The following is a 57263-nucleotide window of genomic DNA, read 5'->3' on the forward strand; positions in this document are numbered from 1 at the left end:
ATGTACTTGTTGCCAGCCACGGTTCGTCCTTGGTTGCGTCCATCGGCAGCCCCCCGGAAGAGGGCTGCGCGACGTTAACCAAGGTGGTTGAGTGTGGCTGTAGGACGCGTCTGCGATGACGCTAGGATTTGTCGCTGTTTACCGGGAGACCAGTACGGTGCTTTTACGACTGGCCATTGCCGTCACCGCATAACCGATCAGCGCGGCGAGAATCGAACCGGTCAGGATCCCCATGCGGTCCATGCCGGCGAAATCACTCACGCCCGGTTCAAAGGCCAGCGAGCCGACAAACAGGCTCATGGTGAAGCCGATGCCGCAGAGAATCGCCACTCCGAGTATCTGGCCCCAGTTGGCGCCTTGGGGCAGGGCAGCGATACCGGTTTTCACCGCCAGCCAGGTCAGACCGAAGACTCCGACGGTCTTGCCCAGCAACAGGCCGGCGGCGATGCCCATGGGCACGTGGTGGGTGAAGCTTTCGACGGTGACGCCGCTCAGTGACAGGCCAGCGTTGGCGAAGGCGAACAGCGGCAGGATGCCGTAGGCCACCCACGGGTGCAGCGCGTGTTCCAAGGTGAGCAATGGCGAAGGCTCGGCATTTTTCGTGCGCAGCGGAATGCAGAAGGCCAGGGTCACACCGGCCAGCGTGGCGTGGACGCCGCTCTTGAGCACGCAGACCCAGAGAATCAGGCCGACGATCATGTAGGGCCCGAGCTTCACCACCCCCAGCCGGTTCATCCCGATCAGCGTCGCAATACAGGCCGCGGCCAGTGCCAGCGACAGGCTAGACAGTGCGCCGGAATAGAAGATTGCAATGATGATGATCGCGCCGAGGTCGTCGATGATTGCCAAGGTCATCAGGAACAGTTTCAGTGAAACCGGAACCTGCTTGCCCAGCAAAGCCAGCACGCCAAGGGCGAAGGCAATGTCGGTGGCTGTGGGGATTGCCCAGCCATTGAGGGCCGCCGGCGTGTCTTTATTGAGGAACCAGTAGATCAGCGCCGGCACCACCATGCCGCCAATCGCCGCTGCGCCGGGCAGGACGATTTGCGATGGCTTGGACAACTGGCCGTCGAGGACTTCGCGCTTCACCTCCAGGCCAATCAGCAGGAAGAACAGCGCCATCAGGCCGTCGTTGATCCACAGCAGCGCCGGCTTGGCGATTTTCAACGCGCCGATCTGGGCGACCACAGGGGTGTCCAGCAGGCCGGTGTAGAGCCACGACAGCGGCGAATTGTTGATGATTAGAGCCAGAACGGCAGCGGCGATCAGTAACAGACCGCTGGCAGCTTCCAACTGAAAGAAACGCGTGAAAGTGCTACGCAGAGGCAAGGTCGCTCTCCATCTGTGAATTCAAAAGGTGTTACACCCTAACAAGTACTGTTAGTTGTTAAAACAAAAGTTATATTCTTTTTTGTTATATACCGTTACAGACCTGCTTGCCGACATCGACCTGAGCCTAGCAGTTGCCGAGCGTATTGGATCTCAGCTGTATCTGTGCCGGATGCAGGATTTTTCCTAAGCTGATGATATGCGCCTTGCGAGAAGGCGACTCTTGCCCGATTCAACGAGAAAACCATCATGAGCGACAACCGACAGTGGTCCCGCGAAGCGATCCGGATCATCGAAGCCGATTTCCAGCGCAGCGCCGACACCCACTTGATCCCCTTGCCGCTGCCGGGTTTCCCGGGCATCGAATTGTACTTCAAGGATGAGTCCAGCCACCCCACTGGCAGTCTCAAGCACCGCTTGGCCCGTTCGCTGTTTCTGTATGCGTTGTGCAATGGCTGGCTCAAGCCCGGGGCGCCGGTGATCGAGGCGTCCAGCGGGTCGACGGCAATTTCAGAGGCGTACTTCGCGCGCATGCTGGGCCTGCCGTTCATTGCGGTAATGCCGGCGACCACATCCAAAGAGAAGATCGCGCAAATCGCTTTCTATGGTGGCCAAAGCCACCTGGTCGACGATCCGACCCAGATCTACGCCGAGTCCGAGCGCCTGGCCCGCGAACACGACGGCCACTTCATCGACCAGTTCACCTACGCCGAGCGCGCCACCGACTGGCGGGCGAACAACAACATTGCCGAGTCGATCTTCCATCAGCTGCGTTACGAGCAGCACCCCGAGCCGAGCTGGCTGATTTCCAGCCCCGGCACTGGCGGCACCACTGCGACCCTGGGCCGCTATGTGCGTTATCGCCAGCATTGCACCCGCGTGCTGTGTGCCGATGCCGAGCGTTCGGTGTTCTTCGACTACTACCAGAGCGGCGACGCCAGCCTGCGCCTGGACCACGGTTCGCGGATCGAAGGCATTGGCCGGCCGCGTGTGGAAGCCTCGTTTCTGCCCAAGGTGATCGATGCGATGGTCAAGGTGCCGGACGCCCTGTCACTGGCGGCCATGCATTACCTGGCGGCGCGTCTGGGACGGCACGTGGGCGGGTCGAGCGGGACCAACCTGATTGGCGCATTGATGGCCGCGCAGCACATGAAAGCGGCGGGGGAAACGGGGTCGATGGTGGCGATTCTGTGTGACAGCGGCGAGCGTTATGCCACGACTTACTACGATCCAGAGTGGCTCAAGGACCAGGGCTATGAGTTGAGTGGGTTGATGGCGGCAGTGGCGGCGACGGTGGAGCGGGGCGAGCCGTTGCCGGTCTCTGTACTGCGCGCCAATATCTGACACCACAGAAGACTCCTGTCGGAGCTGGCTTGCCAGCGAAGAGGGTGAGTCAGGTGACATTGATGTTGAATGTGATGGACTCTTCGCGGGCAAGCCCGCTCCCACAAAGTCTGTGTCGAGCAAAAATCTGCGGACACCTCGGTAACTGTGGGAGCTGGCTTACCAGCGAAGAGGGCGGCGCATGAGCCACCGCCTTCGCGGGCAAGCCCGCTCCTACAGGGGGATTGCGTAGGGTATCAGGCTTCCAGGCCGAGGATGTCGCGGGCCACGGCCTCGGCAATGCGAATCCCGTCGACACCCGCCGACAGAATTCCGCCCGCATATCCCGCGCCTTCACCGGCCGGGAACAAACCTTTCACGTTCAGGCTCTGCATCGACTCGTTGCGGGTAATGCGCAGCGGCGACGACGTACGGGTTTCGATACCGGTCAACACGGCGTCGTGCAGCGAGTAGCCACGAATCTGCTTCTCGAACGCCGGCAATGCCTCGCGAATCGCTTCGATGGCAAACGCCGGCAGGGCCAGGGCCAGATCACCCAAGGCAACGCCCGGCTTGTAGGACGGCTCAACACTGCCCAATTCGGTGGACGGCTTGCCCGCGATAAAATCGCCGACCAGTTGCGCCGGCGCTTCGTAGTTGCTGCCGCCCAGCACGAATGCGTGGGATTCCAGGCGCTCCTGCAACTCGATACCGGCCAGCGGGCCGCCCGGGTAATCGACTTCCGGGGTGATACCGACCACGATGCCCGAGTTGGCGTTGCGCTCGTTCCGCGAGTACTGGCTCATGCCATTGGTGACCACGCGGTTCGGCTCGGACGTTGCCGCCACCACCGTACCGCCCGGGCACATGCAGAAGCTGTAGACCGAGCGACCGTTCTTGGCGTGGTGCACCAGTTTGTAGTCGGCGGCGCCGAGTTTCGGGTGGCCGGCGTACTTGCCCAGGCGCGCGCGGTCGATCAGCGACTGCGGGTGCTCGATGCGGAAACCCACCGAGAACGGCTTGGCTTCCATGTACACACCACGGCCGTGCAGCATGCGGAACGTATCGCGGGCGCTGTGGCCGAGGGCCAGGATCACGTGTTTCGAATGAATCTGCTCGCCGCCGTTGAGTTCGACGCCGACCAGTTGGCCATCCTCGATCAGCACGTCGGTCACGCGCTGCTGGAACCGCACCTCGCCACCCAGGGCGCGAATCTGCTCACGCATGTTTTCCACCACGCCGGTCAGACGGAACGTACCGATGTGCGGTTTGCTGACGTAGAGGATTTCTTCCGGCGCGCCGGCCTTGACGAACTCGTGCAGGACCTTGCGACCGAGGAATTTCGGGTCCTTGATCTGGCTGTAGAGCTTGCCGTCGGAGAATGTCCCCGCGCCGCCTTCGCCGAATTGCACGTTGGATTCGGGGTTGAGCACGCTTTTACGCCACAGGCCCCAGGTGTCCTTGGTGCGCTGGCGCACTTCGGTGCCGCGTTCTAGGATGATCGGCTTGAAGCCCATTTGCGCCAGCAGCAATCCGGCGAAGATCCCGCACGGGCCAAAGCCGACGACAATCGGCCGCTCGCTCAGGTCAGTCGGTGCCTGGCCGACGGGTTTGTAGCTGACATCCGGCGCCACGTTGACGTTACGGTCATCGGCGAACGTGTGCAGCACCGCCGCCTCATCGCGAACTTCGAGGTCGATGGTGTAGATGAAGCACAGTTCGGAGGACTTTTTACGCGCGTCGTAGCTGCGCTTGAACAAGGTGAAACCGAGCAGGTCATCGCTGGCGAGCCCCAAGCGGTGCACGATGGCAGGGCGCAGGTCTTCTTCGGGATGGTCGATTGGCAGCTTGAGTTCGGTGATTCGTAACATGGCGGGATCCGGTTCGCGGGGCGCACAACTGCGCCAGGGCGTTTGAAGCCCGCGATTATAAGCCCCAATGGCCGGCTCCAGTGAGGCAAAAACCGCATCTCGTCGAATCAGTCGTCGCGTGATCCGCCGAAATAGCCGCAGCCGCGCTGGACCTTGCCGTCAATGCGCAGTTCGGCGCTCATGTGCTGGATGCTGCCGGTGCTGTTGTCGACGCAGCGTTGCGGCGCCACCCACAGTTCGATGTGCTGGTTATTGGCTTCGGTGCTGAGGTTAAAGCGGCCATCGCCCAGTTGCTCTTCGACGTAAGGCACGGCCAGGGGCGGCTGGCCGGCGCGGTCGATGACCATGCCTTTGCCGCTGACTTTCACGTTCCACTCCGGGGTGTGGCCGGCGGCGCGCAGGATCAACAGCTTGAAGTTCGGATCGTCACACGCTGTGCCTGAGCGCTCGACGCGGTACAGGGTTTCCAGGTCGAGTCGGCCCTCGCCACCGCTGCCGGGTACAACTCGCCCGCGCACGTCGGCAAACAGCTTGCCTTGTTTATCCGCAAGGTTGGCGGCCTGTTGCAGGACACTGGTACCGCCCGTGTCGTTGACCACATAGCGGTTGGGCTGATTGCACGGCTGGAACACCAGTTTGCCGTCCGCCGCGATCAACTGGCCTTGCATGCGGGTCTGGCCGACATGGGAAGCGTTCTGCCGCTCGCCATGGAACAACTGGCAAGCGGCAAACAACGGGAGCAGGGCAACGAGGACTAAGGAACGGGCAGCACGCATCTTGGGGTCTCCTGACAAGTGCCGTCACGTTACTCAGCCTGACCGTTCATCACAACCGGCGCTGCGAACTTTTGCGTATCAAATATGAAAGGTCTGACCGGTTTGCAGGCCTTCCACGCTCTTGGCGTAGGCCAACGCCACATCCGCCGCAGGAACGGGTTTGAAGCCACGGAAATAGGGCGCGTACTTGCCCATGGCTTCGACAAGCACATTAGGGCTGATCGAATTCACCCGCAGGCCGCGTGGCAGCTCGATGGCGGCGGCGCGGACAAAGCTGTCGATGGCACCGTTGACTAGCGCGGCGGAAGCGCCGCTGTAGATTGGGTCGTGGCTCAACACACCAGTGGTGAAGGTAAACGACGCGCCATCATTGGCGAACTCGCGGCCGATCAGCAGCAAGTTGACCTGGCCCATGAGCTTGTCTTTCAGACCCAGGGCGAAACTCTCTTCGCTCATCTCATTGAGCGGGGCGAAGGTCACATTGCCGGCCGCGCAAATCAGCGCATCAAACTTGCCGGTCTGTTCGAACAGTTTGCGAATCGAGGCGCTGTCGCTGATGTCGACCTGCAAGTCACCGCTGTTGCGACCGATGCGGATGATTTCGTGGCGCTGTGACAGTTCTTTATCCACTGCCGAACCGATGGTGCCGTTTGCGCCGATCAAAAGAATTTTCATGGGGCTGATCCTCTTGGTGGGTTGAGCGAGGTTTCAGTTTAGGGTGGTTTTTTACGGAGATAAGCGCACTAATAGGCAACCTTTGGTTTTCAAATGGAAACAATCCATGAGCGAGATGGATGACCTGGCGGCGTTCGCTGTATTGATCGAGGCCGGCAGTTTCACCCTGGCGGCGCAGCAGCTCGGTTGCAGCAAGGGCCAGCTGTCCAAGCGCATCAGCCAGTTGGAGGCGCAGTTTTGCGTGGTGCTGTTGCAGCGCACCACGCGGCGCCTGAGCCTGACGGCGGCGGGTGCAGCGTTGTTGCCCCAAGCCCAGGCGCTGGTGGTGCATGTCGAACGGGCGCGCCAGGCATTGGCGCGCTTGAAGGACGACATGGCCGGCCCGGTGCGAATGACGGTGCCGGTGTCGCTTGGGGAGACCTTCTTCGATGGCCTGTTGCTGGAGTTCTCGGCCAAATACCCCGAGGTGCAGATCGAACTGGAACTCAATAACAACTACCGCGAGTTGTCCCGAGACGGTTTCGATCTGGCGATTCGCTCCGACGTGGCGCTCGACCAGCGATTGGTAGCGCGACCGCTGTTGGCGTGGCAAGAACTGACCTGTGCCAGCCCGGCGTATCTGCAGCGCTACGGCGAACCGCATTCACCTCAGGAGCTGGCTGAACATCGCTGCCTGCTCAACAGCCATTACAGTGGGCGCGAAGAATGGCTGTATCACCAGCAGCACGAATTGTTGCGGGTGCGCGTCTCGGGGCCGTTCGCCAGCAATCACTACAATCTGTTGAAAAAAGCCGCACTGGTCGGCGCCGGTATTGCGCGCCTGCCATCCTACTGTTTGCCCGCCGAATTGGCTGATGGACGTTTGCGATGGCTCCTGCGCGATTATCAGACTCGCAGCATGCCGATGTACCTGGTGCACCCGTACCAGGGTGGCTTGCCCAAGCGCACGCAGGTGCTGGCGGATTATTTGATGGGATGGTTCAAGCGTAGTGGCGAGGTGTTGGATCGGCTTTAAACCCAACGCAACCTTGTAGGCGCTGGCTTGCCAGCGAAGACTTTTCATCAGGCGACATTGATGCTGAATGTGGTGGCCTCTTCGCTGGCAAGCCAGCGCCTACAACGGCCTTGGTGTTTCAGGGGGTATAAAAAACGGCCTGCAAAGGCCGTTTCTGTTGTTACCGCAAAGGCTTAACCACCAAGGTACGCTTCACGCACTTTCGGGTCGGTCAGCAGGGCTTCACCGGTGCCTTGCATCACTACCCGGCCGTTTTCCAGCACGTAGGCACGGTCAGCGATTTTCAGCGCCTGGTTGGCGTTCTGCTCCACCAGGAACACCGTCACACCGTCCTTGCGCAGCTGTTCGATGATGTCGAAGATCTGCTGGATGATGATCGGTGCCAGGCCCAGCGATGGCTCGTCGAGCAGCAACAGCTTGGGCTTGCTCATCAGCGCACGGCCGATGGCGAGCATTTGCTGTTCGCCGCCGGACATGGTGCCGCCTCGCTGGCTGAAGCGTTCTTTCAGGCGTGGGAAAAGTCCGAGGACCTTGTCCATCTGCTCCTGATAGTCGCCTTTGGCGGTGAAGAATCCGCCCATGGACAGGTTTTCTTCCACGGTCAGGCGGGAAAACACCCGACGACCTTCCGGCACAACGGCGATGCTCTTGCGCATGATCTGCGAAGAGTCCTGGCCGACCAGTTCCTCACCCATGTAGCGGATGCTGCCGCTGTGGGCCCGCGGCGAACCGCAGAGGGTCATCAGCAGCGTGGATTTACCGGCTCCGTTAGCGCCGATCAGCGTCACGATCTCGCCCTGGCGGACTTCGACGTTGACGCCGTGCAGGGCCTGGATCTTGCCGTAGAAGGTGGAAACGTTTTCGAACTGCAGCATTTACGCTTCCCCCAGGTAGGCTTTGATCACTTCAGGATTGTCGCGGATCTGTTCCGGCGTACCGTCAGCCAGAGGCGTGCCCTGGTTGATCACGACGATGTGGTCGGAAATGCTCATGACCAGTTTCATGTCGTGTTCGATCAGCAACACAGTGACGTTGTGCTCTTCGCGCAACATGCTGATCAGCGCCTTGAGGTCTTCGGTTTCCTTCGGGTTCAGGCCGGCGGCCGGTTCGTCGAGCATGAGGATCCGCGGACGGGTCATCATGCAACGGGCGATTTCCAGGCGGCGTTGCTGACCATAGGCCAGAGTGCCGGCCGGCCGGTTGGCGAACTCCTTGAGGTGGACCTTGTCCAGCCAGTACTCGGCGAAGTCCATGGCCTCGCGCTCGCTCTTGCGGAACGACGGGGTCTTGAACAGACCGGCCAGGAAGTTGGTGTTCAGGTGACGGTGCTGGGCGATCAAGAGGTTCTCGACCGCAGTCATGTCTTTGAACAAGCGCACGTTCTGGAAGGTGCGCACCACGCCTTTGAGGGCGATCTTGTGGCCCGGCAGGCCCTGGATCGGCTCACCATCGAGCATGATGCTGCCGCCGCTCGGCTTGTAGAAACCGGTCAGGCAGTTGAACACGGTGGTCTTGCCGGCGCCGTTAGGGCCGATCAGTGCCACCACTTGTTTTTCCTTCACGGTCAGGGCCACGCCATTGACCGCCAGCAAACCGCCGAAGCGCATGCTCAGGTTTTCGACTTTCAGGATCTCGCGGCTCATTTTCGCAGCTCCATGTGAGGACGTTGCATGGGCAGCAGACCCTGAGGGCGCCAGATCATCATCAGTACCATCAAGGCACCGAACATCAACATGCGGTACTCACTGAACTCACGCATCATTTCCGGCAGCAGGATCATCACGACGGCAGCCAGGATCACGCCCAGCTGTGAGCCCATGCCACCCAACACCACGATAGCGAGGATGATCGCCGACTCGATGAAGGTGAACGACTCCGGCGTCACCAGGCCCTGGCGGGCGGCGAAGAAACTGCCGGCGAAACCGGCGAAACTCGCGCCCAGGGTGAAGGCCGATAGCTTGATGACCGTAGGATTGAGACCCAGTGCACGGCAGGCGATTTCGTCTTCACGCAGTGCTTCCCACGCACGGCCGATCGGCATGCGCAGCAAACGGTTGATGACGAACAACGCGGCGAGGGCCAGCAACAGGGCAACCAGGTAGAGGAAAATCACCTTGTTGATCGAGTTGTATTCCAGGCCGAAGTACTCATGAAAGGTTTGCATGCCTTCCGCGGCTTTACGTTCGAAGGTCAGGCCGAAGAACGTTGGTTTCTCGATGTTGCTGATGCCGTTTGGACCACCGGTGAGGCCGGTCAGGTTACGCAGGAACAGACGGATGATTTCACCGAAGCCCAGTGTCACGATCGCCAGGTAGTCACCGCGCAGGCGCAGTACCGGGAAGCCCAGCAGGAAGCCGAACGTGGCCGCCATCAGGCCGGCGATTGGCAGGCAGATCCAGAAGCTCAAGCCGAAGTAGTGCGACAGCAGCGCATAACTATAGGCGCCGACGGCGTAGAAACCGACGTAACCGAGGTCGAGCAGACCGGCCAGGCCGACCACGATGTTCAGGCCCAGACCGAGCATCACGTAGATCAGCACCAGGGTGGCGATATCCACCGCACCGCGAGAGCCGAAGAACGGCCAGACCAAGGCGCCGGCGATCAGCGCGATAATGATCCAGCGTTGCGTGGTCGGCAGGGTCAGGAAGTTACTGGCCTTGGCCGGAATCAGCGGCATGCTGGGCGACTTGCGCCAGGCCGAGCTGATCTGCTGATCGAACAGCACACGCAGGAACATCAACACCGAACACACCGCTATGGTGATCAGTGTGGCGTCGCTGGTGCCATGAACTTCGAGGTTGATGCCGACGATGGTCAGCTTCAGACCGAGTACCGGGTAGGCCACGGCCCACACCAGCAAGGCGCTGAACAACGCCTGTTTAAGATTCCTAGTCATACCTTCTCAACCTCCGGACGGCCCAGCAGGCCGGTTGGCCGGAACAACAGCACCAGAACCAATAGGCCGAACGCGACGACGTCCTTGTATTGGTCACCGAAGACATCGGCACCGAAGGCCTCCGCCACGCCCAGAACCAGCCCGCCGAGCATGGCGCCGGGGATGCTGCCGATACCGCCCAGTACAGCAGCGGTGAAGGCCTTGAGGCCTACCAGGAAACCGGCGTTCGGGTTGATCACGCCGTACTGCATGCTCAGCAGGACGGCGGCAATCGCTGCCAGTGCCGCACCGATGACGAAGGTCAGGGCGATGATGTTGTTGGTATTGATACCCAGCAGGTTGGCCATCTTGATGTCTTCGGCACAGGCGCGGCAGGCGCGACCCAGGCGAGAGCGGGAGATGAACAACGTCAAGCCGAGCATGGCGACCAGGGTCACCACGAACACCACGATTTGCATGTAGGAAATCAGCACTTCATGTGCGCCACCTGGCCCGATGGAGAAGTTGCCCGGGATCAGGTTGGGAATGGATTTGTCCTTGGAGTCTTGCGCCAGCAGAACCGTGTTCTGCAGGAAGATCGACATGCCGATGGCGGAAATCAGCGGGATCAGACGGTTGCTGCCGCGCAAGGGGCGGTAGGCGATCCGTTCGATGCTGTAGCCGTAGGCACTGGTGACGACGATGGTTGCCAGGAAAGCAGCGGTCATCAACAGCGGAACGCTGTCGAGTCCCATCATGGACAGCCCGGCGATGGCGATGAACGCCACATAGGAGCCGATCATGTACACCTCGCCGTGGGCGAAGTTGATCATTCCAATGATGCCGTAAACCATCGTATAGCCGATGGCGATCAGGGCATACGTGCTGCCAATGGTCATGCCATTAACCAGCTGTTGGAAAAAGTGATAGATGTCAGGCATTACAGCGCTCCTAAAAACCTGATACGCATTTCACTGGTGGAGTCATTTTCCCGCCCGGGCCCCGTGGATCTGCATCCACTTCGAATCCGGGGTTTGCCAGCGAACCGCTGATGACGGTTTTGAGATTTTCAGGTGGGGAGACTGGCGGATCACGCCAGCGCGGCCCAAAAACGTTCGTAAAACAAAGCCCACGGCACGCCGTGGGCTTTGTTGGCAGTCAGTCAGGCAGCGCCTTACTGAGGCGAAGCTTCAGTTTTTGGTTTGCCGAAGTGCCACTCGTAAACCACAAATTTGAAGTCTTTCAGGTCGCCCTTGGCGTCGAAGCTCAGGTCGCCAGTCGGGGTCTTGAAGGTGCCGGCGTGGATGGCTTCAGCCACTTTGGCAGGGTCTTCGGACTTGGCAGCAGTGATGCCGCCAGCGATGACTTCAACAGCGGAGTAGGAAGGGAATACGAACGGACCGCTCGGGTCTTCTTTCTTGGCTTTGAACGCGTCAGCCAGGGCAATGTTGGCAGGATCCTGGTCGAAGGACTTCGGCAGGGTCACCAGCAGGCCTTCGGAAGCGTCCTTGGCGATCTGCGAAATGGAGTCGTTACCCACGCCTTCCGGACCCATGAACTTGGCTTTCAGGCCTTTTTCCTGGGATTGACGCAGGATCAGGCCCAGCTCTGGGTGGTAGCCGCCGTAGTAGACGAAGTCAACGTTGGCTTGCTTGAGCTTGGAGATGATCGAGGAGAAGTCTTTGTCGCCGGCGTTGATGCCTTCGAACACAGCGACTTTCACGCCGTCTTTTTCCAGGGTCTGTTTAACGGCGGTGGCGATGCCTTCACCGTATTGCTGTTTGTCGTGCAGAACAGCAACGATTTTCGGCTTGACGAACTTGGCAATGTAGTTACCGGCGGCAGGGCCTTGGGCGCTGTCCAGACCGATGGTGCGGAACACCATTTTGTAACCACGGTTGGTGATGTCCGGGCTGGTGGCAGCCGGGGTGATCATCACAATGCCTTCGTCTTCGTAGATGTCCGAAGCCGGTTGAGTGGAGCTGGAGCACAGGTGGCCGACCACGAACTTGACGCCGTCGTTGACGACTTTGTTCGCGACCGCAACAGCTTGTTTTGGATCACAGGCGTCATCGTATTCAACGGCTTCGAGTTTCTTGCCGTCTACGCCGCCCTTGGCGTTGATTTGTTCGATGGCCATTTTGGCGCCACTGAACTGCATGTCGCCGTATTGGGCTACAGGGCCGGTTTTAGGGCCGGCGATGCCGATCTTGATGGTGTCAGCTGCGAACGAATGGCTGGCAACCCCGGCCAGAACCATAGCGGCAAACAGTTTGGAAATCTGCTTAGTAGCCTTAGTCATAGTGCTCCACTCTTACTGTTGTAGTTTTTATAGTCCTGGCGCCGAAGGCAGCAGAACCGGGTCAGATGTCTGCGACATTCCCCGGAAAAGTCCCTCGGCAACTGTACCGGTACAGTGTAGAGCGCCGATTGTCAGCCTGGGAAGGCAGCGCCGGGGGACAAAACCTGCAAGTGTCGCTTTATTGAACGAAAAAGACAGAATTGCGGCGGGGTGTCGAGGGGCTTATAGCCTGATTCAATGCATTCCCTGGCATTCCTGCGCTTTTCATTTCAGTCACTCAATTGCATCCGGGTTTTTCTGCCAGACCACCAACGTTATCATTGCGTCGATTTCTTTTCCGGACAGTCCCATGAATCAAGAACCTAGCACCCTCTATGCCAAGCTGCTTGGTGAAACTGCATCTATTACCTGGAAAGAGCTGGAGCCTTTCTTCGCCAAGGGTGCCCTATTGTGGGTCGATCCTTGCCTGGACTTGATCGCGGCCGCCGAGGCCGTGGCCCAGGACGAAGGGGAGAAAGTGGCTGCCTGGCTGGCCGAAGACAAGCTCGGCAAGCTGTCTGAAACGCGGGCGCTGGATCTTTTCGAGCGTGATCCGCCGATGTGGGCGGTGGTGGTCAAGCCATGGATTCTGGTCCAGGAAAGAGCACAGCCCTGAAAGCTTGCACCTTCTTGGTGCGACACTTTCTGTAGGAAAAGTGTGTAGCCGAGTAGCGTGATGGCACGTTGCCGTAGAGAAAGGCCACAGCCTCACGGTGACGTAAACGTAACGGGAACAGTTGGGCGGGCAATTGAACGCTTGCTCAATTGTTTCTGGATGTTGAAGGGTGCTGTTTTCGAGGCCTCTTCGCTGGCAAGCCAGCTCCTACACATATTTTGTGAACGACACAAAACCCTGTAGGAGCTGGCTTGCCAGCGAATGAAGCAACTCGGTTCCGAGTCAGCCTGAAAACGTCTTGCCGGTATGGTTATTCAGCGAAATAACCTTGGTCTTGCCAATGCGGTGACGGTAGATCTCGCGCAGGTACTTGATCGATTTCTTCACGCAATCGCGTGAGAGGCGGATGTCGTTGATCGAGACAAACTTGTCCTTGTCGTTGATCAACTCGCGGTACTTCTTCTCGTACATCGGCTTGATCGCGTACCAGTTGGTGTCGAGGATCTTCGCCGGGTTTTCGAATTCATTTAGCAGGTCGTCGATGCGGTCTTCATCGAAGTGTTCGTTGATGATGAAGTCGAGAATCGAGTTGTCCAGGGTCTCGTCGAAGCGGTACGGGTTTTTCGCGAAGCAGCGCTTGATGAAGGCCACGATCAACGTCAGGAAATCGTCCGACAGGCACGGGCTCTTGGCGATCAACGTGGTCAACGACAGGTTGGCCGAGGCGCCGATGACCAGCGCGTAGCGCTTGAGCGTGGTATTAGGGAACAGGCTGTTGAGGTGCGTCTTCAACCGGTTCAGGTCCATGTAGGACAGCTTGTAGTCCTTGGGCAAAGACACAATGGACACCACCGATGAGCAATTCTTGAAGAAGTGCAGGTCGTGCAGGGCCGCCGCGTCGTAGCCGGAATTCTTGTACTGCTCCAGCGACGCGCGATAGCGCTTGGACTCAATCGGCAACAGGCTGATGCCTTCGATGGCTTGGGTAACCTTATTGAAGTGCGGCAGGTCGATGGAACGGAAAAACAGGTCGTCGATGTTCAGGCGCTGCGGCTCTTTCTCGAACACCTTGAACTTGTCGCTGCTCGGCGGCGGGGTTTCCGGCACCACGGATTCGGCGTAGGCAATCGCCACTGGGCCGGCCAGGCTCATGAACAGGTCGTTAGCGTCCAGGCGAATGGTTTCGCCGATGTCGATGCCGGCGCGACGGAAATAATTCTGGTCGTAGTCAGTCGTCACCGCCTGCGCCGTCAGAATGTTGAATATCTGTTGCGAGATGTATTGGTTGGCGTGTTTTTCCATGGCATTGACATCAATGTTCTGGATGTTGCCGTCATCGTTTTCTTCGGCGTAACGCATGATGTCGTTGGAGATCAGCATCATCGCGTTCCATGGGCGGATACGGCCCATGACGCTGGCTTCGCTGCTGTCTTCGTTGGCGAAGTTGTAGGAGAAGTCCCACTCTTCCGACAGGTATTTGCACAGCAGGCGACCGGCGTTGATGTGCAGCGCCTCGGACATTTCACTGCGATGATCGGAAATGTTCGGCAGCACGCAGATGCCGCTGGTGAAGATCGGTTCGAAGACGAAGGCGTGGCCGCTCTTGCTGTCGTGCTCGTCCATCGGCTTGGTATCGAACGTCTTGTTCATGTACGAGTGCTGCTGGGCCAGGCCGAATTCCGAGGCCATGCCCGAACCCGTACCGCCGCCGGCACTGAAGATCGAGAAATACAGGCGCGACTGGTTGGCCTTGATGCCGCAGCTGTCGATCAGGTACGAGTGGATCATCTTCCAGTCCGGGCTGGAGAACCGCTGGGTGTCCTTGTTCAGGATGATCTTGGCCAGGTACTGGCCGAGGATCGGCGCGTTACCGGCACCACCGGCATGGACTTCCGACAAGTCCATGATCTTCATCTTGCTGTAGTCGCGCAGGAAACCGCTTTTTTCGCCCTTGCGCGAGAAGCGAATGCGTCCGGCGATGTCCTTGTCCAGGTCGCCGAGCATTACCAGCGGCTCGACCAGGAACACCGGCTTGGTGTTCTTGTTCTGCCCCAGGCGCAGGTTGTTGCGAATCCACTGGGCCGGGCTGTAGCCCTTTTCGGCATAGCGCTTGTCCGGGGACAGGCGATCTTCGTTGTTGAATTCGTTGAGGTAGAACTTGCGGGCGTTGTACACCAGTTCCGCCACGTCCAGGGCAATGTTCGAACCGCAGCGGCCCAGGCCGATCAGGCACACCGAGGGGAATTCCTGGTCGTTGTGCTGTTCGCTGTCGCCGTCCAGGTGCGGTGGGCGCGGGAACACCATGTCGCGCAGGCCGTCGAGGTTGTCGAGGATACGGTCGGTGTTGGTCTCGGTGAAGTACAGGTATTGCTGGCTCGCCAACGGGCGGGAATGGATCAATGGCTTCGGTGATGACGGGCTGTTGGCCGCTGGGCTCAACGTCAAATCGGTTACCGCAGTGGCCGGGTTGTTTTTAGAAGTCATTGTTCGCCATCTACCTGGGCTGATTGGTTGTCCGACTGACTGTCGTCGAACCGTCACGGAATAGAATCGCGTCTTTTTTCAGCGCGTATTGGGACCATGCCTTGGTCGTTAGCCGGAGCATTGCTCGGGGTGAATCCTTTCCTAAGTCATGATGAATCGGCCAATATTCGGCGTTCTTTAATCAAAGGGAGGCAAAATGATGTCATTGCTACCTTCGCTGGGGTTCGCCGGAATCGGCCTGATGGGCTTGCCGATGTGTCGGCGTCTTTTGGCCGCGGGCTATCCGCTGACGGTGTGGAATCGCAATCCGGATAAATGCAAACCATTGGTGGAAGCGGGTGCGCGGCAGGTCGCTAGCCCGGCCGAACTGTGCCAGCACGCTGACGTGGTGATGTTGTGCCTGGCCGATACGGCGGTCGTGGGCGAGGTGGTGTTTGGTCCGGCAGGTATTGCCGAGGGTGCGAAAAGCGGTCAGTTGCTGGTGGATTTTTCCAGCCTTGAGCCCAACGCCACGCGGGAAATGGCCGCGCAGCTCGCCGCAAAATCCGGCATGGCCTGGCTGGACACTCCAGTGTCCGGTGGTGTGGTGGGGGCCGAAGCCGGCAGCCTGGCGATCATGGTCGGCGGTGAGGCGCAGGACCTGGAGCGGGTCCGCTCCGTACTGATGAACCTTGGGCAGCGGGTGACGCACATGGGCGGTGTCGGTGCCGGGCAGGTGACCAAGGCGTGCAATCAGATGATCGTCGCCTGCAATGCCCTGGTGATTGCCGAAGTGGTGGCGCTGGCGGAGCGTTCCGGGGTGGATGCCAGCCTGATCGCCGAGGCGCTGGCCGGAGGTTTTGCCGATTCGAAACCGTTGCAGATCCTCGCCCCGCAAATGGCCGAAAACCGCTTCGAGCCGGTCAAGTGGCACGTGCGCACCTTGCTCAAGGATCTGGACACTGCGGTGAAATTTTCCCGTGAGCAGGGTTCGGCGACACCCATCAGCGGCCTGGCGGCGCAATTGATGCGCCTGCATGGCAGCCAGGGCTTCCTCGAAAAAGACCCGTCTACATTAGTGCAGTTGTACCGTGAGCCAGACTCAACGTCGTGACGGTGTAGGCATGCTTGCGCTGGTTGATTTCGTTCAGCACCGGATGCAGATCGGCCAGCGGCACCGGCCGGCTCAGCAGGTAGCCCTGGACGAAGTCACAGCCGTGGTTTTCCAGGAACTGGTATTGCTCGAAGGTTTCGACGCCTTCGGTGACCACTTGCAGGTGCAGGGTATGGGCCATGACGATAATCGCCTGGACAATTTCCATGTCCTGGGTGGCCTTTGGAATGTCCTGAATGAACGAACGGTCGATTTTCAGCGTATTGAGCGGCAGGCGCTTGAGGTAGGCCAGCGATGAATAGCCGGTGCCGAAGTCATCGATCGACAGCGACACGCCGAGGGCGCGTATCTGGCGCAGCAATATCAGCGTGTTGGCGATATTGCCCATCAAGGCATTTTCGGTGACCTCCAGTTCCAGTCGGTGCGGCGCCACGCCGGCGGCGCGCAATGCGAATTCGATCTCGTCGGCCAGTTCCTCTCGCGCCAGGTTCAGTGGCGAGCAGTTCACCGCGATCTTGAGGTCTTCACAGCCCTGGCGCGACAGCTCGGCCAGATCCTCGCAGGCCTTGCGCAATACCCAGTTATCCAGCTCGGCGATCAAGCCGTTGGCTTCGGCGATGGCGATAAAGCGATCCGGCACCAAGAAACCGTGGACCGGGTGCTGCCAGCGAATCAAGGCTTCGAGTTTGCTGACCTGACCGGTCTTGAGGTCATAGATCGGTTGGTAATAGAGCATCAGGCCGGTGTCTTCACGCAGGGCGTGGCGCAGTTCTTCTTCCAACTGCAGCTCGAGGGTGGCGCGGGTCTTCAGGTTGGCGCTGAAAAAATTCAGGCCGTTGCGGCCGCTGCCCTTGGACTGATAAAGCGCCAGGTCGGCGTTCTTCAGCAGTTCCTCACAGGTCTTGCCGTCTTCGGGAAACAGGCTGATGCCAATGCTGGTGGTCATGACCATGCGCCGGCCGGCCAGCTCGATGGGTTCCTTCATTTTCTGCATGATGCGCTGGGCCATCTGCCGCGCTTCGTCACGGTCGTGCAGGTCGATGAGCAGGCAGAACTCGTCGCCGCCGAAGCGGGCCACTACATCTTCGTGGCTGCGGATCGAACTCTTGATATGCCCGGCGAGCACCTTGAGCAGTTCGTCGCCGGCGTCGTGACCGAGGCTGTCGTTGATCCGCTTGAAATGATCGATGTCGAGGAACAGGACGGCCAGCATCCCGCCTTCATTGGATTTCTCGATCAGTTTTTCGGCGAAAATCTGGTTGAACCCGCGCCGGTTGAGCAGGTTGGTGAGGGCGTCGTAATGCGCCACCTGTTGCAGCGACATGCGCGCCTGGTCCAGTTGGCTGAGCAGCGAATTGACCCGCTGCAGGTCGTGGTCCTTGTGTTGCAGCTTCTTGTCCGCCAGTGCCGCGCTGATGCTGCTGCCGATGATCAGCAGGGTCATCACCGTCACGGTCAGGGCCAGTTGCAGGTGACTGTGTTCAGCGGGTTGCGCGGGCAGGGTGCCGCCGGGCAGCACCAGGTTGAAGGCGGCCATGGCGGTGAAGTGCATGCTGAGGATGCCCGCCCCGAGCATCAGGCTGGCGCAGTATTTGAACAGTTGATGCAGCATCCCGGCGCCGTTGCGCAAGTACCAGGCCAGCAGCAAGGCTGCCAGTGCAGCGCCAATGGCGATGGCGATGGACAGGGCAAACAGGCCCGGGTGGTAGTAGATGCTGGCATTGGAATGCATTGCCGCCATGCCCACGTAATGCATGGTCGCGATGCCCAGGCCGATCCCGACAGAGGCCATGAGGCACCTTTGAACATTCAGGTGCGGGAGACTGAGGGTGTGCATCGCCAGCCAGGCTGCCAGCAACGCGATGGATAGCGAGAGCAGCGTGACAGGGAGTTGGTAGTGAAGATCGACTGGCGCCTGGAAGGCCAGCATGCCGACGAAGTGCATGGCCCAGATCCCGCCCGCCAGGCATCCGGCGCCCACCCAGCGCCAGCGCGTCTGGGAAGCCGACCTTTCGGCGTGAGCAACCCGTTCGGCCATGTCCAGTGTCGCGAAGCAGCCGACACAGGCGACCAGATACGCCAGCAGCACCAGAAACGGGTCATGGGTGCAATTGAGTATGACCTGCCCACTCTCTGGTAGCTCGGTAATGAAATGCAAACCAAGCCACTCCATAGCATGCCCCATCGTTATCCCTCAGGCCGGCGCAAGGAGCGCCAACGAACGCCTTGGAGTATAGAGGGCGTGGGTGGAGTGCAAGCGGTAGTGGCATATTGGTGCCAATGATTTCGACATTAGGCTAATAGCGATTAGTGCTAATGCTTAGGCGATTTGCCTCTGAGGCAGCTCGAACGCTGGTTCCAGGGGGGGCAGGCCGAAAGCGGCACGGGCTGCATCGCAATCGGGGTTGGCCAGGCCGTCGACCCATGAAGCTTCGAACTCGCGGCAAGTGCTGGAGCGTTTTTCGTAGATCGAGCACTGCACTGCGCTGCCCACGTCGCCCACCAGGCTGGCGCAGCGCACGGGTTTGCAGCCGGTGCCGAGCATCGCGACCCGGCTGGGGCTGATCTGTTCGACCAGCTCATCGGGTACCGTCCCCCCGGACGAGGCGCATTCACCCCAGAAAAATGACACGCGAAAATGAGAACAGCAGGCACCGCAATTCAGACAGGGACTGACTTCGGACATGGGCGATTATCGTATGGAGGAGTGGAGACGCAGGGGGAAACGAGGGCGCTATTCTAGGCTTCGGCAACGGCTTGGGAAGGGGGGGCGAGCGGTATTTTTCAACCACCGGACGGACTGCCGCAGTCCCCGTCCCCCTGTAGGAGCAAGCCTGCTCGCGAAAGCGCCGTATCAATCACCCTCATTGCCCAATGACACACCACTTCGCGAGCAGGCTCGCTCCTACAGGTCGTGCGTCATGGTCAGGTATCAGCCGGGCGAATAATGACAGACAGTTGGCGCAGGCCTGTCTAGATTGCATAGTCCGGGAGCAGTGACGCTCCGACAACAATAAAAGAGACGGACCCATGCAGAACTCGACCCAAGCGGCCAATGCCTGGCGCATTCTGTTCCTGTTGTTCCTGGCCAACCTGTTCAACTTTTTCGACCGGACCATCCCGGCGATCATCATCGAGCCCATTCGCATGGAATGGCATCTCAGTGACTTCCAGTTGGGCATCATCGGCACCGCGTTTACCCTCGTCTATGCCATTGCCGGTCTGCCATTGGGGCGCATGGCCGATACCGGCTCGCGCAGCAAACTGATGGGCTGGGGGCTGGCAGTGTGGAGCGGTCTGACCGCCGTCAATGGCATGGTCGGCAGTTTCTGGAGTTTCCTGCTAGTGCGCATGGGCATCGGCATCGGCGAAGCCAGTTATGCGCCGGCGGCCAACTCGCTGATCGGCGACCTGTTTCCAGCCCACCGTCGGGCGCGGGCCATGGGCATCTTCATGCTCGGCCTGCCGTTGGGGCTGTTGCTGGCGTTCTTCACCATCGGGGCGATGGTCAAGGCATTCGATAGCTGGCGCGCACCGTTCTTCATCGCGGCGGTGCCGGGGCTGATCCTCGCGATCTTCATGTTTTTCATCAAGGAGCCCAAGCGCGGGGCCGCCGAGAGCGTCCAGGTGTCGCAGGAAAAGATCGATCGGCCTATTCGTCGGGTGCTGGCCGTACCGACCTTTCTCTGGATGGTGATGGCCGGCCTGTGTTTCAACTTCGCCACCTATGCCTGTAACTCATTCATGGTGCCGATGCTGCAACGGTATTTCCTGATGCCATTGCAGGAAGCGGCCGTGGCTACCGGGGTAATTGTTGGTATTACCGGGTTGGTAGGCCTGACGCTCGGTGGCTGGATTGCCGACAAGATTCACCAACGGGTCGCCAATGGGCGACTGCTGTTCGCGGCTTTCAGCCTGGTGATATCAACGGTGTGCACCGCGTGGGCCCTGCATTCCGGGCGTATCGAGATGGGTGTGTTTGTCGCCGTGTTCAGCGTCGGCTGGCTGTTTGCCTACAACTTCTACACCTGCGTATACACGGCCATGCAGGACGTGGTCGAGCCGCGCCTGCGCGCAACGGCCATGGCGCTGTTTTTTGCCGGGCTATACCTGTTGGGTGGCGGCCTGGGGCCAGTGGTGGTCGGGGCCTTGTCCGATCACTTTGCCCACACGGCGATGCTCGCCGCGGGCACCGAGCAGATGACTGAGGCGTTTAAAGCGGTCGGCCTGCACGATGCGATGTACCTGATTCCGGTGGCGCTGTTGTTTACCGTAGTGTTTTTGTTTTTGGCGTCGCGCAGTTTTGTGCGCGATGCCAAGCGGATGAAGGATGGGTTGTCGGCGGTGGTTGAGCAGGAGGCTTCTGTGGCGACTGCATAATTGCCTTCGCGAGCAGGCTCGCTCCTACAAGGGATCTCGTGTTACCCAAGATCCATTGTAGGAGCGAGCCTGCTCGCGAAGAGGCCATGGGCATCACTGCAAAAACCAGATCAACAAAAAAGGCCCGCATCACGGCGGGCCTTTTGTTTTTACCGGGAGGCAGAGGGGATCAACCCGCCACCAACACCCGAATCGCTTCCAGTCGCAGCGCAGCCTTGTCGAGCATGGCCAGGCCTTGTTCGCGTTGTTTGCGCAGGGCCACCAGTTCGCTGTCGCGTACGGTCGGGTTGACCGCTTGCAACGCGCTCAGGCGTGCCAATTCTTCGTCGGTATCGGCGGCCAGGCGACGCTGCGCCTCGGCGACACGCTCGGTGTGGCGCGGCAGGATCTTCGCTTCACCGGCGTTGATCCGTGGCGTCAACTGGTCACGTTGGGCCTGGATGAACTTGTTCGCGCTGGCACGCGGCACGCTTTCGAGCTGGTCGTTCAAGGTTTCGAACGCGACACGGGCCGACAGGTCGTTGCCGTTGGTGTCGAGCAGGCAGCGCAGGGCAGCCGGCGGCAAGTAACGGCCCAGTTGCAGCGAGCGCGGGGCAACCACTTCACTGACATACAGTAGCTCCAGCAATACGGTGCCCGGTTTCAGCGCCTTGTTCTTGATCAGCGCCACGGCGGTGTTGCCCATGGAGCCGGACAGCACCAGGTCCATGCCGCCCTGCACCATCGGGTGCTCCCAGGTAATGAATTGCATGTCTTCGCGAGACAGCGCCTGGTTGCGGTCGTAGGTGATGGTCACGCCTTCGTCGTCGCCCAGCGGGAAACTGGCGTCGAGCATTTTTTCGCTCGGCTTGAGAATCAGCGCGTTTTCCGAATGGTCTTCGCTGTCGATGCCGAAGGCGTCGAACAGGGTTTCCATGTAGATCGGCAGGGCGAACTGATCGTCTTGCTCAAGAATGTCCTCGACCAGCGCATCGCCTTCGCCCGCACCACCGGAATTCAGCTCCAGCAAGCGGTCACGGCCGGTGTGCAGTTCGGCTTCCAGGCGCTCGCGCTCGGTGCGCGCTTCGTCGATCAGTGCCTGCCACTCGCCATCGTCGGCTTCTTCGAGCAGCGGCAGCAGGCGCGGACCGAACTGGTGCTGCAAGGCGTTGCCGGTCGGGCAGGTGTTGAGGAAGGCGTTCAGCGCTTCGTGGTACCACTGGAACAGGCGCTCTTGCGGGCTGGTTTCCAGGTACGGCACGTGCAGTTCGATGATGTGCTTCTGGCCGATCCGGTCGAGACGACCGATACGTTGTTCCAGCAGGTCGGGGTGCGCCGGCAGGTCGAACAGCACCAGGTGATGGGAGAACTGGAAGTTGCGGCCTTCACTGCCGATTTCCGAGCAGATCAGCACCTGCGCGCCAAACTCTTCGTCGGCGAAGTAGGCGGCGGCGCGGTCACGCTCGAGGATGTTCATGCCCTCATGGAACACCGTGGCCGGAATGCCGGAACGCACGCGCAGGGCGTCTTCCAGGTCCATGGCGGTTTCGGCGTGGGCACAGATCACCAGTACTTTGGTGCGCTTGAGCATCTTCAGCTGGTCGATCAGCCATTCGACGCGCGGGTCGAACTTCCACCAGCGTTCTTCTTCGCTGGCGTCCGGTTGGGCCTGGAAGCTGACTTCCGGGTACAGCTCGGCGTGATCGCCCAATGGCAGTTCGAGGTATTCGTCCGGGCACGGCAGTGGGTACGGGTGCAGCTTGCGCTCCGGGAAACCCTGCACGGCGGCGCGGGTGTTACGGAACAGCACGCGGCCGGTGCCGTGGCGGTCGAGCAGTTCGCGCACGAGACGGGCGCTGGCTTCGGTGTCGCCATCGTTGACGGCGGCCAGCAGGGCTTCGCCTTCGTTACCGAGGAAGCCGTGGATGGTCTTGTGGGCTTGCGGCGACAGGCGCCCTTGGTCCAGCAGTTCCTGGACGGCTTCGGCCACCGGGCGATAGTTCTCGCTCTCGGCGCGGAAGGCTTGCAGGTCGTGGAAACGGTTCGGGTCGAGCAGGCGCAGACGAGCAAAGTGGCTGTCCTGGCCCAGTTGTTCCGGGGTCGCGGTCAACAGCAGTACGCCCGGAATGGTTTCGGCGAGTTGCTCGACCAGGGAATACTCAGGGCTGACCTGATCTTCGTGCCATACCAGGTGGTGAGCCTCGTCGACCACCAGCAAGTCCCAACCGGCCGCGAACAACGCGTCCTGGGCCTTCTCGTCGTCCACCAGCCACTCCAGCGCAACCAGTGCCAGTTGGGTGTCTTCGAACGGGTTGCTGGCATCGCTTTCGATGAAACGTTCTTCGTCGAACAGCGCGACTTGCAAGTTGAAACGGCGGCGCATCTCCACCAGCCACTGGTGCTGGAGGTTTTCCGGCACCAGGATCAACACGCGGTTGGCGCGCCCGGACAGCAGTTGGCGATGGATCACCAAACCGGCTTCGATGGTTTTGCCCAGGCCCACTTCGTCGGCCAGCAAAACCCGCGGCGCGATACGATCGGCGACTTCACGGGCAATGTGCAACTGGTGCGCGATCGGTTGCGCACGCACGCCACCCAGGCCCCACAGCGCCGACTGCAACTGGCGGCTGGTGTGTTCCAGGGTGTGGTAACGCAGGGAGAACCAGGCCAGCGGGTCGATCTGGCCGGCGAACAGACGGTCGCTGGCCAAACGGAACTGGATGAAGTTCGACAGCTGGGTTTCCGGCAGGGTGACCACTTCGTTTTGCGCGTTGAGGCCGTGGTAGACCAGCAGGCCATCGACGTCGTCGACTTCGCGCACGGTCAGTTTCCAGCCTTCGAAGTGCGTGATGGAGTCACCGGGCGAAAACCTCACACGGGTGAGGGGCGCATTCCGTAGCGCGTACTGGCGGGTGTCGCCAGTGGCCGGGTAGAGCACGGTCAACAAGCGGCCGTCCTGTGCCAGAACGGTGCCTAAACCCAGCTCGGCTTCGCTGTCACTGATCCAGCGTTGCCCCGGTTGATACTGCTGCGCCATGCTGCCTGACTCCCACCTTGAAAAAGCGGGCTATCTTAACGGAATGAGGGCTTCAGGGCCAAAGGACTCTCAGAAAAACTCACAGCCTTACGTTAGCCCACCTGTGCAGGGATCGCCTTGAAGTGCACCTTTGAGTGCCAATTGAGTCACAGTTTGCGACCGATGGCTCAAGTCGCCATCCGCGCAGCCGACAGCCTGCTGACAGGAGACCCGCTACCATGCTGATACCGATGCTCCCCTTGAGCGCCGTACCGATCACCTCACAGACTGACCCGATCCGCCAGCGCCCGGACATCCCGCCGGTGGTGCCGGTGCAGGAAAGCGCCAGTGAAAGCACCATCGACCTGCAACAGCGCAATCCCGAGGAGGATGGCCTGGTGCTGCGCGAGGAACAACGCCGCCGGCAGGAACAGGAACGACGTCGCCACGAAGCCGACAATGATCCCGAGGCGCACCTTGCGATTCCCGGCGATGAACTCAATGCCGACAACACCGTGCCTGTGGCGCCGCTGATGGAAGATCAGCCGCGACAGGGGCTGTGGGTCGATATCGAGATTTGAGCAGGCTGGTCAGCGCGGCCGTCTGGCCGCATTATTGGCGCAGGGAACGCCGAACGTTACGGCGGCTGACACTCATTTCAAGCGATGCACTGACCGCCATGAGCCAAGACGACAAGCTGATCGACCTTAACGCCGAACGCGCCAAGCGTGTTCATGACCTCAATGACAAACGGCTCAATGAAGTTCGCCAGGCCTTCGAGCAAGCCATGCCGCTGGGCAAGGCCAAGAAGAAGCCGAAGAACAAACCGAAAAAACGCTGAGCCTTCCCCCGCATTCATCGATGCGGGTCAAACTTTTCCCTTCCTTTTGCCCAATCTCGGGCGACATTGACCCCGGTCAATATTTTCTCCTGCCCGTTTGGTTAACTTAGCCCCATCGCAACAGGGCAATTTCAGGAGACGCGTCATGTTTTTCGACAACGTGGTGTTCGCCGGAGTGCTGACTGTCAGCCTCATGTTTGTATTTTTCGCAGGGTTCGGACTTTTTATCTGGAAGGATTCGCACAAGCGGAAATAAAACCGCCGCTCTTTCTGGATGCAATGAGCACGCAAGGCATTTTGGGCAACTTCGGTTGCCTTTTTTTTGCCTGTTATTCGAGCATTGCACACGGTCAATGTCGGCGCTGGCTTGCCAGCGAAAATGATCTATCAGCCCACATTAATGTTGGATGTGCCGGCCTCTTCGCTGGCAAGCCAGCTCCTACAGGATTTGTGGTGTGGCGAAGAATTGGATAATAAAAAAGGCGCGTTCCTCACGGAGCGCGCCTTTTTTGTTTGGCTTTTAATTAGCTGCCAAGTGCCTTCGAGGCCAGCCAGAACAGCCCGGCCGACAGCGCCACGGTGGCTGGCAGCGTCAATACCCAGGCCAGCAGGATGGTTTTGACAGTGCCGCCCTGCAGGCCGCTTTTGTTGGCGACCATGGTGCCCGCCACGCCCGAGGACAGTACATGGGTGGTGGAAACCGGCAGGCTGAAGATGTTCGCCAGGCCGATCAAACTGGCGGTGGTGATCTGCGCCGACATGCCCTGGGAGTAGGTCATGCCTTGCTTGCCGATCTTCTCGCCAATGGTCAGTACCACGCGTTTCCAACCGACCATGGTGCCTAGGCCCAAGGCCAGTGCCACGGCCAGGATGACCCAGAACGGTGCGTATTCGGTGGTGGTGGTCAGGTCTTTGCGTAGCTTGTCCAGGTCAGCCTTTTCACGGGCGCCGAGGCTTGGCAGCTTGCTGACTTTCTTCGCCGTGTCGTCCAGGCAGAGCAGGTAGCGACGGATCTCTATGCGGCTTTCGGCCGGCAGCGAGTGGTAGTCGGCGACACCCTTGAGGGTACGCAGCAGTGCAGCAATGGTCGGTTCGGTCTGTTGCGGGTTGCAACGGAATTTCTCCGGCAGATCGCCTTCAACGCTCTTGCCCAGGGCCAGGAACTCGCCCAGGTTGTCAGTGTTGCGCTGATAAAACTGGCTCAGGTGCAGGGTGGCGTCGCGGGTACGCTCGATCTGGTAGGTCGTGCTGTTCAGGTCGAGAACGAACTGCGCCGGCACGATACCGATCAGGACCAGCATGATCAGGCCGATACCTTTCTGGCCATCGTTGGAACCGTGCACGAAGCTCACGGCCATGGCCGAGATCACCAGGACCAGGCGATTCCAGAACGGCGGGTGCTTCTTGTCGTCAAGCTTGCGGCGCTGTTCCGGCGTCTTGTGCATCTTCGACAGTGGACGCCACCATTTAAGACCGATCAGGATCAATGCAGCGATCAGGAAGCCGGCCATTGGCGAGAATACCAGCGAGGCGCCGATATCGATCGCTTTCTGCCAATTCACCCCGTCAGCCAATGGAATGTCGTTGATCAGGGCGTTGGCCAGGCCAACACCAAGGATCGAACCGATCAACGTGTGGGAGCTGGATGCCGGAATACCGAAGTACCAGGTACCCAGGTTCCAAGCGATGGCGGCGGCGAGCAACGAGAACACCATGGCCAGGCCATGTCCGGTGTTCACATTGATCAGCAGTTCCACCGGCAGCAGGTGGACGATGGCATAAGCCACGCCGACGCCGCCCAGCAGCACGCCGAGGAAGTTGAACACCCCGGAAAAGAACACCGCCAGGTGAGGCGGCATGGCTTTGGTGTAGATAACAGTGGCCACCGCATTAGCGGTGTCATGAAAGCCGTTGATGAACTCGAAGGCGAGGACAAAGGCCAGGGCGAGGAAGAGGCTCACAAGCACCCAAGCATCCAGTCCGCTGAATAAATCGATCATGAAGGTTTTCTGACCCGGTCATAAGGGGGCGCGATTATGCCAGAAAAGACTGCCAATCAATGCACTAGCTGCTCATCGGTAACATTCTTCAACGAAATTTTTTGCCTCGACGGCGTAAACCCAAGGGTTTTGCTGTGTTTTTTAACTCATTGATTTTATTTAAAAAACCAAGATTCAAAAAACCGTCATCACCCGGTAATAGGGGTTTGAATGCTTGTGTGAAAAATCTGAGAAATGGGTCAGATATCAGAAATGTGCCGGATTCGACGACGGTATAGGACGGCATGGGCCGCTGCCCGCTTGTAGCGGGCGCGCAAGGCAACCTCGGTACAGCCCGCTTTTAGCGGGTGCAGAGACCAGTCCTTGTAAGGGTCAGGCCGAAGCGGTCAAGGCTCTTCGGCTTTGAGTTCCTTTTCCATTTTCTGAAGTTCTTGCTGGAAAACCTGGTCCTGAACGGTGGCGCGTTTACGCCAGGGTTTGCGTTCCGGTTCGGCTTGGGCGGCGTAAGTGGTGACTTCCCCGCCGTAAACGTCCTTGTAACGTTGTTCCTGGCGCTCTAGTTCTGCGCGCAGTTCGTCTTTCGTCACAGTGCTACCTGTTTGAGTTGAGATAAATTCTGGTGAAAACGCGCTGCATCAAATCGATTGATCACGCTCGTCGAAGGGCAATGCCCGACAAGGGCATCGTTCTGGCAACAGTGTGATCAACAGTTCCATGTCGCAGGCGGCCACGGCACCAGAGATAAATTGCTGACGTAGCTTCAGTTTCCTGTTTCGGCAAGCGTCCGGGCATTGCTGTGCAATGCGGGTCTGGCGCTGACCAGGGGCAACGGCGATTGAACATCGTGTTGCCGGGTAACGGGGGTCGGCAAGTAAAAACTCCGAAGCGCTACTGAATCGTATTATAGCGGCCGATTTGAAGAACACTATCTCCGAAGAGTTAAAAGTAAATCTAGGTATGTGACTTTTTTTTTGCCACAAACTTTGCCTTAACTAGGGCGATGCCTTTCTGACGTCATTAAGTCGAACAAGTTACGCTAACTACATGGCGCCCTTAAGACCTGTCTCAAGTCGATGCAAACAAGCCCGCCGTCGCTGAATAACCGGGAAAGCGACGGATCTGACGGCTTGCGCGGCAGATTGCGATTATCGGTCGATCGTTCGATAATCGCCCGAAGTCGCTCGGCCGGGCTTGAGTGCCAGCCGCCAGCCCTTTGTAATAGCTGCTGATCCGAATGGGAAAAAGGACCTTGTATGAACGATCAAATGCGCAACGCCTTCGCTTCAGTGGCTCCACCCATCGTGGCTTCACCGGCCAAACGGATCCAGGCGATGACCGGTGACCCGGATTTCATGACCTCCCTGGCGCGCGGCCTGGCCGTGGTGCAGGCCTTTCAGGAACGCAAGCGGCACCTGACCATCGCCCAGATCAGCCATCGCACGGAAATCCCTCGCGCCGCCGTGCGCCGCTGCCTGCACACCCTGATCAAGCTTGGCTACGCCACCACCGACGGGCGTACCTACTCGCTGCTGCCCAAAGTGCTGACCCTGGGTCATGCCTATGTGTCCTCCACACCGCTGGCGGTGTCCGCCCAGCCTTACCTGGACCGCATGAGCGAGCAATTGCACGAGGCCTGCAACATGGCCACGCTGGAGGGTGACGACATTTTGTACATCGCCCGCTCGGCAACCACCCAGCGCCTGATTTCCGTGGACCTGTCGGTGGGCGGGCGCTTGCCGGCCTATTGCACGTCGATGGGGCGGATCCTGTTGGCCGCGCTGGATGACACGTCGCTGGGCGAATACCTCGATCATGCCGAGTTGCAGGCCAAGACCAGCCGCACGATTCATACCCCCGAGGCGTTGCTCGAATGCCTGCAAGAGGTGCGACAGCAGGGCTGGTGCATCGTCGATCAGGAATTGGAGCAAGGCCTGCGTTCGATTGCCGTGCCGGTGTATGACGCCTCGGGCCAGGTAGTGGCGGCCCTCAACGTCAGCACTCACGCCGGGCGTGTCAGCCGCAGCGAACTGGAGCAGCGGTTTCTGCCAGGCCTGCTCAGTGCCAGCCGCGACCTCAGTACCCAGTTGTTCTCCTAAGCTGTTCGATAATCGCACAGAGTCGCGCCGAGTGAATTGACGCTGTTTCCCATGGATCTTTACTGTCGCGACTGCGTCAGCCCTGCTGACAATTTTTCGACTGTGATCCATGGAATAAAAATAATGAACCAGCCCCAGTCTGCTGTCGGTCAGTGCCTTGACGTGCAGTCCTTCATCAATGCCCAACCCATTTCGCGCTACCAATGGCGGGTGGTGATCCTGTGTTTCCTGATTGTCTTCCTCGATGGCCTCGATACCGCGGCCATGGGCTTCATCGCGCCGGCGCTGTCCCAGGATTGGGGGATCGACCGCGCCAGCCTCGGCCCGGTCATGAGTGCGGCGCTGATCGGCATGGTCTTCGGTGCATTGGGTTCCGGCCCATTGGCGGATCGTTTCGGGCGCAAAGTCGTGCTGGTCGGTGCGGTGCTGTTGTTCGGTGCCTTCAGCCTGGCGTCGGCCTACAGCAGCAACGTCGAGCAGTTGCTGGTGTTGCGCTTTCTGACCGGGCTGGGCCTGGGTGCCGGCATGCCGAACGCCACGACTCTGCTGTCGGAGTACACCCCGGAGCGCAAAAAATCCCTGCTGGTGACCAGCATGTTCTGCGGTTTCAACCTGGGCATGGCGGGCGGCGGATTTATCTCGGCCAAGCTGATACCGGCGTTTGGCTGGCACAGCCTGCTGCTGATCGGCGGGGTTCTGCCGCTGATCCTCGGCGTCGTTTTGCTGCTTTGGTTGCCGGAGTCGGCGCGCTACCTGGTGGTGCGCAACCGCGGTACCGACAAAGTGCGCAAGGCGTTGGCGCCGATTGACCCGACGGTGGTGGCCCAGGCCTCCAGTTTCAGCGTGCCGGAACAGAAAACCGTGAAGGCGCGCAATGTGTTCGCGGTCATTTTCTCTGGCACCTACAGCGTAGGCACCTTGTTGTTGTGGCTGACCTACTTCATGGGCCTGGTGATCGTTTACTTGTTGACCAGTTGGTTGCCAACGCTGATGCGCGACAGTGGCGCGAGCATGGAGCAAGCCGCGTTTATCGGCGCGTTGTTCCAGTTCGGTGGCGTGCTGAGCGCGGTCGGTGTGGGCTGGGCGATGGACCGTTTCAATCCGCACAAGGTCATCGGCACGTTCTATTTGCTGGCCGGGGTGTTTGCCTACGCAGTGGGGCAGAGCCTGGGCAACATCACCCTGTTGGCGACGCTGGTGCTGGTGGCAGGGATGTGTGTCAACGGTGCGCAATCGGCGATGCCGTCGCTGGCGGCGCGATTCTATCCGACCCAGGGGCGCGCCACCGGGGTGTCGTGGATGCTCGGTATCGGCCGCTTCGGCGCGATTCTCGGGGCGTGGATGGGCGCGACGTTGCTGGGGCTGGGCTGGAACTTCGAGCAGGTGCTGACGGCGTTGGTGATTCCGGCGGCGTTGGCGACTACGGCCGTTGTGATCAAAGGCATGGTGAGTCATGCGGATGCGACCTGACGGGCTGAGCTGGATACTTTTGTGGGGTTGATGGCTTCTTCGCTGGCAAGCCAGCTCCTACAAGGGCAGCGTATGACTCTGTAGGAGCGGGCTTGCTTGCGAAGCTTCCGGGATTGTTAGCCAAGCAACAATATGTTCGATTATCGAACGCTTAGTCGATTATCGGATTGTTTGGCGTTTTGCACGGGCTTAACCTTCAGGCATTGCGGCGCTGCGCATCGGCGCCTTCTTCCACGGTCGGTTAATAACAAACGGGAGCCTGCCCCAATGGCTGAAATTCTTTCGCTGCACGACGCGGTGAAGCAATTCGTAAACGACGGCGATACGGTCGCGCTCGAAGGCTTCACCCACCTGATCCCAACGGCGGCGGGTCATGAAATCATTCGTCAGGGCAAGAAAGACCTGACCCTGGTACGGATGACCCCTGACCTGATCTACGACCAGTTGATCGGTGCCGGTTGTGCCCGCAAGCTGATTTTCTCCTGGGGCGGCAACCCGGGTGTCGGCTCCCTGCATCGCCTGCGTGACGCCGTTGAGAAACAGTGGCCGCACCCGCTGGAAATCGAAGAACACAGCCACGCCGACCTGGCCAACGCCTACGTCGCCGGCGCGTCCGGCCTGCCATTCGCCGTACTGCGTGCCTACGCCGGTTCCGACCTGCCGAAGGTCAATCCGCTGATCAAATCCGTGACCTGCCCGTTCACCGGCGAAGTGTTGGCCGCCGTGCCATCGGTACGCCCGGACGTCACCGTGATTCACGCACAGAAAGCCGACCGCGAGGGCAACGTGCTGCTGTGGGGCATTCTCGGCGTACAGAAAGAAGCCGCACTGGCTGCCAAGCGCTGCATCGTCACCGTTGAAGAGATCGTCGACGACCTCAAGGCCCCGATGAACGCCTGCGTATTGCCGACCTGGGCCTTGAGCGCGGTTTGCCACGTGCCTGGCGGTGCGCATCCGTCCTACGCCCACGGCTACAACGAACGCGACAACCGCTTTTACCAGGCTTGGGACCCGATCGCTCGCGACCGCGACACCTTCACCGCGTGGATCAACGAATACATCCACGGCAGCGCTGACTTCAGCGAGTTCCAGGCCAAACTGGCCGCCGCTTCGGAGGCGAAGTAATGACTTACACCACCAATGAAATGATGACCGTCGCCGCCGCTCGCCGCCTGAAGAACGGTTCGGTGTGCTTCGTCGGTATCGGCCTGCCCTCGAAAGCCGCCAACCTGGCGCGCCTGACATCCTCGCCGGATGTGGTGCTGATCTACGAATCGGGTCCGATCGGTGCCAAGCCAAGCGTGTTGCCATTGTCGATTGGTGACGGTGAACTGGCGGAAACCGCCGACACCGTGGTCCCGACCGGTGAGATTTTTCGCTACTGGCTGCAGGGTGGTCGCATCGACGTCGGTTTCCTCGGTGCGGCGCAAGTCGACCGTTTCGGCAACATCAACACCACCGTGGTCGGTGACTACTTCTCGCCAAAGGTCCGCCTGCCGGGTGCTGGCGGCGCGCCGGAAATCGCCGGTTCGGCCAAGAGCGTACTGATTATTCTCAAGCAGTCGGCGCGCTCCTTCGTCGACAAACTCGACTTCATTACCTCGGTCGGCCACGGCGAGGGCGGCGATTCCCGCAAACGCCTGGGCCTGCCGGGCGCCGGTCCGGTCGGAATCATCACTGACCTGTGCACCATGGAGCCAGAAGCTGGCACCCACGAGTTCGTGGTCACTGCACTGCACCCGGGCGTAACCCGCGAGCAAGTGATTGCCGCCACCGGTTGGCCGATTCGTTTTGCCGACAGCGTGGCCACCACCGCCGAGCCTACCGATGTCGAGCTGACCGCGCTGCGTGACCTCGAAGCCCGCACGGCCGCCGCCCATGGCCAAGCCCCCGGAGAAGCGTGATGCGTGACGTTTATATCTGCGACGCGATTCGTACCCCCATCGGCCGTTTTGGCGGTGGCCTGTCGACGGTGCGTGCCGACGACTTGGCCGCGGTGCCGATCAAGGCCCTGATGGAACGCAACCCGTCGGTGAACTGGAACGCAGTGGACGAGGTATTCCTCGGCTGCGCCAACCAGGCCGGTGAAGACAACCGCAACGTGGCGCGCATGGCACTGCTGCTGGCTGGTTTGCCGGAAACCATTCCCGGCGTGACCCTCAACCGTCTCTGCGCCTCGGGCATGGATGCCATCGGCACCGCATTCCGCGCCATCGCCAGTGGCGAGATGGAGCTGGCGATTGCCGGTGGCGTCGAGTCAATGTCCCGCGCGCCGTTCGTGATGGGCAAAGCTGATGCGGCGTTTTCGCGCAACCTGAAACTCGAAGACACCACCATCGGCTGGCGCTTCATCAACCCGTTGATGAAAGCCCAGTACGGCGTGGATGCAATGCCGCAGACTGCCGATAACGTGGCCGACGACTACAAGGTCTCCCGCGCCGATCAGGACGCCTTCGCCCTGCGCAGCCAGCAACGCACCGCTGCCGCGCAAGCCGCCGGGTTTTTCGCTGAAGAAATCGTCGAAGTGCGCATTGCCCACAAGAAGGGCGAAACCGTGGTCAGCCAGGACGAGCATCCTCGCGCCGACACCACGCTGCAAGCCCTGACCAAACTCAAACCGGTCAACGGCCCGGACAAAACCGTCACGGCCGGCAATGCCTCCGGTGTGAACGACGGCGCAGCGGCGCTGATCCTGGCGTCGGCCGAAGCGGTGGAGAAACACGGCCTGACCGCCCGTGCCAAAGTGCTCGGCATGGCCAGCGCCGGCGTGGCGCCGCGAGTGATGGGCATCGGCCCGGTGCCGGCGGTGCGTAAACTGATCGAGCGCCTCGGTGTGGCAGTCAGCGATTTCGATGTGATCGAACTCAACGAAGCCTTCGCCAGCCAGGGCCTGGCGGTGCTGCGCGAACTGGGTATCGCCGATGACGCGGCCCAGGTCAACCCGAACGGTGGCGCGATTGCCTTGGGTCACCCGTTGGGCATGAGCGGTGCGCGACTGGTGTTGACTGCGTTGCATCAGCTGGAAAAGACCGGTGGCAAGAAAGGCCTGGCGACCATGTGCGTCGGCGTTGGCCAAGGTCTGGCATTGGCGATCGAACGGGTCTGACCCGCCCGTCGGCTAATAAGAACTGAGGAAAGTGTAATGACTGACAAGCCTGGATACCGTCGCCCGCAGACGGGCACTCAGCCCGACTACCTGCACCCGACCTATCAATCGACCAACCTGCGCTCGCCGTCCAAGCCGTTGGTGTTTTTGCCGCATTCGTTGTCGGAAATCACCGGGCCGACCATCGGTGCCGAGCGTATCAACGAGAAGGACAACGACCTGACCGCCCAGCACGAAGGGCAGCCACAGGGCGAGCGGATCATCATTCACGGCCGTGTGCTGGATGAAAACGGTCTGCCGGTGCCGGGGATTTTGGTAGAGATCTGGCAGGCCAACGCCGCCGGTCGCTACGCCCATGCCCGCGACCTGCACGATGCACCGCTGGACCCTAACTTCAGCGGCACCGGCCGCACCGTGACCGACGCCGATGGCTGGTACCAGTTCCAGACCATCAAGCCCGGCGCCTACCCGTGGGGCAACCACCACAATGCGTGGCGCCCGGCGCACATCCATTTCTCGCTGTTCGGGCCGAGCATCCTCACGCGCCTGGTCACGCAGATGTATTTCCCGGGCGACCCGCTGCTGGCGCATGACCCGATCTACAACTGCGTGCCCGACACCCGCGCCAAGGAACGCTTGATCGCCACGTTCGATCTGGAAAAAACCATCCCTTCCTATGCCCTCGGCTATCGCTGGGACATCGTATTGCGCGGCCGCGACGCCACGCCGATGGAGAAATAAGATGACGCTGACTGCGACCACGTCCCACACCGTCGGGCCGTATTACCACATCGGCTTGACCTGGCTGAACCGCGAGAACCTGACTGTCGAGCAAACCCTGGGCGAGCGCGTAGCGATCACCGGGCAAGTGGTCGATGGCAACGGCGATGTCGTCAACGATGCCATGCTGGAAGTCTGGCAGGCCAATGCCGCCGGAAAGTATGATCACCCGGAAGACGAACAGGACAAACCCCTGGACCCGAATTTCGAAGGCTTTGGCCGGGTACCGGTGGATGCCGAAGGGCGTTTCCGTTTCACCACGATCAAGCCGGGCACGGTAGAAGGCCTCAAAGGCACGACCCAGGCGCCACACCTGGTGGTGCTGGTGTTTGCCCGTGGCCTGGTCAAGCATTTGCTGACGCGGATTTATTTCGAAGGCGAAGTGGCCAATGTGAATGATCCGTTGCTGGAGTGTGTACCGGCGGATCGTCGCGATACGCTGCTCGCCAAACCGGATGTGTCGGGCGTTTATCAGTGGAACGTGATTTTGCAGGGCACCGATGCCGAGACGGTGTTCTTCGATTATTGAGAACACCGAAACCCTTGTAGGAGCTGGCTTGTCGGGTCGCCGCATTGCAGCGATAGTCGTCAACGATTACGCGTATCGATGGGTTAACCGTGTCGCTCTTGCGTTCTTCGCTGGCAAGCCAGCGCCTACAAGGGAAGTGTGTTGCTGATCCATCTGCGGAACGGGGCTGTTGCAAAGTGTGTCTAGACTCTCACTGTCCCTATAGAGTGAATAACAATGACAACCAACACCGCTACACAACCGCTGTACACCGGTGAGGAGCGCAGCAAGCGGATCTTCGCCATTGTCGGTGCTTCATCCGGCAACCTGGTCGAGTGGTTCGACTTTTATGTCTACGCCTTCTGCGCGATATATTTTGCCCCGGCGTTTTTCCCCTCCGATAACCCCACGGTGCAGTTGGTCAACACCGCAGGCGTATTTGCCGCCGGGTTCCTGATGCGGCCAATTGGTGGCTGGATTTTCGGTCGGGTCGCGGACAAGCACGGACGCAAGAACTCGATGCTGATCTCGATTCTGATGATGTGCTTCGGTTCGTTGCTGATCGCTTGTCTGCCGACCTACAACAGCATCGGCGTCTGGGCACCGGTCCTGCTGCTGTTCGCCCGTTTGCTGCAAGGCTTGTCGGTAGGCGGTGAGTACGGCACGACCGCGACCTACATGAGCGAAGTAGCGCTCAAGGGTCAGCGCGGTTTCTTCGCGTCGTTCCAGTACGTGACGCTGATTGGCGGTCAGTTGCTGGCGGTGTCGCTGGTGGTGATCCTGCAGCAGTTCCTGACCGAAGATGACCTGCGCGCCTACGGCTGGCGAATTCCGTTTGTGGTCGGTGCGATAGCGGCGCTGATTTCATTGTTCCTGCGTCGTTCGCTGAAAGAAACCTCCAGTAAGGAAATGCGCGAGAACAAGGACGCCGGCAGCATCAGCGCATTGTTTCGCGACCATAAAGCCGCGTTCATCACCGTGCTGGGCTACACCGCCGGTGGTTCGCTGATTTTCTACACGTTCACTACTTACATGCAGAAGTACCTGGTGAACACCGCCGGCATGCCGGCCAAGACCGCCAGCTACATCATGACCGGCGCGCTGTTCTTCTACATGTGCATGCAGCCGATTTTCGGCATGCTCGCCGACAAGATCGGTCGGCGTAACTCGATGCTCTGGTTCGGCGCCCTTGGCACGCTGTGCACGGTGCCGATCCTGCTCAGCCTGAAGAGCGTCAGCAGTCCGTTCCTGGCCTTCGTGCTGATTACCCTGGCGCTGGCGATCGTCAGTTTCTACACCTCGATCAGCGGCCTGGTAAAAGCCGAGATGTTCCCGCCGGAAGTGCGCGCCCTCGGCGTGGGTCTGGCGTATGCGGTGGCGAATGCGATCTTCGGCGGTTCGGCGGAATACGTCGCCCTGAGCCTCAAGGCCGTCGGCATGGAAAACTCCTTCTACTGGTATGTCACGGTGATGATGGCGGTGGCGTTCCTGTTCAGCTTGCGCCTGCCGAAACAGGCGGCGTACCTGCATCACGACCTTTGACCTACCCGCGCGGGCCGTACAGGCCCGCGCTTTCAGGAACTGTTTATGAACCAGCGACCGGGCAATCAATTGTTCGATGCCTATTTCACTGCCCGCGATATGCGTGAGGTGTTCTGCGATCAGGGCCGGGTCCAGGCCATGCTCGATTTCGAAGCCGCATTGGCCCGGGCCGAAGCGCGGGTCGGGTTGATTCCATTGAGTGCTGTCGCGCCGATTGAGGCTGCTTGCCACGCCGGGCTCTACGACTTTGCGGCGTTGGGCGAGGCGATTGCCACGGCGGGTAACTCGGCGATTCCGCTGGTCAAGGCACTGGGCAAACAGATCGCGGCCACCGATGCCGACGCCGAGCGCTTTGTGCATTTGGGCGCGACCAGCCAGGACGTGATGGACAGCGGCCTGGTGCTGCAATTGCGCGAGGCGCTGGCGCTGATCGAAAGTGATTTGGCGCAACTGGGGGAAACCCTGGCAATCCAGGCCCAACGCTATGCGGCGACTCCATTGGCCGGGCGCACTTGGTTGCAGCATGCAACGCCGGTCACCCTCGGCATGAAAATCGCCGGTTGGCTGGGGGCGGTGACGCGCAGTCGCCAGCGCCTGGCCGAACTCAAGCCACGCCTGCTGGTGCTGCAATTTGGCGGCGCGTCCGGAACCCTCGCGGCCCTTGGCGAACAGGCGATGCCCATTGCCCGGGCGCTGGCCGAAGAACTGCAACTGACGTTACCCGACCAGCCCTGGCACACCCAGCGTGATCGCGTGGTGGAGTTTGGCGCGGTGCTGGGTTTGATCGCCGGCAGCCTTGGCAAGCTCGGTCGCGACATCAGCCTGCTGATGCAGACCGAATCCGGCGAAGTGTTCGAACCGTCGGCGCCGGGCAAGGGCGGTTCCTCGACCATGCCGCACAAGCGCAATCCGGTCGGCGCGGCGGTGCTGATCGGCGCGGCGACGCGTGTACCGGGTCTGCTATCGACACTGTTCAGCGCCATGCCCCAGGAACACGAGCGCAGCCTCGGCCTGTGGCATGCCGAGTGGGAAACCCTGCCGGAAATTTGCTGCCTGGTGTCCGGCAGCCTGCAGCAAGCGCTGCTGATTGCCCAAGGGCTGGAAGTGGACGCCGAACGCATGACGCGCAACCTCGACCTGACCCAGGGCCTGGTGCTCGCCGAAGCGGTGAGCATTGTGCTCGCGCAACGGGTGGGCCGCGAGGCGGCACATCACCTGCTGGAACAATGCTGCAAACGCGCCGTGGCCGAACAGCGTCATCTGCGTGCAGTGCTGGGCGACGAACCGCACGTGACCGCCGAACTGTCGGCGGCTGAACTCGATCACCTGCTGGACCCCGCCCATTACCTTGGCCAGGCCAACACCTGGGTCGAGCGGGCGGTGGCTGAACATTCTGCATTGACTGCCTGAAGGAGACTTGCTGTGGCTTTTGTACAACTCGCCGAGGGCGAACTGCACTACCAACTCGATGGCCCGGCCGATGCGCCGGTGCTGGTGCTGTCCAACTCCCTGGGCACCGACCTGCACATGTGGGACGCGCAGATCCCGGCGTTCAGCCAACAATTTCGCGTACTGCGTTTCGACACCCGAGGCCATGGCCAGTCCCTGGTGACGCCGGGGCCTTACAGCATCGAGCAACTGGGTCGTGACGTACTCGCCTTGCTCGATGCCTTGCACATCGAGCGTGCGCATTTCTGCGGGTTGTCCATGGGCGGTTTGATCGGGCAGTGGCTGGGGATCAACGCCGGCGATCGCCTGAACAAGCTGATCGTGTGCAACACCGCGGCGAAAATCGGTGATCCATCGGTGTGGGACCCGCGTATCGAGATGGTCCTGCGTGACGGTCAGGCGGCCATGGTTGCCCTGCGCGATGCGTCGATTGCGCGCTGGTTCACCCCGGACTTTTCCGCAGCCCACCCGGCGGCGGCCAAGCAGATTACCGACATGCTCGCGGCGACTTCGCCAGAAGGTTATGCGGCCAATTGCGCGGCCGTGCGTGATGCTGATTTTCGCGATCAACTGCCGACGATCAAGGCACCGTTGCTGGTGATTGCCGGGACCGAGGATGCGGTGACGCCGCCGGCCGGCGGGCATTTCATCCAGGAGCATGTGCGCGGGGCCGAGTACGCCGAGTTCTACGCGGCGCATTTGTCCAACGTTCAGGCGGGCGATGCGTTCAGCGAACGCGTGCTGGCGTTTCTGTCGGCTGTTTGAGGAGGTTTTTGTGGACGAAAAACAACGTTATGACGAGGGCATGAAGGTCCGCCGCGCAGTGCTCGGCGACGCCCATGTCGACCGCAGCCTGAATGCCCTGACCGAGTTCAACTCGGAATTCCAGGAGATGATCACCCGCCATGCCTGGGGCGACATCTGGACCCGCCCGGGCTTGGCGCGCCACACCCGCAGCCTGATCACCATCGCCATGCTGATCGGCATGAACCGCAACGAAGAACTGAAACTGCACCTGCGCGCTGCTGCCAACAACGGCGTGAGCCGTGGCGAGATCAAGGAAGTGATCATGCAGAGCGCGATTTACTGCGGGATCCCGGCGGCCAACGCGACGTTCCATTTGGCCGAGTCGGTGTGGGACGAGTTAGGTGTTGAATCCCGGGAATGACCCCGTGATTTTGCGCTGGTGCAACTGACGCCTTCGCTGGCAAGCCAGCTCCTACAAGGATTCGGGTATGAACACAGAGTTTGTGTGCACCGACGATCCCTGTAGGAGCCGGCTTGCCGGCGAAGGGGCCCTTGAATATTGCGCCAATACTGAGGCCGCCTTCGCTGGCAAGCCAGCTCCTACAGTTACAGCAAGCTGATCGGGTAACTGATGATCAAGCGGTTCTCGTCGAACTCGTTGTTGCTGTAGTCACGGCGCATGGTCGAGTTGCGCCATTTCAGGTTCAGGTTTTTCAGCGCGCCGCTCTGCACGGTGTAGCCCAGTTCCGATTCACGTCCCCATTCCTTGCCATCGGTGATGCTGCCGGTGTGCACGTTGTCGCCGCTGATGTAGCGGTTCATCAAGGTCAAACCCGGCACCCCGAGGGCAACGAAGTTGTAGTCGTGGCGAACCTGCCAGGATTTCTCCTGGGCATTGTCATAGCTGGAGTTGTAGCTGTCGTTGGCCAGGGTGCCGCCGCTGGTACCGTTGACCCGCATCCAGGCGCTGTCGCCGGTGAGTTTCTGCAGGCCGACGTAGAAAGTGTTGCCGCCGTATTTGGCCGAGAACAAGCCGTACAGGGTTTTATTGTCCAGCTCGCCGGCCCGTGCGCTGCCGTCATCCTTGCCATAGAAGAAACCCAGGTTGGCGCCCAGGGTCCAGTCGCCCATCGGCTGGCTGTGGATCAGGCTGACGAACTGCTGGCTGTAGATGTCCTTGAGCTCAGCATTCCATAGACCGATCTGGGTGCGCTTGTCGTTGAACACGTACTCGCCGCCCTGGAAGTTGAAACGGTCGGAACTGAACGCCGCTTTGCCGGTCATTGACATGTCGTCCATGCTGCTGTCGTCCCGCGGACTGTTCTGGCGGAACTGCCCGCCGTACAGCGTCAGGCCGTCAATTTCCTTCGAGGTGATCTGGCCACCGCGAAAAGTCTGCGGCAGCGACCGACCATCGTCCGAACGCAGGATCGGCAGCACCGGCATCCATTCCCCCACCTTCACTTCGGTCTGCGACAGCTTCGCCTTGAACGCCACGTTGGTTCGGCCGAAATTGTCTGCCGGGCGGCCGTCATGGTCCAGCGGCAGCAGTTGCGTACCGCCGGTGCCTTTGCCGCCATCGAGCTTTACCGAATACAAACCCAGCACATCCATACCGAACCCGACGGTGCCCTGGGTGAACCCGGACTTGGCATCGAGGATGAAGTTTTGCGTCCACTCTGCAGCCTTGCCCTGGGCCTTGGTCGGGTTGGTGAAGTTGCGGTCAATGTAGAAGTTCCGCAGGTTCAGGTTGACCTTGGCACCTTCGACAAACCCCGACTCTTCGGCATTGACGGGCAGGGCCGCGCAGGCCAGGGCGATGGCGATCAGGCTGGGAACGAAATACGGCGCGGGAGAAGGCGTCATGGACTCGGGTCTCTCTCATTCTTGGGGATGAAACGGGGTGAGGCCGCAACCTTAGGGTTGCAGACGAATTGTCGAAATCATGAAAAACGAGCGGGTCAGCCGGAGAGGGTAGGGCTTGGGGACATGGTATCGAACCTGGTGTTATTGGTTTTGTGGGTCGGATGGTGCGTGGAATGTACTAGATGGTTCAATCTTCAAAAGCGGGTTTTGGGCGATTATCGAACGCAACTTTGATCGGAGTTTTATAGTGATTGGGCGGCCCTCATCGCGGGCAAGCCTGCTCCCACAAGGACCCTGTCCGTTTAGTTAATGTGTGCTCGACACCAAACCCTGTGGGAATTGGCTTGCCAGCGAAGGGGGCTGCACTGACAAGAAGACCTTTCAGGCAGGCAACAAAAAGCCCACCAAAAGGTGGGCTTCGTGTGTTCACAGCGCTATCAAAAGTACTTCATCTTCGGCGCTTCTTCCTTCAAAGGCTCGTTCTTCGCCGTCTGTGCGTTCCAGCCACCACCCAATGCCTTGTACAGATTCACCTGGCTGACCAACTGCGCCAGTCGGTCGGTGATTAGTACCTGTTGCGCACTGAACAACTGACGCTGGGCGTCGAGGAAGGTCAGGTTGCTGTCGACACCGATGCGGTAGCGACGTTCGGCCAGGCGGTAGTAGTCCTGGTTGGCGTTGACGAAGTCTTGCTGGGCCTGCAATTGCTGGACGTAGGTCTGGCGGGCGGCGAGGCCGTCGGCGACTTCCTGGAAGGCCGTTTGAATGGACTTCTCGTAGTTCGCCACGCCAATGTCTTTCTGGATTTTCGAGTAATCCAGGCTGGCGCGCAGGCTGCCGGCGTTGAAGATCGGCAGGTTGATCTGCGGCGAGAACAGCCAGGTGCCCGAACCACCCTTGAACAGGCCGGACAAGTCCGGGCTCAGGGTCCCGGCATTGGCGGTGAGGCTGATGCTCGGGAAGAACGCCGCGCGCGCCGCGCCGATGTTGGCGTTGGCGGCCTTCAGGTTGTACTCGGCCTGGAGGATGTCCGGACGACGTTGCAGCAAGTCCGATGGCAAGCCGGCCGGCACTTCGCTCAGCAGGTCGTCGTTAAGCGGTTTGGCCGCTTGCAGGTTCGCTGGCAGGCCAGTGCCGAGCAACAGCACCAGGCTGTTCTCGTCCTGGGCAACCTGACGGGTGTACTTGGCCAGTTGTGCACGGGCGTTTTCCACCGACGTGCGTGACTGCGCCAGGTCCAGGGCCGAGGCGACACCGACTTCGTTGCTGCGAGCGGTGAGTTTGTAGCTCTCCTCGAAGGCCGCGAGGGTGTCCTTGGTCAGCGCCAGCAGTTCCTTGTCAGCCTGCCAGGTCAGGTAGGCATTGGCCACGCTGGCCACCAGGCTGAGTTGGGTGCTGCGGCGGCCTTCTTCAGTGGCGAAGTACTGCTGCAAGGCTTCTTCGTTCAGGCTGCGAACCCGACCGAACAGGTCGAGTTCATAGGCGCTGACGCCGACCGTGGCCGAGTAGGAACTGTTGATGCCGGCTTCACCGGTCTGCGAGGCGTCAGCCGGAACGCGCTGGCGGCTGCCGGTGCCGTTGGCCGAGACGGCCGGGAACAGGTCGGCGCGGGAGATGCGGTATTGAGCCGCAAACGCGTCACTGTTCAGGGCCGCGACACGCAGGTCACGGTTGTTTTCCAGGGCAACCTGGATCAACTGCTGCAACGCCGGGTCATGGAAAAACTGCTTCCAGCCCTGCTCGGCAGCGGCTTGCGCCGGTGCCTGGGCCGGCGAATACGCCGGGCCCTGCGGGTACTGGCCTGCTACCGGAGCGGCGGGCTGCTGATAATCAGGTATCAGCGAGCAACCACCGAGCACGAACGCGGCGACTGCCAGGGAGAGTAGCGACTTGCTCATTAGCCAGCCTCTTTAGGAGTTTCAGTGGTGTCATCCTCATCGGCCTTTTTACGCTGGCCCATGGACGACACGGTAACGAAGAACAGTGGGACCCAGAAGATCGCCAACACGGTAGCTGTGATCATACCGCCGATCACACCGGTACCGATGGCATGCTGGCTACCTGAACCGGCACCTGTGGAAATGGCCAGCGGTACCACACCGAGCATGAACGCGAGCGAGGTCATGATGATCGGTCGCAGACGCATGCGGCAGGCTTCGATGGCCGCATCGCGCAGGCTTCTGCCCTGTTCGTGCAGCTCCTTGGCGAATTCGACAATCAGAATGGCGTTTTTCGCCGCCAATCCGACGGTCACCAACAGGCCCACCTGGAAATACACGTCGTTGGACAGGCCCCGCAGGCTGGTGGCCATCAGCGCACCAATCACACCAAGCGGTACCACCAACATCACCGCGATCGGAATCGACCAGCTTTCGTACAACGCCGCCAGACAGAGGAACACCATCAGCAGCGACAAGGCGTACAGCGCGGGTGCTTGCGAACCGGACAGGCGCTCCTCATAGGACAGACCGGTCCAGGAAATACCGACACCGGCCGGCAGTTTCTTGGCGATGGCCTCGACTTCGGCCATGGCTTCACCGGTGGAATAACCCGGTGCCGGGGCGCCGAGGATTTCCAACGCTTCTACGCCGTTGTAGCGGGCCAGTTTCGGCGAACCGTAGATCCACTCGCCCTTGGCGAAGGCCGAGAACGGCACCATCGTGCCGGTGCTGTTGCGCACATACCACTTCTGCAGGTCTTCAGGGCCCATGCGAGCACTCGGCCTGCCTTGCACGTAAACCTTCTTCACCCGACCACGGTCGATGAAGTCGTTGACATAGCTACTGCCCAGGGCAATCGACAGGGTGTTGTTGATGTCGGCGATGGTAATGCCCAGGGCACTGGCCTTCTCGTCATCGATTTCCAGTTGATATTGCGGTTCGTCGTTCAGGCCGTTCGGACGCACCTGGGTCAGGATCTTGCTCTGTGCGGCCATGCCGAGGAACTGGTTACGTGCTTCCATCAGCTTTTCATGGCCGATACCCGCGCGGTCCTGCAGGAACACGTCGAAACCCGTGGCGTTACCCAGTTCCAGTACCGCCGGTGGCGCGAAGGCGAACACCATGGCATCGCGGAAGGTGAAGAAGTGCTGTTGTGCACGCGCTGCCACCTTGAACACGTTGTTGTCGGCGTTACGCTCGTCCCAGGGCCGGAGCATGATGAACGCCATACCCGAACTCTGGCCACGGCCGGCGAAGTTGAAGCCGGTCACGGTAAACACCGAGTTCACCGCATCGCCTTCACCGCCATCCTTGCCAGGGCGCAGCAGGAATTCACGCATTTCATCGACGACCACTTGGGTACGCTGGGCCGTGGAACCGGCCGGTGTCTGCACCTGGGCGAACAGTACACCCTGGTCCTCTTCCGGCAGGAACGCCGAAGGAATGCGAGTGAACAGCCAAATCATGCCGACCACGATCAGCACGTACGCCAGAAAATACGGGATCTTGCGCTGCAGGATACTGCCCACACCGCGCTCATAGCCGCGGACACCACGGTCGAAGTTGCGGTTGAACCAGCCAAAGAACCCGCGCTTGGGCACGCCGTGCTCACCTTTCGGGATCGGCTTGAGCATGGTGGCGCAAAGCGCTGGGGTGAAGATCAGCGCGACCAGTACCGACAGGGCCATGGCCGAGACGATGGTGATCGAGAATTGCTTGTAGATCACACCGGTGGAACCGCTGAAGAACGCCATCGGCAGCAGTACCGCCGACAGTACCAGGGCGATACCGACCAAGGCGCCCTGGATCTGGCCCATGGATTTCTTGGTGGCTTCCTTGGGTGACAGGCCTTCTTCACTCATTACCCGTTCGACGTTTTCCACCACGACGATGGCGTCGTCCACCAGCAAGCCGATGGCCAGCACCATGCCGAACATCGTCAGGGTGTTGATGCTGAAACCGGCGGCCGCAAGGATGCCGAACGTACCGAGCAATACCACCGGCACGGTCATCGTGGTGATCACGGTGGCGCGGAAGTTTTGCAGGAACAGGAACATCACCAGGAACACCAGCACGATCGCTTCGACCAGGGTATGAACCACCCCTTTGATCGACTCGGTCACCACCGGTGTGGTGTCGTACGGGAACACCACTTCCATCCCTTGCGGGAAGAACGGCTTGAGGTTGTCGATGGTCGCGCGCAGTGCCTTGGCGGTATCGAGCGCGTTGGCACCGGTGGCCAGTTTCACCGCCAGGCCAGAGGCCGGGGCGCCGTTGAACTGGGCGTTGATGCTGTAGTTCTCGCCACCCAAGCCGACTTCGGCAACGTCTTTCAAGCGTACCTGCGAGCCGTCCTTGTTGACCTTGAGCAGGATCTTGTCGAACTGCTCAGCGGTCTGCAGTCGGGTCTTGCCGATGATGGTCGCGTTCAGCTGGGTACCGGGCAGGGCGGGCAGGCCGCCGAGCTGGCCGGAAGACACCTGGACGTTTTGCGCGGCAATGGCGGTCTTGACGTCGATCGGGGTCAGGTTGTAGTTGTTCAACTTGGCCGGGTCGAGCCAGATACGCATGGCGTATTGCGAACCGAACACCTGGAAGTCGCCGACACCGGCGGTTCGCGAGATCGGGTCCTGCATGTTCGACACGATGTAGTTGGACAGATCGTCCTTGGTCATGCTGCCGTCACGCGATACCACGCCGATCACCAACAGAAAGTTCTTCACTGCCTTGGTGACGCGGATACCTTGCTGTTGCACTTCCTGCGGCAGCAGCGGGGTGGCCAGGTTCAGCTTGTTCTGGACCTGCACCTGCGCGGTGTCGGAGTTGGTGCCTTGCTCGAAGGTCGCGGTAATGGTCATGGTGCCGTCGGAGTTACTTTCCGACGAGACATAACGCAGGTTGTCGATACCGTTGAGCTGTTGCTCGATCACCTGGACCACGGTGTCCTGAACCGTTTGTGCCGAAGCACCCGGGTAGGTCACGGAGATGGCGATCGCTGGAGGCGCAATGCTCGGGTACTGGTTGATCGGCAACCGCAGGATCGATAGTGCCCCGACCAGCATGATCACCAGGGCAATTACCCAGGCAAAAATCGGACGGTCGATAAAAAATTTCGACATGGTTTACTCCCCTTTGCCGCCGGAGGCTTTATCAACTGCCTGGGCGGGGGCCGGGTTCTTTACGGCTACGTTGGTCGCTTCACTGGCCTTGACTTCGATGCCAGGTTTGACGAATTGCAGGCCTTCGGTGATCAGGCGGTCGCCGGCCTTCAGGCCGTCTTCGATCAGCCATTGATTGCCGACGGTGCGGTTGGCCTTGAGTTGACGCAGTTCGACCTTGTTGTCCGGGCCGACAACCAGTGCGGTCGGCGTACCTTTGAGGTCGCGGGTCACGCCTTGCTGCGGGGCCAGGATCGCCGCGCTGTTCACGCCGGCCAGCAATTTGGCGTGCACGAACATGCCCGGGAGCAGGGTGTGATCAGGGTTGGGGAAAATCGCACGCAGTGTCACGGAACCGGTGGTCTGGTCAACCGAGATTTCGGAGAACTCCAGCTTGCCATCCAGCTTGTACTCGCTGCCATCTTCAAGGGTCAGCTTGACCGAGGCCGCATTGTCGCCGGCTTTTTGCAGGCGACCGCTTTCCAGTTCGCGGCGCAGTTGCAACAGTTCGACCGAGGACTGCGTCACATCGACGTAGATCGGGTCGATTTGCTGAATCACTGCCATCGCATCGACCTGGGCATTGCTCACCAGCGCGCCTTCGGTGACCGAAGAACGACCGATGCGGCCTGTCAGCGGGGCATAGACTTTGGTGTAGCGCACGTTGATCTGGGCGGTTTGCAGCGCGGCTTCCGATTGCAGGCGGTTGGCCACGGCGGTGTCGTATTCCTGACGGCTCACAGCCTGCTCGTCGACCAGTTGCTTGTAGCGGTCGGAAATCGACTTGGTTGAACGCAGGTTGGCTTCGGCGCTGGCGAGCGTGGCGTCATAGATCGATGAATCGATTTGATAGAGCTGCTGGCCGGCCTTCACATCGCTGCCTTCCTTGAACAAGCGCTTGAGGATGATGCCGTTGACCTGAGGGCGCACTTCGGCAATGCGCAACGCACTGGTACGGCCCGGCAGGTCGGATGTCAGGGTGAAAGCCTGGGGTTGCAGAGTCACGACGCCGACCTGAGGCGGTGGGGCGGCCGGTGCTGCCTCTTCCTTTTTGCATCCGCTGAGCAGCGATGCCAGGGCGACGGCGGCGACCAGAGCGGTAACAGCTGGCTTGAATTGCATGAAAATCCTCGGGTCAGGCGCGCAAGGTGCGCACTAGAAAGGTGGAAGGTTGAAAATGGGTTGCCGAGTGGATAAGTAGCTTGCTAAGGAATATACTTACGTACATGGCTGTTTGTAAATACCTAGGCCGTTTGCTCACGCCGTTATACAAGCCGTTGAAAGCTTGGAATTGTAGGCCGGGGACGAACCCCCAGAACGTTCGCCCCACTTTTATTCAGCTGATATTCAGACATCGCTGAAGCACTCTGATTGAGGTTGTACTGCCATGGTCCGTCGTACCAAAGAGGAAGCTCAGGAAACCCGCGCGCAAATTCTCGTGGCGGCCGAAAAGGCCTTCTACGAGCGAGGCGTGGCGCGTACGACCCTGGCGGACATCGCGACCCTGGCCGGCGTCACTCGTGGGGCCATCTACTGGCATTTCAGCAATAAGGCGGATCTGGTGCAGGCCATGCTCGACACCTTGCATGAGCCGCTGGAAGAAATGGTCAAGGCCAGCGAAAGTGCAGATGAACTCGATCCCCTGGGCTGCATGCGCAAGCTGCTGATTCATTTGTTTCATCAAATTGCACTGGACCCGAAAACCCGGCGCATTAATGAGATTTTGTTTCATAAGTGCGAATTCACCGATGAAATGTGCGACCTGCGCCAACAGCGCGTGTCGGCCAGCCTCGAATGCAATGTGCGCATCGGCGTGGCCCTGAGTAATGCCGTGAATCGCGGGCAGTTGCCAGAAAACCTCGACACGGCTCGCGCTGCCATCAGCCTGCATGCGTATATCGACGGCATCCTGTACCAGTGGTTGCTGGCCCCCGACAGCTTTGAATTGCACGTCGAAGCCGAGCGTTGGGTCGATACCGGGCTGGACCTGCTGCGTTTTAGCCCCAGCCTGCGCAAATAAAGGCAAAATGCGTAATCGGCGTCTTGTGTGTCAACCGTTGAAGCCGAAGATGAACAGTTCTTCACGCGCCCTTCGACAATGGGGTGCTTTTATATACTTACACTCGGCAGGTTGACAGGTAGCAAGCTCAGTATTTTGTAGGGAAATTGTGCCGATTCTGTGAGCGAATGTGAGTCTTCCGTTTTTTGCACCGTGCGGACATCGGTTTGTGAACTGATCTCGGGGCGCAGGGGAGGTCGGAGGGAGTGGCACAGAGGTCGGGACGTTCCCCTCCGACTTACTACGATGTCTATTTACTGATACTAAAGTTAACCATGTAACTGAAGGGTGGCCTCGTCATTTTTTTTGAGATCGTCGCGTTGCATTTGTACTGTCCATTTCCTGATGGTTCGACTGTTACCTTCCAGTCAGGTTTGTAGTCAGGTTCTAAAACGCCGTAACCAACCGGAGCATCCATCCGGGTTTTCAGTCGGCATCGATAACCATGCACTTCATATTCCAGGTCGAGGCTGACGGGTGCAACTTTTTGCCTGTGAGGTTGCCAGCCTGATTTGTCGAGTGTAAAGGGTCTGGGATAGGGTATGTCGAGGAATTCTTTGGTGCCTGGTCCGACGTTAAATGTTATCAAAGGACCATTCAGCGGAACTTCCAGACCCGAAATGTTCTTCAGTTTTAATGTGCCGAATGTATTGTTTGATAGTTTTAGGGTGATAACGGTGTCGGTCATGCTGTTTGCATTGAATGAGTAAAATAAAAGCAGTGCAAGTATTGGCAGTTTGTAAGTGTGCATTTTTGATTGCTCGTAGATGGGAGGTGCGGGGGGTTATTCCATGGTGAACTCAATGCTCATACTATTTGGGTAACTGTTTTGCACTTCGAGAATTTCAGTTGAACAGTCAGCCGCTTCAGCGCCCGTTGATTTGCCATTGCCCGACCAGTGGGGCACTCGTTCGACGTCGTCTCCTTGTTTTTCCAGCCTGACTTCAATGGACGCTGTGTATAGGCATTCCTTGTTTCCAGAAACGTAGGAAAATGTTTCTGTCAGCTCGGTCGCTTTGCCGAAAGCAATAGAGCTGAAGAACTTCGGAAAGTCAGCTGCATATTCATATCGGCCCTTGGCGGGGACATCGAACTCACTGATGGGGTAGGAGGAGTTGCTTTGTTTTTTTGTAGGCTTTGAAAGCTTCATTGTGCTGTTTGTGAGGTTTCTAAAGTGGTAGTGAATAGTCGTTGTGTCGGAATCTTTTGATTGAATGAGTGACTGATGCCTTTCATTTGAAGCAAAGCTGGCGCTGCTTGTTGTGAGGGCGAATGTTAACCCTGTCAGAGCAATCTTTATAAGTTTCGCGAGTGAATGCATTGGCTTAATTCCATTTAAGTAGTGCTTGGGTGTCAATGGGTTTAAGTCATTGTTGTTCGCGAAAGACGGTTATTCAATAAGCAGGCTGAAGTGAGTTGTTAGTTTATTTTGCTTGATGTGGGTGGAGTGCTAGATGGCGGGGGATTGGGGGGGTTAGTAAAAGCAGTATTGTTTGATCTTTACGGACAAAAAAGGCCTCGGCGCAAGGGCGCAGAGGCCTTTGAAGCAAGAAGGTGTCAATTACAGCGTCGGGTAGTCGATGTAGCCGACAGGGCCCTTGGCGTAGAACAGTTCCGGACGCGCGTCGTTCAGCGGCGCATCGGCCTTCAGGCGCGCTGGCAGGTCCGGGTTGGCAATGAACGGCACGCCGAAGGCGACCGCGTCGGCCTTGCCGCTGGCCAGCCAGGCGTTGGCGCTGTCCTTGGTGAAGCGTTCGTTGGCGATGTATGGGCCGCCAAACGCTTGCTTGAGTTGCGGGCCGAGGCTGTCGGCACCTTCTTGCTCGCGGGAGCAGATGAAGGCGATGCCACGCTTGCCCAGTTCGCGGGCCACGTAGGTGAAGGTTTCGGCCAGGTTGTCGTCGCCCATGTCGTGGGAGTCGGCGCGGGGAGCCAGGTGCACACCGACACGGCCGGCGCCCCAGATTTCGATGGCGGCGTCAGTCACTTCCAGCAGCAGGCGGGCACGGTTTTCCAGGGAGCCGCCATAGTTGTCGGTGCGCTGGTTGGTGCTGCTTTGCAGGAACTGGTCGAGCAGGTAACCATTGGCGCCGTGGATTTCCACGCCGTCGAAACCGGCGGCCTTGGCGTTCTCGGCACCGACGCGGTAGGCGTCGACGATGTCGGCGATTTCAGCGGTTTCCAGGGCACGTGGCGTTGGGTAGTCGGCCATTGGGCGCACCAGGCTGACGTGGCCTTTGGGCTGGATGGCGCTCGGAGCGACCGGTGCTTCACCGTTCAGGTACGACGAGTGCGATACCCGGCCCACGTGCCACAGTTGCAGGAAGATCTTGCCGCCTGCGCCGTGCACCGCTTTGGTCACGTTGGACCAGCCACGCACCTGATCGTTGGACCAGATGCCCGGGGTGTCCGGATAGCCGACGCCCATCGGAGTGACCGAGGTGGCTTCGCTGAGGATCAGGCCGGCAGAGGCACGCTGCACGTAGTATTCGGCCATCAGCGCGTTGGGTACACGACCTTCGTCGGCGCGGCAGCGGGTCAGCGGCGCCATGATGATGCGGTTGGCCAACTCGAGGTCGCCCAGTTTGATCGGATCGAAAATAGTCGTCATTTAATACAACCCTCGTGAGTTAAGTGAATCAGTGGGAAGCCGATGCCAGTTCGGGATTACCGCTCTGGCGAAAAGTAATCAGGGTCACCAACAGGGCGAGTACTGCCAGTGCGGCGGCCGCGAGGGGCACGCTGGTCAGGCCGAAGCCGTGGTCGATCACACTGCCGCCGACCCAGGCCCCGAGTGCGTTGCCGACGTTGAAGGCGCCAATGTTCAGGGTCGACACCAGGTTCGGTGCCGCTTTACCGAAGGTCACCACGTTCACTTGCAGCGCCGGTACAGCGGCGAAACACGCGGTGGCCCAGAGGAACAGGGTGATTTCGGTCGGGATCAGCGCGACGCTGGTCCAGGTCAGCACGGTGGACACCACGGCCATGGTGATGAACACGCCGATCAGCGTCGCGGCCATGCCTTTGTCGGCCAGCTTGCCGCCGATGATGTTGCCGACCGTCAAGCCCAGGCCGATGAGCATCAGGGTCCAGGTCACGCCGCGGGGCGAGACGCCGGTGACTTCGCCAAGCAGCGGTGCTACATAGGTGAACAGGGTGAACACCGAGGCGGCGAACAGTGCGGTCATGCTCAGCGACAGCCAGATGCCGCCGCCCTTGAGCGCGGCCAGTTCGGCGCGCATGTCGAGTTTTTCTTCATCGCGCTTGGCCGGCAGGAAGCGGATCAGACCAATCAGGGCAATCACGCCGATCACGGTCACGGCCCAGAAGGTCGAGCGCCAGCCGGCTTCCTGACCGAGGGCGGTGCCCAGGGGGACGCCGAGCACGTTGGCCAGGGTCAAACCGGTGAACATCAGGGCCACGGCCGAAGCACGTTTGTTGGCAGGCACCAGGCCGGCAGCGACCACCGAACCGATACCGAAGAACGCGCCATGACACAGGGCCGTGACCACACGGGCGAACATCAGCACGTTGTAGTCACCGGCCACTGCGCAGAGCAGGTTGCCGATAATGAAAATCCCCATCAACGCCACCAGGGCTGCCTTGCGTGGCAGTTTGGCGGTGGCCAGTGCCATGAACGGCGCACCGATGGCCACGCCCAGGGCGTAACCGGTTACCAGCCAGCCCGCACCGGGGATCGACACACCGAGGTCAGCCGCCACATTGGGCAGCAGGCCCATGATGACGAACTCGGTGGTGCCGATGGCGAAGGCGCTCAAAGCCAAGATGAGTAGTGAGAGGGGCATTATCTAATTCCTTTTCGGCTGGCTGACGTTAAGGGTCAGAGCTCGTTGCTGAAGATGCGGAGGAATTCCTGGATGGTTTCCTCGTTGCGTTTGAAAAAATGCCACTGGCCGACTTTGCGGCTGCTGATCAGGCCGGCGCGTTGCAGGGTCGCCAGGTGGGCGGACACCGTGGACTGCGACAGGCCGCAACGTTGATCGATCTGCCCGGCGCAAACGCCGTGCTCGTTGCTGTGGGACTGGTCGGGAAACTCGACCGTCGGGTCTTTGAGCCAGTGCAGGATTTCTCGCCGTACTGGGTGTGCCAGGGCTTTTATTATTTCGTCGAGATTGAGGGGCATGGTGTGCGCTCGTGATGGTTAAAACGCTATATCGCGATGAAGCGAACTTTAAATCGGTATTTCGCGATATACAAATATGATTTAGCTCTGACGCGCTCACATTTCGGCATATCGAGTTATAACGATACGTTGAGTGTAACGAAACAAGGGGGCAGTGCTAAGCTGCGCCCATGAACTATCTCGCACACCTTCACCTCGGTGGCCAGCGCCCCGGCCAATTGCTCGGCAGTCTGTATGGCGATTTCGTCAAGGGACGACTGCAAGGGCAGTTCGCGCCGGACATCGAAACGGCTATCCAGTTGCACCGCAGCATCGACGTGTTCACCGACCGCCATCCTCTGGTGGACGTCGCGTTGTCGCGTTTCTCCCTGACCCGTCGTCGTTATGCGGGGATCGTCCTCGACGTGTTTTTTGACCATTGCCTGGCCCGCGACTGGGCGCTGTATGCCGACCAGCCGCTGGCGCTGTTCACCTCGGACGTATATCGCGTGCTGTCCAGCGAGCAGCAATTGCCGGAGCGACTGGCGAAGATTGCACCGCACATGGTGGCCAATGACTGGTTGGGCTCGTATCAGGAGTTCGAAGTGCTGGAGCAGGTGTTGCGCGGGATCTCGCGACGCCTGACCCGGCCGGAGGAGCTGGCGGCGGCGATGCAGGAATTGCGGCGGTTGTATGAACCGTTGAGCGAGGACTTCAGGTTGTTCTACCCGCAGTTGCAGGATTTCGCCCGAAACTACCCAACCCCATGAACCCCCTGTAGGAGCGAGCCTGCTCGCGATTCGGGCTGTCATTCAGCATTATCGTTGAATGTTAATCCGCTATCGCGAGCAGGCTCGCTCTTACGGGGAAGATGCGTTTACGCTGCAATCGCCGGGCGCATCGGTGCGCGCTGGGGCTCGGCAACCGCCCCAAACAACGCCTTCTGCACCGCCTGCTGCGCCTCGAACGCCAGTGCTGCACGTTCCCGACCTTCGCAAGCAATCGGCTTGAGCAGGTGAATTTCCACGCCGCCACGGTCATTGGCGAACAACCGCATCAGGTGCGAAAGCAAGTCATCGTCGCCAACGAACGGCGCGAGCATGCAAGGCTCGCCGTCACGCACGTAACGGATCGCCACCGGCTGCATCGCCACTTCGGAATCGATGGCGGCGGACAGCAGGCGGCCATGAAACGTGCGCAGCGAACGGCCATCGGTGGTGGTGCCTTCCGGGAACATCAGCAATGGGTGGGCTTGCTCCAGATGACGGGTCATCTGCTTGCGAATCAACTGGCTGTCACCCGAGCCACGGCGGATAAACAGGCTGCCGGCCTTGGCCGCCAACCAACCCGCCACCGGCCAGGTTCGCACTTCGGCCTTGGACAAAAACGACAGCGGCGTGAGCATGCCCAGCAGCGGAATGTCGGTCCAGGACACGTGGTTGCTGACCCACAGCATCGGTGCCTTCGGCAGTTCGCCATGCACGGCCACGTCAAAGGGCAGGGCGTTGCTCAGGCGGGCCATGAAAAACCGCGACCAGCGCTGCCGGCGCGCCATCGAATGGGCCAGGCCCAGGCGCTCAAATACCCCGAACACGCTGGCCATGCCCAGGCCCAACGTCACCACCAACAGCACTCGCGCGATTCGCGCGTACACCCGCAACCGGCTCATCACACGGCCGCCTTGAAGTGTTTGGCGTAGCGCGGGCAGAGTTCGTCGCGCTTGAGCAGGATGAACACGTCGGCGACCTGGAAGTCTTCGTCCCAGCACGGCTCGCCGCAGATCTTCGCGCCCAGGCGCATGTACGCCTTGAGCAACGGCGGCATTTCGGCGATCACGTTCGATGGGATGTCGAGGCTCGGCAGCGGCTTTTTAGGCTCGGCGCGCAGGTGTTCGGTGCACAGGTAGCGTTCGCGCAGGCGCTGCATGATCGCGTGGGCCTGCACGCCGCCGTCCTGCATCGGGATGCTCGCGCAACCCATCAGGTAGCTGTAGCCGCCCTGGTTCAGGACTTCGGCCAGTTCACCCCAGAGCACGGCGATGGTGCCGCCGTTGCGGTAGGCCGGGTCGACGCAGGTGCGACCGATTTCCAGGATCGGGCCTTGCAGGTGCACCAGGCCGTGGAGGCTGAATTCTTCTTCGCTGTAGAACTTGCCCAGGCTGCTGGCCGCCGTATGGTCGAGCAAACGGGTGGTCGCCACCAGGCGCCCGGTGTTCAGGTCGCGTACGCCGATGTGGGCGCAATGAACGTCGTAGTCATCCATGTCCAGGCCCAGCTCGGCCCCCTTGAGCCTGGCGTTGAATTCACCGCTGAATACGTTGAAACGCAAGGCCTGGGCTTCCTGCAATGCCTCGGCGCCCACCAGGCGTTCGGCTTGCAGACGGCGTTCATTGCCGGTGTCGCTGATGCGGGCGATCTGAGTCATGGCGAATCTCCGTGCGGGCTGCTCACCCGTCTTTGGGCTACAGCGAATCGACTTTCTTTGTCTAGCCGTGTTGTGCAAAGTCAGGCTATGTAGCCCCGGTGTCATCGCCATTAAGCTTTGGTGATGCTTATATGACAGCCCACAAGGAGCCTCCTATGCCCTGGCGAACCCTGTTGAATCGCCGTGATCGCTTGCCCGCCAACCCGGATCTGGCCGAAGGTTTCTCGACCTTGTTGCAGCAGTTGGGCACGGTTATACCATTCGAATTGGCCGTGCTCGGCGGGCGCTCGATGGCGACGCCGGGGCTGGCGTTTCTGGTGGGATACCAGGCGGCGTTGCGCATGCTCTGGCCGAGCGCACCCATGAGCCTCGGCGCGTTGTGCGCCACCGAGCAGCGCAGCTTGCGCCCGGCTGACATGCAAACCCGGTTGAGCGGTTTGCGCCTGAGCGGACGCAAGGATTTCGTCACCGCAGGCGATGCTGCGGAATGGCTGCTGGTGTCGGCGCGCAGCGAGGAACCCGGCGCCGATCCGCGCTTGAGCCTGGCAGTGATCTATCTCGATGAGCCGGGTGTGCGGGTGGAAAAACTCGCGCCGATCCCGCTGATGCCGGACATCAGCCACGGCCGCTTGTTTCTGGATAACGCACTGTGCGAGTTGCTCGCAGGGGACGGTTGGGACGCCTACGTCAAACCGTTTCGCACCCTGGAAGATGTCTATGTGTTGAGTGCGATGACGGCGTGGTTGTATGGCGTCGGCCAGGACAGCGCCTGGCCGCAAACCTTGCAATTACGTCTTCTGGGATTGTTGGCCGGGTGCGCCGAAGCCAGTCGCCAGCCACCGACCGGTGCAGCTGGGCACGTGGTGCTGGGTGGGTTGTTTGCGCAGTTCGAGGGGCTCAAGGCTGAACTGGATGCGGCGCTGGCGCAGGGGCCGTCGCACTGGGCGCAGATGTGGAGGAGAGATCAGGCCGTGATGGAATTGGCGGCGGGGGCGCGGAGCAAGCGGTTGGCCAAGGCATTGGCGCAAACGTCGGTGCTCTGACGGACCACTTCGCTGGCAAGCCAACTCCTACAGGGGCAATGATCACCTGTAGGAGCTGGCTTGCCAGCGAAGGCGCCCTCAAAGGCACAAAAACGCCAAAACTGTCATCAACCTCGACTAGGCTCAGCAGGTTCAATCCCTGAGCCCATGCCATGCCCAAAGGCTTGTCCCTGATTTTCCTGCTGTTGCTCAGCGTTTCAATCCGGGCCGAAAACTGGCCCGCCGAGCAATGGCCGAACGCGCCGACGCCCATGGGCCCGGCGCTGCCAGCCCTGGAGGCCTATGCCTTCCCACCCCGCGATGACAGCACACGCAAAGGCATCCGCACCGACGCCTTACTGGTGATCCGTGACGGCCAGTTGATCTACGAACGCTACGCCGGCCCGACGAGCGCCGAGACGCCACACCTGACCTGGTCGATCAGCAAGAGCCTGATGGCCACGGTCCTTGGTGTGGCCTACGGCGAAGGTTTGTTCAAACTCGACGACCCGGCAGCGAAGTTTTATCCGCCGCTGCAAACACACCCCGACATGACCCTGGCCGACCTGCTGCATTGGGCCTCGGGCCTGGATTGGCAAGAGGACTACGAATACGCACCGCTCAACTCTTCGGTGGTGGCCATGCTCTACACCCGGGGGCACCGTGACATGGCGGCGTTCACCGCAGCCCACGAAACGTACGCGGCGCCGGGTCAGGCATTTCGTTATTCAAGCGGTGATAGCGGCCTGTTGTCCGCTGCACTCAAAACCATCGTCGGCCCGCAACGCTATCCCGACTACCCATGGACCGCATTGTTCGAGCCGCTCGGCATTCGTCACGCGGTTTGGGAGACGGATGCCACGGGCACGTTCGTCGCGTCGTCCTACGCCTATCTCACCGCGCGCGACCTGGCGCGGGTCGGTCTGTTGATGCTGCGCGACGGCCGTTGGCGAGACAGGCAATTGCTGCCCAAGGACTGGGTCGCGTTCAACCGCGAACCCTTCGCTCACTATCACGCCAACGAAGACGATGCGGTGCCCGGTGGCCAGTGGTGGCTCAACCGCGCCGTGGAGGGCGCTGCTCAACCCTGGCCGGATGCACCGGTCGACACCTTCGCCGCGCTGGGCCATTGGGGGCAGGCGATGTACGTGATTCCCGGTGAACACCTGGTGATCGTGCGCTATGGCGATGATCGTGATGACACCTACGATGACAATCAATTGCTCAAACTCGCGCTCAAGGCCTTTGCCGGGCAGGTGCCGCCATGAGCAGATTCATTCGACGTCGACCGGTCATTTCGCTGCTGCTAATGCTGCTGCTCGCCTTGCTTGGCTGGGTCTGGCACGAGCGGGTGGCGCTCTGGGCATTCCCCGACATCATCAGCGCCTACACCGCCAAGGAATATTGTTCGTGTCGCTACGTGATGGGCAACGACGTCGAGTATTGCCACAGCTATGTGAAGCAGTGGCTGCCTGCCAGCGGCTTTACCGATGACCCGGCCGGCAAGCGTGTAATGGTCAGCGGCATGGGGCGCAGCAACAGTGCCGTGTGGATGGGGGAGCGACAGGGCTGTCGCTTGGAGCCTTGAGTGGGTGATGTGCTTTGGTGGTGTTTTTTTGTGGCGAGGGGGCTTGCCCCCGTTGCACTGCGAAGCAGGGCTGAAACCTACAACCCCGTAAGTCTGACTCGCCGAGGGAGCTGGCTTCGCGTCTGCTGCGCAGCCGAACGGGGGCAAGCCCCCTCGCCACAAACGGCTTGCAATGCGCTGAAGGCCAGTTAAGGTTCAGCACAGGTTTATCTGCCCCACGAGTCTCTATGTTCAAGCGCTCCACCCTTCAAACCCTCGCTTTCCTGCTGCTGGCGGGTGCCGTGTTGTCGGCCCGTGCCGATTGGTACCTCGATGGCGAGTCCTCGCGCCTCTCTTTCGTCAGCACCAAGAATGCCAATGTTTCCGAAGTGCAGCGCTTCCTGGTGTTGCACGGCAAGGTCGATCCCCAGGGGCTGGCACAAGTGGAAGTCGAACTGGATTCGATCAACAGCGGCATCCCGTTGCGCGATGAGCGCATGCGCAAGGAACTGTTCAAGATAGAGCAGTTTCCCGAGGCCCTGATCACCACCCAAATCGATCTGCGCCCGATCAACGATCTCGCGCCCGGCGCACAGCTGGAATTGCGCCTGCCGCTGACCGTCAACCTGCACGGCAAACAACATGAGTACCCCGCTGAGCTGTTGGCAACCCGTCTCGATGACCGACGCTTCCAGATCGTGACCCTGGAACCGCTGGTGATCAACGCCGAGGATTTCGATTTGGTGCCAGGTCTCGAAACCCTACGCAAAATGGCCGGCCTGTCGGCCATCA

General features: G+C 60.2%; 51 protein-coding genes (1 of these 51 running past the window's edge). 25 read left to right on the plus strand and 26 right to left on the minus strand.

The window, feature by feature from the left end:
- Nucleotides 1-138: 138 nt before the first annotated feature.
- On the minus strand, nt 139-1329 hold the full coding sequence (gene nhaA, locus J1D76_RS22370) for a Na+/H+ antiporter NhaA (protein WP_421140514.1): 1191 nt from the start codon (nt 1327-1329) through the stop codon (nt 139-141).
- Between the two features lie 246 nt (nt 1330-1575).
- Here nhaA and J1D76_RS22375 point away from each other — a divergent pair, with 246 nt between their 5' ends.
- Entirely contained in the window at nt 1576-2673 is a 1098-nt protein-coding gene (locus J1D76_RS22375; protein WP_421140582.1) for a PLP-dependent cysteine synthase family protein, read from the plus strand.
- Between the two features lie 236 nt (nt 2674-2909).
- On the opposite strand, the gene J1D76_RS22380 is transcribed toward J1D76_RS22375, so the two are convergent.
- From J1D76_RS22380 to J1D76_RS22390, 3 genes are all read right to left on the minus strand, one after another.
- The gene (locus J1D76_RS22380; protein WP_421140515.1) at nt 2910-4523 is read right to left on the minus strand and encodes an NAD(P)/FAD-dependent oxidoreductase; all 1614 of its coding nucleotides are present in this window, start codon (nt 4521-4523) and stop codon (nt 2910-2912) included.
- Between the two features lie 107 nt (nt 4524-4630).
- Nucleotides 4631-5299, minus strand: a complete 669-nt coding sequence (locus J1D76_RS22385; RefSeq protein WP_421140516.1) for a COG3650 family protein — start codon at nt 5297-5299, stop codon at nt 4631-4633.
- A 78-nt stretch (nt 5300-5377) separates the two neighbouring features.
- Entirely contained in the window at nt 5378-5974 is a 597-nt protein-coding gene (locus J1D76_RS22390; protein ID WP_421140517.1) for a short chain dehydrogenase, read from the minus strand.
- Nucleotides 5975-6080: 106 nt separating this feature from the next.
- Between J1D76_RS22390 and J1D76_RS22395 the strand changes: the two genes are divergently transcribed.
- Entirely contained in the window at nt 6081-6989 is a 909-nt protein-coding gene (locus tag J1D76_RS22395; RefSeq protein WP_421140518.1) for a LysR family transcriptional regulator, read from the plus strand.
- Between the two features lie 173 nt (nt 6990-7162).
- On the opposite strand, the gene J1D76_RS22400 is transcribed toward J1D76_RS22395, so the two are convergent.
- The 5 genes from J1D76_RS22400 to J1D76_RS22420 all read right to left on the minus strand — a co-directional run bounded on the left by J1D76_RS22400 (nt 7163) and on the right by J1D76_RS22420 (nt 12166).
- Nucleotides 7163-7864: an ABC transporter ATP-binding protein gene (locus J1D76_RS22400; protein ID WP_204930037.1), complete on the minus strand. Its 702-nt coding sequence runs from the start codon at nt 7862-7864 to the stop codon at nt 7163-7165.
- A complete protein-coding gene (gene livG, locus J1D76_RS22405; protein ID WP_421140519.1) occupies nt 7865-8632 on the minus strand; it encodes a high-affinity branched-chain amino acid ABC transporter ATP-binding protein LivG in 768 nt (255 codons plus the stop codon).
- Nucleotides 8629-9885 (minus strand): high-affinity branched-chain amino acid ABC transporter permease LivM, encoded by a 1257-nt coding sequence (locus J1D76_RS22410; protein WP_421140520.1) that lies wholly within the window; start codon nt 9883-9885, stop codon nt 8629-8631. Before J1D76_RS22410 ends, livG begins: the two co-directional genes overlap by 4 nt.
- On the minus strand, nt 9882-10805 hold the full coding sequence (gene livH, locus J1D76_RS22415; protein ID WP_421140521.1) for a high-affinity branched-chain amino acid ABC transporter permease LivH: 924 nt from the start codon (nt 10803-10805) through the stop codon (nt 9882-9884). The genes J1D76_RS22410 and livH overlap by 4 nt, the downstream gene beginning before the upstream one ends.
- 233 nt (nt 10806-11038) lie before the next feature.
- Nucleotides 11039-12166 (minus strand): branched-chain amino acid ABC transporter substrate-binding protein, encoded by a 1128-nt coding sequence (locus tag J1D76_RS22420; RefSeq protein ID WP_421140522.1) that lies wholly within the window; start codon nt 12164-12166, stop codon nt 11039-11041.
- Between the two features lie 349 nt (nt 12167-12515).
- On the opposite strand from J1D76_RS22420, the gene J1D76_RS22425 reads away from it, so the two are divergent.
- The gene (locus J1D76_RS22425; protein WP_421140523.1) at nt 12516-12821 is read left to right on the plus strand and encodes a DUF2288 domain-containing protein; all 306 of its coding nucleotides are present in this window, start codon (nt 12516-12518) and stop codon (nt 12819-12821) included.
- 282 nt (nt 12822-13103) lie between these two features.
- Here the strand turns inward: J1D76_RS22425 and J1D76_RS22430 are convergent, their stop codons facing one another.
- Nucleotides 13104-15305 (minus strand): hypothetical protein, encoded by a 2202-nt coding sequence (locus J1D76_RS22430; RefSeq protein WP_421140524.1) that lies wholly within the window; start codon nt 15303-15305, stop codon nt 13104-13106.
- A 196-nt stretch (nt 15306-15501) separates the two neighbouring features.
- On the opposite strand from J1D76_RS22430, the gene J1D76_RS22435 reads away from it, so the two are divergent.
- Nucleotides 15502-16398, plus strand: a complete 897-nt coding sequence (locus tag J1D76_RS22435) for an NAD(P)-dependent oxidoreductase (protein ID WP_421140525.1) — start codon at nt 15502-15504, stop codon at nt 16396-16398.
- Here J1D76_RS22435 and J1D76_RS22440 read toward each other — a convergent pair.
- Nucleotides 16355-18571, minus strand: coding sequence for a putative bifunctional diguanylate cyclase/phosphodiesterase (locus J1D76_RS22440; RefSeq protein WP_421140583.1), 2217 nt, complete (start codon nt 18569-18571; stop codon nt 16355-16357). The genes J1D76_RS22435 and J1D76_RS22440 overlap by 44 nt on opposite strands.
- A 147-nt stretch (nt 18572-18718) precedes the next feature.
- Nucleotides 18719-19084, minus strand: a complete 366-nt coding sequence (locus J1D76_RS22445; protein WP_421140526.1) for a YkgJ family cysteine cluster protein — start codon at nt 19082-19084, stop codon at nt 18719-18721.
- Nucleotides 19085-19428: 344 nt separating this feature from the next.
- Between J1D76_RS22445 and J1D76_RS22450 the strand changes: the two genes are divergently transcribed.
- Entirely contained in the window at nt 19429-20778 is a 1350-nt protein-coding gene (locus tag J1D76_RS22450) for a spinster family MFS transporter (RefSeq protein WP_421140527.1), read from the plus strand.
- A 169-nt stretch (nt 20779-20947) separates the two neighbouring features.
- Here J1D76_RS22450 and rapA read toward each other — a convergent pair whose 3' ends face one another.
- Nucleotides 20948-23794 carry an RNA polymerase-associated protein RapA gene (rapA, locus tag J1D76_RS22455; protein WP_421140528.1) on the minus strand — a complete coding sequence of 949 codons (2847 nt, stop codon included), beginning with the start codon at nt 23792-23794 and terminating at the stop codon, nt 20948-20950.
- A gap of 218 nt (nt 23795-24012) precedes the next feature.
- Between rapA and J1D76_RS22460 the strand changes: the two genes are divergently transcribed.
- From J1D76_RS22460 to ccoM, 3 genes are all read left to right on the plus strand, one after another.
- The gene (locus J1D76_RS22460; RefSeq protein ID WP_421140529.1) at nt 24013-24354 is read left to right on the plus strand and encodes an aspartate-semialdehyde dehydrogenase; all 342 of its coding nucleotides are present in this window, start codon (nt 24013-24015) and stop codon (nt 24352-24354) included.
- 98 nt (nt 24355-24452) lie between these two features.
- Nucleotides 24453-24614 carry a hypothetical protein gene (locus tag J1D76_RS22465; RefSeq protein ID WP_008016476.1) on the plus strand — a complete coding sequence of 54 codons (162 nt, stop codon included), beginning with the start codon at nt 24453-24455 and terminating at the stop codon, nt 24612-24614.
- A 145-nt stretch (nt 24615-24759) separates the two neighbouring features.
- On the plus strand, nt 24760-24870 hold the full coding sequence (ccoM, locus tag J1D76_RS22470) for a cytochrome c oxidase subunit CcoM (protein ID WP_421140530.1): 111 nt from the start codon (nt 24760-24762) through the stop codon (nt 24868-24870).
- Nucleotides 24871-25138: 268 nt separating this feature from the next.
- Here the strand turns inward: ccoM and J1D76_RS22475 are convergent, their stop codons facing one another.
- A complete protein-coding gene (locus J1D76_RS22475; protein ID WP_421140531.1) occupies nt 25139-26614 on the minus strand; it encodes an inorganic phosphate transporter in 1476 nt (491 codons plus the stop codon).
- Between the two features lie 386 nt (nt 26615-27000).
- The gene (locus J1D76_RS22480; RefSeq protein ID WP_421140532.1) at nt 27001-27201 is read right to left on the minus strand and encodes a hypothetical protein; all 201 of its coding nucleotides are present in this window, start codon (nt 27199-27201) and stop codon (nt 27001-27003) included.
- 666 nt (nt 27202-27867) lie between these two features.
- On the opposite strand from J1D76_RS22480, the gene pcaR reads away from it, so the two are divergent.
- From pcaR to pcaC, 11 genes are all read left to right on the plus strand, one after another.
- Complete coding sequence (gene pcaR / locus J1D76_RS22485) at nt 27868-28710, plus strand: pca regulon transcriptional regulator PcaR (RefSeq protein ID WP_421140533.1); 843 nt, start codon at nt 27868-27870, stop codon at nt 28708-28710.
- A gap of 123 nt (nt 28711-28833) precedes the next feature.
- Nucleotides 28834-30180 carry an MFS transporter gene (locus J1D76_RS22490; RefSeq protein ID WP_421140534.1) on the plus strand — a complete coding sequence of 449 codons (1347 nt, stop codon included), beginning with the start codon at nt 28834-28836 and terminating at the stop codon, nt 30178-30180.
- A gap of 267 nt (nt 30181-30447) precedes the next feature.
- Complete coding sequence (locus J1D76_RS22495) at nt 30448-31305, plus strand: CoA transferase subunit A (RefSeq protein WP_421140535.1); 858 nt, start codon at nt 30448-30450, stop codon at nt 31303-31305.
- Nucleotides 31305-32084, plus strand: coding sequence for a CoA-transferase subunit beta (locus J1D76_RS22500; RefSeq protein WP_421140536.1), 780 nt, complete (start codon nt 31305-31307; stop codon nt 32082-32084). The genes J1D76_RS22495 and J1D76_RS22500 overlap by 1 nt, the downstream gene beginning before the upstream one ends.
- Nucleotides 32081-33286, plus strand: a complete 1206-nt coding sequence (gene pcaF / locus J1D76_RS22505) for a 3-oxoadipyl-CoA thiolase (RefSeq protein ID WP_421140537.1) — start codon at nt 32081-32083, stop codon at nt 33284-33286. The genes J1D76_RS22500 and pcaF overlap by 4 nt, the downstream gene beginning before the upstream one ends.
- Before the next feature lie 36 nt (nt 33287-33322).
- On the plus strand, nt 33323-34027 hold the full coding sequence (gene pcaH / locus J1D76_RS22510; protein ID WP_421140538.1) for a protocatechuate 3,4-dioxygenase subunit beta: 705 nt from the start codon (nt 33323-33325) through the stop codon (nt 34025-34027).
- A 1-nt stretch (nt 34028) separates the two neighbouring features.
- Nucleotides 34029-34595 carry a protocatechuate 3,4-dioxygenase subunit alpha gene (pcaG, locus tag J1D76_RS22515; protein WP_421140539.1) on the plus strand — a complete coding sequence of 189 codons (567 nt, stop codon included), beginning with the start codon at nt 34029-34031 and terminating at the stop codon, nt 34593-34595.
- 216 nt (nt 34596-34811) lie between these two features.
- Nucleotides 34812-36116 carry an MFS family transporter gene (locus J1D76_RS22520; protein ID WP_421140540.1) on the plus strand — a complete coding sequence of 435 codons (1305 nt, stop codon included), beginning with the start codon at nt 34812-34814 and terminating at the stop codon, nt 36114-36116.
- 45 nt (nt 36117-36161) lie between these two features.
- Nucleotides 36162-37526, plus strand: coding sequence for a 3-carboxy-cis,cis-muconate cycloisomerase (locus J1D76_RS22525; RefSeq protein ID WP_421140541.1), 1365 nt, complete (start codon nt 36162-36164; stop codon nt 37524-37526).
- Nucleotides 37527-37538: 12 nt separating this feature from the next.
- Entirely contained in the window at nt 37539-38330 is a 792-nt protein-coding gene (pcaD, locus tag J1D76_RS22530) for a 3-oxoadipate enol-lactonase (protein WP_421140542.1), read from the plus strand.
- A 10-nt stretch (nt 38331-38340) separates the two neighbouring features.
- A complete protein-coding gene (gene pcaC / locus J1D76_RS22535) occupies nt 38341-38733 on the plus strand; it encodes a 4-carboxymuconolactone decarboxylase (RefSeq protein WP_421140543.1) in 393 nt (130 codons plus the stop codon).
- A 185-nt stretch (nt 38734-38918) separates the two neighbouring features.
- Here the strand turns inward: pcaC and J1D76_RS22540 are convergent, their stop codons facing one another.
- From J1D76_RS22540 to J1D76_RS22555, 4 genes are all read right to left on the minus strand, one after another.
- On the minus strand, nt 38919-40178 hold the full coding sequence (locus tag J1D76_RS22540) for an OprD family porin (protein ID WP_421140544.1): 1260 nt from the start codon (nt 40176-40178) through the stop codon (nt 38919-38921).
- A gap of 437 nt (nt 40179-40615) precedes the next feature.
- Complete coding sequence (gene emhC, locus J1D76_RS22545; protein ID WP_421140545.1) at nt 40616-42076, minus strand: efflux RND transporter outer membrane subunit EmhC; 1461 nt, start codon at nt 42074-42076, stop codon at nt 40616-40618.
- Nucleotides 42076-45237 (minus strand): efflux RND transporter permease subunit EmhB, encoded by a 3162-nt coding sequence (gene emhB, locus J1D76_RS22550; protein ID WP_421140546.1) that lies wholly within the window; start codon nt 45235-45237, stop codon nt 42076-42078. Before emhB ends, emhC begins: the two co-directional genes overlap by 1 nt.
- 3 nt (nt 45238-45240) lie before the next feature.
- Nucleotides 45241-46398, minus strand: a complete 1158-nt coding sequence (locus tag J1D76_RS22555) for an efflux RND transporter periplasmic adaptor subunit (RefSeq protein WP_421140547.1) — start codon at nt 46396-46398, stop codon at nt 45241-45243.
- A gap of 265 nt (nt 46399-46663) precedes the next feature.
- On the opposite strand from J1D76_RS22555, the gene emhR reads away from it, so the two are divergent.
- Nucleotides 46664-47296, plus strand: coding sequence for an efflux system transcriptional repressor EmhR (emhR, locus tag J1D76_RS22560; protein ID WP_421140548.1), 633 nt, complete (start codon nt 46664-46666; stop codon nt 47294-47296).
- A 289-nt stretch (nt 47297-47585) separates the two neighbouring features.
- Here emhR and J1D76_RS22565 read toward each other — a convergent pair whose 3' ends face one another.
- The 5 genes from J1D76_RS22565 to J1D76_RS22585 all read right to left on the minus strand — a co-directional run bounded on the left by J1D76_RS22565 (nt 47586) and on the right by J1D76_RS22585 (nt 51479).
- Nucleotides 47586-48086, minus strand: coding sequence for a hypothetical protein (locus J1D76_RS22565; RefSeq protein WP_421140549.1), 501 nt, complete (start codon nt 48084-48086; stop codon nt 47586-47588).
- Between the two features lie 33 nt (nt 48087-48119).
- Nucleotides 48120-48656 (minus strand): hypothetical protein, encoded by a 537-nt coding sequence (locus J1D76_RS22570; RefSeq protein ID WP_421140550.1) that lies wholly within the window; start codon nt 48654-48656, stop codon nt 48120-48122.
- A 240-nt stretch (nt 48657-48896) separates the two neighbouring features.
- Entirely contained in the window at nt 48897-49946 is a 1050-nt protein-coding gene (locus J1D76_RS22575) for an alkene reductase (protein WP_421140551.1), read from the minus strand.
- Between the two features lie 28 nt (nt 49947-49974).
- Nucleotides 49975-51141 carry an MFS transporter gene (locus J1D76_RS22580; RefSeq protein ID WP_421140552.1) on the minus strand — a complete coding sequence of 389 codons (1167 nt, stop codon included), beginning with the start codon at nt 51139-51141 and terminating at the stop codon, nt 49975-49977.
- Between the two features lie 35 nt (nt 51142-51176).
- Nucleotides 51177-51479 (minus strand): ArsR/SmtB family transcription factor, encoded by a 303-nt coding sequence (locus J1D76_RS22585; RefSeq protein ID WP_421140553.1) that lies wholly within the window; start codon nt 51477-51479, stop codon nt 51177-51179.
- 170 nt (nt 51480-51649) lie between these two features.
- Here J1D76_RS22585 and J1D76_RS22590 point away from each other — a divergent pair, with 170 nt between their 5' ends.
- On the plus strand, nt 51650-52228 hold the full coding sequence (locus J1D76_RS22590) for an ACP phosphodiesterase (protein ID WP_421140554.1): 579 nt from the start codon (nt 51650-51652) through the stop codon (nt 52226-52228).
- 107 nt (nt 52229-52335) lie between these two features.
- On the opposite strand, the gene J1D76_RS22595 is transcribed toward J1D76_RS22590, so the two are convergent.
- The gene (locus J1D76_RS22595; protein ID WP_421140555.1) at nt 52336-53127 is read right to left on the minus strand and encodes a lysophospholipid acyltransferase family protein; all 792 of its coding nucleotides are present in this window, start codon (nt 53125-53127) and stop codon (nt 52336-52338) included.
- Nucleotides 53127-53882 carry an L-ornithine N(alpha)-acyltransferase gene (olsB, locus tag J1D76_RS22600; protein WP_218430330.1) on the minus strand — a complete coding sequence of 252 codons (756 nt, stop codon included), beginning with the start codon at nt 53880-53882 and terminating at the stop codon, nt 53127-53129. The genes J1D76_RS22595 and olsB overlap by 1 nt, the downstream gene beginning before the upstream one ends.
- Before the next feature lie 155 nt (nt 53883-54037).
- Here olsB and J1D76_RS22605 point away from each other — a divergent pair, with 155 nt between their 5' ends.
- The 4 genes from J1D76_RS22605 to J1D76_RS22620 all read left to right on the plus strand — a co-directional run.
- A complete protein-coding gene (locus J1D76_RS22605) occupies nt 54038-54925 on the plus strand; it encodes an acyl-CoA dehydrogenase (RefSeq protein ID WP_421140556.1) in 888 nt (295 codons plus the stop codon).
- 152 nt (nt 54926-55077) lie between these two features.
- Complete coding sequence (locus J1D76_RS22610) at nt 55078-56172, plus strand: serine hydrolase domain-containing protein (protein ID WP_421140557.1); 1095 nt, start codon at nt 55078-55080, stop codon at nt 56170-56172.
- The gene (locus J1D76_RS22615) at nt 56169-56492 is read left to right on the plus strand and encodes an amidase (RefSeq protein ID WP_421140558.1); all 324 of its coding nucleotides are present in this window, start codon (nt 56169-56171) and stop codon (nt 56490-56492) included. Before J1D76_RS22610 ends, J1D76_RS22615 begins: the two co-directional genes overlap by 4 nt.
- Before the next feature lie 227 nt (nt 56493-56719).
- Nucleotides 56720-57263, plus strand: partial view of a YceI family protein gene (locus J1D76_RS22620; RefSeq protein WP_421140559.1) — the 5' portion only. 47 nt of this gene lie beyond the right edge of the window; the window shows 544 of its 591 coding nt (coding positions 1-544); the start codon lies at nt 56720-56722; its stop codon lies off the right edge, out of view.

Source organism: Pseudomonas sp. NFX15 (genome assembly GCF_049132105.1).
In the GTDB taxonomy this organism is placed as follows: Bacteria; Pseudomonadota; Gammaproteobacteria; order Pseudomonadales; family Pseudomonadaceae; genus Aquipseudomonas.

Bases quoted from the DNA above. Each gene is read 5' to 3' on its own strand.
- J1D76_RS22590 (WP_421140554.1), top strand. From the start codon at position 51,650: ATGAACTATCTCGCACACCTTCACCTCGGTGGCCAGCGCCCCGGCCAA.
- emhC (WP_421140545.1), bottom strand. From the start codon at position 42,076: ATGAGCAAGTCGCTACTCTCCCTGGCAGTCGCCGCGTTCGTGCTCGGT.
- ccoM (WP_421140530.1), top strand. From the start codon at position 24,760: ATGTTTTTCGACAACGTGGTGTTCGCCGGAGTGCTGACTGTCAGCCTC.
- J1D76_RS22580 (WP_421140552.1), bottom strand. From the start codon at position 51,141: ATGCCCCTCTCACTACTCATCTTGGCTTTGAGCGCCTTCGCCATCGGC.
- J1D76_RS22570 (WP_421140550.1), bottom strand. From the start codon at position 48,656: ATGCATTCACTCGCGAAACTTATAAAGATTGCTCTGACAGGGTTAACA.
- J1D76_RS22450 (WP_421140527.1), top strand. From the start codon at position 19,429: ATGCAGAACTCGACCCAAGCGGCCAATGCCTGGCGCATTCTGTTCCTG.
- J1D76_RS22610 (WP_421140557.1), top strand. From the start codon at position 55,078: ATGCCCAAAGGCTTGTCCCTGATTTTCCTGCTGTTGCTCAGCGTTTCA.
- J1D76_RS22425 (WP_421140523.1), top strand. From the start codon at position 12,516: ATGAATCAAGAACCTAGCACCCTCTATGCCAAGCTGCTTGGTGAAACT.
- J1D76_RS22585 (WP_421140553.1), bottom strand. From the start codon at position 51,479: ATGCCCCTCAATCTCGACGAAATAATAAAAGCCCTGGCACACCCAGTA.
- rapA (WP_421140528.1), bottom strand. From the start codon at position 23,794: ATGGCGCAGCAGTATCAACCGGGGCAACGCTGGATCAGTGACAGCGAA.
- J1D76_RS22395 (WP_421140518.1), top strand. From the start codon at position 6,081: ATGAGCGAGATGGATGACCTGGCGGCGTTCGCTGTATTGATCGAGGCC.
- J1D76_RS22430 (WP_421140524.1), bottom strand. From the start codon at position 15,305: ATGACTTCTAAAAACAACCCGGCCACTGCGGTAACCGATTTGACGTTG.
- pcaH (WP_421140538.1), top strand. From the start codon at position 33,323: ATGACTGACAAGCCTGGATACCGTCGCCCGCAGACGGGCACTCAGCCC.
- J1D76_RS22475 (WP_421140531.1), bottom strand. From the start codon at position 26,614: ATGATCGATTTATTCAGCGGACTGGATGCTTGGGTGCTTGTGAGCCTC.
- livG (WP_421140519.1), bottom strand. From the start codon at position 8,632: ATGAGCCGCGAGATCCTGAAAGTCGAAAACCTGAGCATGCGCTTCGGC.
- J1D76_RS22615 (WP_421140558.1), top strand. From the start codon at position 56,169: ATGAGCAGATTCATTCGACGTCGACCGGTCATTTCGCTGCTGCTAATG.
- J1D76_RS22520 (WP_421140540.1), top strand. From the start codon at position 34,812: ATGACAACCAACACCGCTACACAACCGCTGTACACCGGTGAGGAGCGC.
- J1D76_RS22380 (WP_421140515.1), bottom strand. From the start codon at position 4,523: ATGTTACGAATCACCGAACTCAAGCTGCCAATCGACCATCCCGAAGAA.
- pcaR (WP_421140533.1), top strand. From the start codon at position 27,868: ATGAACGATCAAATGCGCAACGCCTTCGCTTCAGTGGCTCCACCCATC.
- J1D76_RS22490 (WP_421140534.1), top strand. From the start codon at position 28,834: ATGAACCAGCCCCAGTCTGCTGTCGGTCAGTGCCTTGACGTGCAGTCC.
- emhB (WP_421140546.1), bottom strand. From the start codon at position 45,237: ATGTCGAAATTTTTTATCGACCGTCCGATTTTTGCCTGGGTAATTGCC.
- J1D76_RS22540 (WP_421140544.1), bottom strand. From the start codon at position 40,178: ATGACGCCTTCTCCCGCGCCGTATTTCGTTCCCAGCCTGATCGCCATC.
- J1D76_RS22400 (WP_204930037.1), bottom strand. From the start codon at position 7,864: ATGCTGCAGTTCGAAAACGTTTCCACCTTCTACGGCAAGATCCAGGCC.
- J1D76_RS22525 (WP_421140541.1), top strand. From the start codon at position 36,162: ATGAACCAGCGACCGGGCAATCAATTGTTCGATGCCTATTTCACTGCC.
- J1D76_RS22605 (WP_421140556.1), top strand. From the start codon at position 54,038: ATGCCCTGGCGAACCCTGTTGAATCGCCGTGATCGCTTGCCCGCCAAC.
- J1D76_RS22385 (WP_421140516.1), bottom strand. From the start codon at position 5,299: ATGCGTGCTGCCCGTTCCTTAGTCCTCGTTGCCCTGCTCCCGTTGTTT.
- J1D76_RS22500 (WP_421140536.1), top strand. From the start codon at position 31,305: ATGACTTACACCACCAATGAAATGATGACCGTCGCCGCCGCTCGCCGC.
- J1D76_RS22555 (WP_421140547.1), bottom strand. From the start codon at position 46,398: ATGCAATTCAAGCCAGCTGTTACCGCTCTGGTCGCCGCCGTCGCCCTG.
- J1D76_RS22440 (WP_421140583.1), bottom strand. From the start codon at position 18,571: ATGGAGTGGCTTGGTTTGCATTTCATTACCGAGCTACCAGAGAGTGGG.
- J1D76_RS22595 (WP_421140555.1), bottom strand. From the start codon at position 53,127: ATGAGCCGGTTGCGGGTGTACGCGCGAATCGCGCGAGTGCTGTTGGTG.
- J1D76_RS22460 (WP_421140529.1), top strand. From the start codon at position 24,013: ATGCTGATACCGATGCTCCCCTTGAGCGCCGTACCGATCACCTCACAG.
- pcaG (WP_421140539.1), top strand. From the start codon at position 34,029: ATGACGCTGACTGCGACCACGTCCCACACCGTCGGGCCGTATTACCAC.
- J1D76_RS22495 (WP_421140535.1), top strand. From the start codon at position 30,448: ATGGCTGAAATTCTTTCGCTGCACGACGCGGTGAAGCAATTCGTAAAC.
- J1D76_RS22575 (WP_421140551.1), bottom strand. From the start codon at position 49,946: ATGACGACTATTTTCGATCCGATCAAACTGGGCGACCTCGAGTTGGCC.
- emhR (WP_421140548.1), top strand. From the start codon at position 46,664: ATGGTCCGTCGTACCAAAGAGGAAGCTCAGGAAACCCGCGCGCAAATT.
- J1D76_RS22420 (WP_421140522.1), bottom strand. From the start codon at position 12,166: ATGACTAAGGCTACTAAGCAGATTTCCAAACTGTTTGCCGCTATGGTT.
- J1D76_RS22435 (WP_421140525.1), top strand. From the start codon at position 15,502: ATGATGTCATTGCTACCTTCGCTGGGGTTCGCCGGAATCGGCCTGATG.
- J1D76_RS22410 (WP_421140520.1), bottom strand. From the start codon at position 9,885: ATGACTAGGAATCTTAAACAGGCGTTGTTCAGCGCCTTGCTGGTGTGG.
- livH (WP_421140521.1), bottom strand. From the start codon at position 10,805: ATGCCTGACATCTATCACTTTTTCCAACAGCTGGTTAATGGCATGACC.
- J1D76_RS22390 (WP_421140517.1), bottom strand. From the start codon at position 5,974: ATGAAAATTCTTTTGATCGGCGCAAACGGCACCATCGGTTCGGCAGTG.
- J1D76_RS22445 (WP_421140526.1), bottom strand. From the start codon at position 19,084: ATGTCCGAAGTCAGTCCCTGTCTGAATTGCGGTGCCTGCTGTTCTCAT.
- J1D76_RS22465 (WP_008016476.1), top strand. From the start codon at position 24,453: ATGAGCCAAGACGACAAGCTGATCGACCTTAACGCCGAACGCGCCAAG.
- olsB (WP_218430330.1), bottom strand. From the start codon at position 53,882: ATGACTCAGATCGCCCGCATCAGCGACACCGGCAATGAACGCCGTCTG.
- J1D76_RS22565 (WP_421140549.1), bottom strand. From the start codon at position 48,086: ATGCACACTTACAAACTGCCAATACTTGCACTGCTTTTATTTTACTCA.